Source organism: Bacillus sp. FAU18, from assembly GCF_056033885.1.
Genome location: NZ_JBVYHZ010000003.1, coordinates 1,998,162 through 2,055,832 on the forward strand (window position 1 = coordinate 1,998,162; position 57,671 = coordinate 2,055,832).

General features: G+C 44.2%; 54 protein-coding genes, 1 pseudogene and 2 riboswitches (2 of these 57 cut by a window edge). Of the genes and pseudogenes, 41 read left to right on the forward strand and 14 right to left on the reverse strand.

All coding sequences use genetic code 11. The annotated features are described in order from the left end of the window. Positions 1-724 carry the 3' portion of a twin-arginine translocase subunit TatC gene (gene tatC / locus AC0OMU_RS10710; RefSeq protein ID WP_072174264.1) on the forward strand. Its footprint begins 41 nt before the window's first position, so only the last 724 of its 765 coding nucleotides appear in the window; its start codon lies beyond the left edge, outside the window; the stop codon is at positions 722-724. A gap of 231 nt (positions 725-955) precedes the next feature. On the opposite strand, the gene AC0OMU_RS10715 is transcribed toward tatC, so the two are convergent. Both AC0OMU_RS10715 and AC0OMU_RS10720 read right to left on the reverse strand, forming a co-directional pair. Next, on the reverse strand, positions 956-1,147 hold the full coding sequence (locus AC0OMU_RS10715; protein WP_003225680.1) for a YdiK family protein: 192 nt from the start codon (positions 1,145-1,147) through the stop codon (positions 956-958). Then, the gene (locus AC0OMU_RS10720) at positions 1,144-1,878 is read right to left on the reverse strand and encodes a lysostaphin resistance A-like protein (RefSeq protein ID WP_474241169.1); all 735 of its coding nucleotides are present in this window, start codon (positions 1,876-1,878) and stop codon (positions 1,144-1,146) included. Before AC0OMU_RS10720 ends, AC0OMU_RS10715 begins: the two co-directional genes overlap by 4 nt. Positions 1,879-2,116: 238 nt before the next feature. On the opposite strand from AC0OMU_RS10720, the gene groES reads away from it, so the two are divergent. From groES to AC0OMU_RS10740, 4 genes and pseudogenes are all read left to right on the forward strand, one after another. Further along, a complete protein-coding gene (groES, locus tag AC0OMU_RS10725; RefSeq protein WP_003155970.1) occupies positions 2,117-2,401 on the forward strand; it encodes a co-chaperone GroES in 285 nt (94 codons plus the stop codon). 46 nt (positions 2,402-2,447) lie between these two features. Beyond that, positions 2,448-4,079: a chaperonin GroEL gene (groL, locus tag AC0OMU_RS10730; RefSeq protein WP_015382926.1), complete on the forward strand. Its 1,632-nt coding sequence runs from the start codon at positions 2,448-2,450 to the stop codon at positions 4,077-4,079. A 557-nt stretch (positions 4,080-4,636) separates the two neighbouring features. Beyond that, positions 4,637-4,941 (forward strand): annotated as a pseudogene (locus AC0OMU_RS10735) (abhydrolase domain-containing 18); the annotation flags it as partial. A gap of 210 nt (positions 4,942-5,151) precedes the next feature. After that, complete coding sequence (locus AC0OMU_RS10740) at positions 5,152-5,775, forward strand: alpha/beta hydrolase family protein (protein ID WP_236822451.1); 624 nt, start codon at positions 5,152-5,154, stop codon at positions 5,773-5,775. Between the two features lie 99 nt (positions 5,776-5,874). On the opposite strand, the gene gutR is transcribed toward AC0OMU_RS10740, so the two are convergent. Then, a complete protein-coding gene (gene gutR, locus AC0OMU_RS10745; protein ID WP_474241170.1) occupies positions 5,875-8,364 on the reverse strand; it encodes a glucitol operon transcriptional regulator GutR in 2,490 nt (829 codons plus the stop codon). A gap of 201 nt (positions 8,365-8,565) precedes the next feature. Between gutR and gutB the strand changes: the two genes are divergently transcribed. The 7 genes from gutB (at position 8,566) to AC0OMU_RS10780 (ending at position 15,884) form a co-directional block, all read left to right on the forward strand. Continuing rightward, positions 8,566-9,627, forward strand: a complete 1,062-nt coding sequence (gene gutB / locus AC0OMU_RS10750; protein ID WP_047183537.1) for a sorbitol dehydrogenase — start codon at positions 8,566-8,568, stop codon at positions 9,625-9,627. A 72-nt stretch (positions 9,628-9,699) separates the two neighbouring features. Next, positions 9,700-11,091 carry an MFS transporter gene (locus tag AC0OMU_RS10755; RefSeq protein ID WP_474241171.1) on the forward strand — a complete coding sequence of 464 codons (1,392 nt, stop codon included), beginning with the start codon at positions 9,700-9,702 and terminating at the stop codon, positions 11,089-11,091. A 94-nt stretch (positions 11,092-11,185) separates the two neighbouring features. After that, positions 11,186-12,148, forward strand: a complete 963-nt coding sequence (locus AC0OMU_RS10760; RefSeq protein ID WP_474241172.1) for a carbohydrate kinase family protein — start codon at positions 11,186-11,188, stop codon at positions 12,146-12,148. Between the two features lie 195 nt (positions 12,149-12,343). Continuing rightward, complete coding sequence (locus AC0OMU_RS10765; RefSeq protein ID WP_015382974.1) at positions 12,344-13,027, forward strand: PspA/IM30 family protein; 684 nt, start codon at positions 12,344-12,346, stop codon at positions 13,025-13,027. A gap of 65 nt (positions 13,028-13,092) precedes the next feature. Beyond that, positions 13,093-14,118 (forward strand): TFIIB-type zinc ribbon-containing protein, encoded by a 1,026-nt coding sequence (locus AC0OMU_RS10770; RefSeq protein ID WP_015482888.1) that lies wholly within the window; start codon positions 13,093-13,095, stop codon positions 14,116-14,118. Further along, positions 14,118-14,882 carry a TPM domain-containing protein gene (locus AC0OMU_RS10775; RefSeq protein ID WP_015382976.1) on the forward strand — a complete coding sequence of 255 codons (765 nt, stop codon included), beginning with the start codon at positions 14,118-14,120 and terminating at the stop codon, positions 14,880-14,882. The genes AC0OMU_RS10770 and AC0OMU_RS10775 overlap by 1 nt, the downstream gene beginning before the upstream one ends. Before the next feature lie 30 nt (positions 14,883-14,912). Next, on the forward strand, positions 14,913-15,884 hold the full coding sequence (locus AC0OMU_RS10780; protein ID WP_015382977.1) for an SPFH domain-containing protein: 972 nt from the start codon (positions 14,913-14,915) through the stop codon (positions 15,882-15,884). 47 nt (positions 15,885-15,931) lie between these two features. Here the strand turns inward: AC0OMU_RS10780 and AC0OMU_RS10785 are convergent, their stop codons facing one another. Beyond that, positions 15,932-16,957 carry a potassium channel family protein gene (locus AC0OMU_RS10785; protein WP_003242752.1) on the reverse strand — a complete coding sequence of 342 codons (1,026 nt, stop codon included), beginning with the start codon at positions 16,955-16,957 and terminating at the stop codon, positions 15,932-15,934. Positions 16,958-17,538: 581 nt separating this feature from the next. On the opposite strand from AC0OMU_RS10785, the gene iolT reads away from it, so the two are divergent. After that, a complete protein-coding gene (gene iolT, locus AC0OMU_RS10790) occupies positions 17,539-18,960 on the forward strand; it encodes a myo-inositol transporter IolT (protein WP_474241173.1) in 1,422 nt (473 codons plus the stop codon). Between the two features lie 47 nt (positions 18,961-19,007). Here iolT and bdhA read toward each other — a convergent pair whose 3' ends face one another. Then, on the reverse strand, positions 19,008-20,048 hold the full coding sequence (bdhA, locus tag AC0OMU_RS10795; RefSeq protein WP_029946299.1) for a (R,R)-butanediol dehydrogenase: 1,041 nt from the start codon (positions 20,046-20,048) through the stop codon (positions 19,008-19,010). 436 nt (positions 20,049-20,484) lie between these two features. On the opposite strand from bdhA, the gene walM reads away from it, so the two are divergent. Continuing rightward, the gene (walM, locus tag AC0OMU_RS10800) at positions 20,485-20,856 is read left to right on the forward strand and encodes a cell wall metabolism protein WalM (protein WP_003234013.1); all 372 of its coding nucleotides are present in this window, start codon (positions 20,485-20,487) and stop codon (positions 20,854-20,856) included. A gap of 65 nt (positions 20,857-20,921) precedes the next feature. Continuing rightward, a complete protein-coding gene (locus AC0OMU_RS10805; RefSeq protein ID WP_046340211.1) occupies positions 20,922-21,968 on the forward strand; it encodes a PD40 domain-containing protein in 1,047 nt (348 codons plus the stop codon). Between the two features lie 33 nt (positions 21,969-22,001). Here AC0OMU_RS10805 and AC0OMU_RS10810 read toward each other — a convergent pair whose 3' ends face one another. The 7 genes from AC0OMU_RS10810 to AC0OMU_RS10840 form a co-directional block, all read right to left on the reverse strand. Beyond that, positions 22,002-22,160 (reverse strand): hypothetical protein, encoded by a 159-nt coding sequence (locus AC0OMU_RS10810; protein WP_015382979.1) that lies wholly within the window; start codon positions 22,158-22,160, stop codon positions 22,002-22,004. 189 nt (positions 22,161-22,349) lie between these two features. Then, positions 22,350-22,559, reverse strand: a complete 210-nt coding sequence (locus AC0OMU_RS10815; RefSeq protein ID WP_003234008.1) for a cold-shock protein — start codon at positions 22,557-22,559, stop codon at positions 22,350-22,352. Between the two features lie 82 nt (positions 22,560-22,641). Continuing rightward, the gene (locus AC0OMU_RS10820; protein WP_015382980.1) at positions 22,642-23,460 is read right to left on the reverse strand and encodes an alpha/beta fold hydrolase; all 819 of its coding nucleotides are present in this window, start codon (positions 23,458-23,460) and stop codon (positions 22,642-22,644) included. A 12-nt stretch (positions 23,461-23,472) separates the two neighbouring features. Next, entirely contained in the window at positions 23,473-24,471 is a 999-nt protein-coding gene (locus AC0OMU_RS10825) for a DUF4003 domain-containing protein (RefSeq protein ID WP_474221915.1), read from the reverse strand. A 98-nt stretch (positions 24,472-24,569) separates the two neighbouring features. After that, a complete protein-coding gene (gene cotA, locus AC0OMU_RS10830) occupies positions 24,570-26,111 on the reverse strand; it encodes an outer spore coat copper-dependent laccase CotA (RefSeq protein WP_014479048.1) in 1,542 nt (513 codons plus the stop codon). A 151-nt stretch (positions 26,112-26,262) separates the two neighbouring features. Further along, complete coding sequence (gene gabP, locus AC0OMU_RS10835; protein ID WP_015382983.1) at positions 26,263-27,672, reverse strand: GABA permease; 1,410 nt, start codon at positions 27,670-27,672, stop codon at positions 26,263-26,265. A 37-nt stretch (positions 27,673-27,709) separates the two neighbouring features. Beyond that, positions 27,710-27,997 (reverse strand): hypothetical protein, encoded by a 288-nt coding sequence (locus AC0OMU_RS10840; RefSeq protein ID WP_046340212.1) that lies wholly within the window; start codon positions 27,995-27,997, stop codon positions 27,710-27,712. Positions 27,998-28,070: 73 nt separating this feature from the next. Here AC0OMU_RS10840 and mneS point away from each other — a divergent pair, with 73 nt between their 5' ends. From mneS to purD, 24 genes are all read left to right on the forward strand, one after another. Next, positions 28,071-28,943 carry a manganese transporter MneS gene (gene mneS / locus AC0OMU_RS10845; RefSeq protein ID WP_015382984.1) on the forward strand — a complete coding sequence of 291 codons (873 nt, stop codon included), beginning with the start codon at positions 28,071-28,073 and terminating at the stop codon, positions 28,941-28,943. Between the two features lie 150 nt (positions 28,944-29,093). After that, a complete protein-coding gene (locus AC0OMU_RS10850) occupies positions 29,094-30,056 on the forward strand; it encodes an AAA family ATPase (protein WP_251218264.1) in 963 nt (320 codons plus the stop codon). Then, the gene (locus AC0OMU_RS10855; protein WP_474241174.1) at positions 30,056-31,252 is read left to right on the forward strand and encodes a DUF58 domain-containing protein; all 1,197 of its coding nucleotides are present in this window, start codon (positions 30,056-30,058) and stop codon (positions 31,250-31,252) included. The genes AC0OMU_RS10850 and AC0OMU_RS10855 overlap by 1 nt, the downstream gene beginning before the upstream one ends. Before the next feature lie 21 nt (positions 31,253-31,273). After that, positions 31,274-33,487 (forward strand): DUF4129 domain-containing transglutaminase family protein, encoded by a 2,214-nt coding sequence (locus tag AC0OMU_RS10860; RefSeq protein WP_327844114.1) that lies wholly within the window; start codon positions 31,274-31,276, stop codon positions 33,485-33,487. Positions 33,488-33,649: 162 nt separating this feature from the next. Further along, a complete protein-coding gene (gene guaA, locus AC0OMU_RS10865; protein WP_003233970.1) occupies positions 33,650-35,191 on the forward strand; it encodes a glutamine-hydrolyzing GMP synthase in 1,542 nt (513 codons plus the stop codon). A 110-nt stretch (positions 35,192-35,301) separates the two neighbouring features. After that, positions 35,302-35,835, forward strand: coding sequence for a sigma-70 family RNA polymerase sigma factor (locus tag AC0OMU_RS10870; protein ID WP_327844115.1), 534 nt, complete (start codon positions 35,302-35,304; stop codon positions 35,833-35,835). Beyond that, positions 35,817-37,277: a DUF4179 domain-containing protein gene (locus AC0OMU_RS10875; protein WP_474241175.1), complete on the forward strand. Its 1,461-nt coding sequence runs from the start codon at positions 35,817-35,819 to the stop codon at positions 37,275-37,277. Before AC0OMU_RS10870 ends, AC0OMU_RS10875 begins: the two co-directional genes overlap by 19 nt. 152 nt (positions 37,278-37,429) lie before the next feature. Then, positions 37,430-37,531: riboswitch (purine riboswitch) on the forward strand. A 135-nt stretch (positions 37,532-37,666) separates the two neighbouring features. Further along, positions 37,667-38,989: a hypoxanthine/guanine permease PbuG gene (gene pbuG / locus AC0OMU_RS10880; RefSeq protein WP_063335611.1), complete on the forward strand. Its 1,323-nt coding sequence runs from the start codon at positions 37,667-37,669 to the stop codon at positions 38,987-38,989. Between the two features lie 210 nt (positions 38,990-39,199). Then, a complete protein-coding gene (locus AC0OMU_RS10885) occupies positions 39,200-40,003 on the forward strand; it encodes a hypothetical protein (protein ID WP_047182204.1) in 804 nt (267 codons plus the stop codon). A gap of 158 nt (positions 40,004-40,161) precedes the next feature. Further along, entirely contained in the window at positions 40,162-40,329 is a 168-nt protein-coding gene (locus tag AC0OMU_RS10890) for a Fur-regulated basic protein FbpA (protein WP_474241176.1), read from the forward strand. A gap of 213 nt (positions 40,330-40,542) precedes the next feature. Then, positions 40,543-41,097, forward strand: coding sequence for a DUF2179 domain-containing protein (locus tag AC0OMU_RS10895; RefSeq protein ID WP_015482896.1), 555 nt, complete (start codon positions 40,543-40,545; stop codon positions 41,095-41,097). Next, positions 41,097-41,294: an NETI motif-containing protein gene (locus tag AC0OMU_RS10900; protein WP_003219403.1), complete on the forward strand. Its 198-nt coding sequence runs from the start codon at positions 41,097-41,099 to the stop codon at positions 41,292-41,294. The genes AC0OMU_RS10895 and AC0OMU_RS10900 overlap by 1 nt, the downstream gene beginning before the upstream one ends. A 79-nt stretch (positions 41,295-41,373) precedes the next feature. Beyond that, positions 41,374-41,475, forward strand: a riboswitch (purine riboswitch). Positions 41,476-41,616: 141 nt separating this feature from the next. Beyond that, positions 41,617-42,105 (forward strand): 5-(carboxyamino)imidazole ribonucleotide mutase, encoded by a 489-nt coding sequence (gene purE / locus AC0OMU_RS10905; RefSeq protein WP_003244134.1) that lies wholly within the window; start codon positions 41,617-41,619, stop codon positions 42,103-42,105. Then, positions 42,098-43,240: a 5-(carboxyamino)imidazole ribonucleotide synthase gene (gene purK, locus AC0OMU_RS10910; RefSeq protein ID WP_474241177.1), complete on the forward strand. Its 1,143-nt coding sequence runs from the start codon at positions 42,098-42,100 to the stop codon at positions 43,238-43,240. The genes purE and purK overlap by 8 nt, the downstream gene beginning before the upstream one ends. Then, on the forward strand, positions 43,237-44,532 hold the full coding sequence (purB, locus tag AC0OMU_RS10915; protein WP_029726598.1) for an adenylosuccinate lyase: 1,296 nt from the start codon (positions 43,237-43,239) through the stop codon (positions 44,530-44,532). The genes purK and purB overlap by 4 nt, the downstream gene beginning before the upstream one ends. Positions 44,533-44,605: 73 nt before the next feature. Beyond that, on the forward strand, positions 44,606-45,331 hold the full coding sequence (gene purC / locus AC0OMU_RS10920) for a phosphoribosylaminoimidazolesuccinocarboxamide synthase (protein WP_251218270.1): 726 nt from the start codon (positions 44,606-44,608) through the stop codon (positions 45,329-45,331). Beyond that, complete coding sequence (gene purS, locus AC0OMU_RS10925; RefSeq protein WP_003219409.1) at positions 45,324-45,578, forward strand: phosphoribosylformylglycinamidine synthase subunit PurS; 255 nt, start codon at positions 45,324-45,326, stop codon at positions 45,576-45,578. The genes purC and purS overlap by 8 nt, the downstream gene beginning before the upstream one ends. Next, positions 45,575-46,258 (forward strand): phosphoribosylformylglycinamidine synthase subunit PurQ, encoded by a 684-nt coding sequence (gene purQ, locus AC0OMU_RS10930; protein ID WP_014663062.1) that lies wholly within the window; start codon positions 45,575-45,577, stop codon positions 46,256-46,258. Before purS ends, purQ begins: the two co-directional genes overlap by 4 nt. Next, positions 46,242-48,470 (forward strand): phosphoribosylformylglycinamidine synthase subunit PurL, encoded by a 2,229-nt coding sequence (purL, locus tag AC0OMU_RS10935; protein ID WP_049140793.1) that lies wholly within the window; start codon positions 46,242-46,244, stop codon positions 48,468-48,470. The genes purQ and purL overlap by 17 nt, the downstream gene beginning before the upstream one ends. Further along, positions 48,446-49,876, forward strand: coding sequence for an amidophosphoribosyltransferase (purF, locus tag AC0OMU_RS10940; protein ID WP_003233947.1), 1,431 nt, complete (start codon positions 48,446-48,448; stop codon positions 49,874-49,876). The genes purL and purF overlap by 25 nt, the downstream gene beginning before the upstream one ends. Positions 49,877-49,977: 101 nt before the next feature. After that, entirely contained in the window at positions 49,978-51,018 is a 1,041-nt protein-coding gene (gene purM / locus AC0OMU_RS10945) for a phosphoribosylformylglycinamidine cyclo-ligase (protein WP_014479061.1), read from the forward strand. Then, on the forward strand, positions 51,015-51,602 hold the full coding sequence (gene purN / locus AC0OMU_RS10950; protein ID WP_032722972.1) for a phosphoribosylglycinamide formyltransferase: 588 nt from the start codon (positions 51,015-51,017) through the stop codon (positions 51,600-51,602). Before purM ends, purN begins: the two co-directional genes overlap by 4 nt. Further along, positions 51,599-53,137: a bifunctional phosphoribosylaminoimidazolecarboxamide formyltransferase/IMP cyclohydrolase gene (gene purH, locus AC0OMU_RS10955; RefSeq protein WP_015383000.1), complete on the forward strand. Its 1,539-nt coding sequence runs from the start codon at positions 51,599-51,601 to the stop codon at positions 53,135-53,137. The genes purN and purH overlap by 4 nt, the downstream gene beginning before the upstream one ends. 15 nt (positions 53,138-53,152) lie before the next feature. Beyond that, a complete protein-coding gene (gene purD, locus AC0OMU_RS10960) occupies positions 53,153-54,421 on the forward strand; it encodes a phosphoribosylamine--glycine ligase (RefSeq protein ID WP_474241178.1) in 1,269 nt (422 codons plus the stop codon). Positions 54,422-54,460: 39 nt separating this feature from the next. Here the strand turns inward: purD and AC0OMU_RS10965 are convergent, their stop codons facing one another. Continuing rightward, on the reverse strand, positions 54,461-54,880 hold the full coding sequence (locus AC0OMU_RS10965; protein ID WP_251188019.1) for an Lrp/AsnC family transcriptional regulator: 420 nt from the start codon (positions 54,878-54,880) through the stop codon (positions 54,461-54,463). A gap of 143 nt (positions 54,881-55,023) precedes the next feature. On the opposite strand from AC0OMU_RS10965, the gene AC0OMU_RS10970 reads away from it, so the two are divergent. Continuing rightward, a complete protein-coding gene (locus AC0OMU_RS10970; RefSeq protein WP_327844124.1) occupies positions 55,024-56,298 on the forward strand; it encodes an amino acid permease in 1,275 nt (424 codons plus the stop codon). 14 nt (positions 56,299-56,312) lie between these two features. Here AC0OMU_RS10970 and AC0OMU_RS10975 read toward each other — a convergent pair whose 3' ends face one another. Next, positions 56,313-56,540 carry a YgaP family membrane protein gene (locus AC0OMU_RS10975; RefSeq protein WP_040083954.1) on the reverse strand — a complete coding sequence of 76 codons (228 nt, stop codon included), beginning with the start codon at positions 56,538-56,540 and terminating at the stop codon, positions 56,313-56,315. Positions 56,541-56,668: 128 nt separating this feature from the next. Between AC0OMU_RS10975 and AC0OMU_RS10980 the strand changes: the two genes are divergently transcribed. Then, positions 56,669-57,671: the 5' portion of an adenine deaminase gene (locus AC0OMU_RS10980; RefSeq protein WP_474241179.1), read on the forward strand. The gene runs 740 nt beyond the window's last position; the window shows 1,003 of its 1,743 coding nt (coding positions 1-1,003); it begins with the start codon at positions 56,669-56,671; its stop codon lies beyond the right edge, outside the window.

A 57,671-nucleotide genomic window follows, 5' to 3' on the forward strand; every position in this document is an offset into this window, starting at 1 on the left:
TATTGCTGAGCTTCGAAAACGGTTGCTGATTGTAGCGCTGGCGTTTGTCGTTTTCTTTATTGCTGGATTTTTCTTAGCAAAGCCGATTATTGTGTATCTGCAAGAAACAGATGAAGCGAAGCAGCTTACGCTTAACGCGTTTAACCTGACAGACCCGCTTTATGTGTTTATGCAGTTTGCGTTTATCATCGGCATAGTCCTGACCTCGCCGGTTATTCTTTATCAGCTTTGGGCTTTTGTGAGCCCGGGTCTCTATGAGAAAGAGCGCAAAGTAACGCTCAGCTACATTCCGATCTCTATTTTGCTGTTTTTAGCGGGCTTATCTTTTTCATATTATATTTTATTTCCTTTTGTTGTTGATTTTATGAAGCGGATCTCTCAGGACTTGAATGTCAATCAGGTGATCGGAATTAATGAATATTTTCATTTTCTTCTGCAGCTGACGATTCCGTTTGGACTGCTGTTCCAAATGCCGGTCATCCTCATGTTTTTGACCAGGCTCGGAATTGTGACACCGATGTTCTTGGCGAAAATCAGAAAGTATGCGTATTTTACGCTGCTGGTGATCGCAGCCCTGATTACACCGCCTGAGCTTCTGTCCCATATGATGGTCACAGTCCCGCTTTTGATTTTATATGAAATCAGTATTCTGATATCGAAGGCCGCTTATCGGAAAGCGCAGAAAAGCAGTGCTGCCGATCGGGACGTGTCTTCTGGGCAATAATAAAAAATCCATTTCTCATGCGAGAAATGGATTCAGCGTGTTGACAAACCCCCGCATTCGTTGTCAAGTCTGTGCGTTGGTGCTCACGAATGAAAACATTCGCTCCGCTCCAATGCTCGCCTTTCCTAGACTTCAAGGGTTTTCAATCACGCTGAAAATGACAAAATCCTAAAACGAAAGCCGTTTTAGGATTTAATTTGAATCCATTTCTCATTCAGAAATGGATTTTCTTTATTTTTGGTTCTTTTTGATTTTAAATGAAAAGGCGAACATCTTAAAAGAAATGCTGATGTTGTAAGCGGCGAACACCATCAGCAGGATGGAGTAAAATGACCACATGCTGCCTGGCGAGCTTGCGGCAAGATAAGTAAAGATGCACCCTACGGCAAAGTAGATCATTCCCCAAACTACCGGGTTTCTCATAAAAATAATCCTCCAATAATCAATTGCATTTGTGTGCTCTGCTGTTCAAGGTAATTCCGAACAGGCTCAAGCTGCATGATGACGACGAATGTATTCATCATTAAATGGGCGAAAATCGGCACCCATATCCGTTTTGTTCTCGCATATAAAAATGCAAATGTAAAGCCCATTGCTGTATATAGAAGGAGATGCTTCAAATCAGCGTGAACAATACCGAAGATAACCGAGCTGATCAGTCCTGCAAAAAAGAAATTCGTTTTTTCGTACAGCGCGCCGAAAATGATTTTTCTGAAGATGATTTCTTCTAATATAGGCCCGACGATGGAAGAAACGATAATCATGAGCGGGACTGCCTGAATGACATTCAGAATCGCTTGTGTATTTTCTGATTCTCTTCCGATGCCAAAAACATAATATTCAATAGAGCCTGCTATTCCTTGAGAGAAAAGGGCAATGAAAAAACCGGCTATCGCCCAAAGGATAGAAAGTCCGATTGAGTCCTTCTGTCCGTTTCGCAGCGTTTCTTTCGGAACGGTTCTCAGAATGAGCAGAACAATAAGGAGACAGGCGATAAAGCTGATGACGGACCATAATCCTTGTGCATGCAGCATATTTTCATTTGTAGGCTGTCCTCCGGCATAACCGAATTTAAATAACAAGGGAATCGCGATTAATGCGGAAAACTGCATGATGATATATGTCAAAATAATAAACCAATACTGTTTTCTCAAATGGTATGTACTCCTTTGTTAAGTGGGTTTCGTTCATCTACAGCTATTGTAACATAATCGGTACGGGGGTGAAAAAGCTAACGGAAAAGGGAGCGGAAAAGAATGATGTAAGCGTGAAAAATTTTTTGTCTTATCACTTGAAATTGGAAGGGAGATTCTTTATTATAAGAATTGTGTTAGCACTCTTTAGTGCTGAGTGCTAAAATTACATATTCATACTATTGAGGAGGTTATTACATTGTTAAAGCCATTAGGTGATCGCGTTGTCATTGAACTCGTAGAATCTGAAGAAAAAACTGCCAGCGGAATTGTGTTGCCGGATTCTGCAAAAGAAAAACCGCAAGAAGGCAAAATCGTGGCAGCTGGTTCAGGTCGCGTGTTAGAAAGCGGAGAGCGCGTTGCTTTAGAAGTAAAAGAGGGCGACCGCATTATCTTCTCAAAATACGCAGGTACTGAAGTGAAATATGAAGGTACTGAATACTTAATCTTACGTGAAAGCGACATTTTAGCTGTTATCGGCTAATTCTTAAATAAACAATACTTAAAACATTTGAGGAGGTCTTGTAAACATGGCAAAAGAAATTAAGTTTAGTGAAGAAGCTCGCCGCGCAATGCTTCGCGGTGTCGATGCACTTGCTGATGCTGTTAAAGTAACTTTAGGACCAAAAGGACGCAACGTGGTTCTAGAGAAAAAATTCGGTTCTCCGTTAATCACAAATGACGGTGTAACAATCGCTAAAGAAATCGAGCTAGAAGACGCGTTTGAAAACATGGGTGCGAAGCTTGTTGCTGAAGTAGCCAGCAAAACAAACGACGTTGCCGGTGACGGTACAACAACTGCAACAGTTCTTGCGCAAGCAATGATCCGTGAAGGCCTTAAAAACGTAACAGCAGGCGCTAACCCTGTAGGCGTGCGTAAAGGTATGGAAAAAGCTGTAGCGGTTGCGATCGAAAACTTAAAAGAAATTTCTAAGCCAATCGAAGGCAAAGAGTCTATCGCTCAGGTTGCTGCGATCTCTGCTGCTGATGAGGAAGTCGGAAGCCTTATCGCTGAAGCAATGGAGCGCGTAGGAAACGACGGCGTTATCACAATCGAAGAGTCTAAAGGCTTCACAACTGAGCTTGAAGTTGTTGAAGGTATGCAATTCGACCGCGGATATGCGTCTCCTTACATGGTAACTGACTCTGATAAGATGGAAGCGGTTCTTGACAATCCTTACATCTTAATCACAGACAAAAAAATCACAAACATTCAAGAAATCCTTCCTGTGCTTGAGCAGGTTGTTCAGCAAGGCAAACCATTGCTTCTGATCGCTGAAGACGTTGAAGGCGAAGCACTTGCAACACTTGTTGTGAACAAACTTCGCGGCACATTCAACGCAGTTGCTGTTAAAGCTCCTGGCTTCGGTGACCGCCGTAAAGCAATGCTTGAAGACATCGCTGTCCTTACTGGCGGAGAAGTCATCACAGAAGATCTTGGCCTTGACCTGAAATCTACTCAAATCGCTCAATTGGGACGCGCTTCTAAAGTTGTCGTTACTAAAGAAAACACAACAATCGTTGAAGGCGCTGGCGAAACAGACAAAATTTCTGCCCGCGTGACTCAAATCCGCGCTCAAGTGGAAGAAACAACTTCTGAATTCGACAGAGAAAAATTACAAGAGCGTCTTGCAAAACTTGCTGGCGGCGTAGCTGTCATCAAAGTCGGCGCTGCGACTGAAACTGAGCTGAAAGAGCGTAAACTTCGCATCGAAGACGCCCTGAACTCAACTCGCGCAGCTGTTGAAGAAGGCATCGTATCCGGTGGTGGTACAGCGCTTGTCAACGTATATAACAAAGTCGCTGCAGTTGAAGCTGAAGGCGATGCTCAAACAGGTATCAACATCGTGCTTCGCGCGCTTGAAGAGCCAATCCGTCAAATCGCACACAATGCGGGTCTTGAAGGATCTGTCATCGTTGAACGCCTCAAAAACGAAGAAATCGGCGTAGGCTTCAACGCTGCAACTGGCGAATGGGTAAACATGATCGAAAAAGGTATCGTTGACCCAACAAAAGTTACACGCTCAGCTCTTCAAAACGCTGCGTCTGTAGCTGCAATGTTCTTAACAACTGAAGCCGTTGTCGCTGACAAGCCAGAAGAAAACGCTGGCGGCGGAATGCCTGACATGGGCGGCATGGGCGGTATGGGCGGCATGATGTAAAACCGACAAAAAAACCTTGATTTACAAAGGTTTGTCGGCAATGGACCTCATTTTTGATGCCCTATTGATCCATTTATAAATTTTCGAGGCTTCTCATGAGTTCACCGAGCTTGTGAGAGGCTTCTTTTTTTCTGTCTTTCGTAGTCTGATTTTTTCAGCACTGTTCTATATCGATTTTCAATAGTTTTGATAATCCCGATATGAATTATTCAATTGACCAAAATACAAAATTCTACCGGCTCAGATTCCTGTTTACGTCTTCTTTGACAAACGGCTTACTGTAACTTCAGTAAACTGCATTTCTGTTATGATTATAAAAAGGGTTTAAAAATTATTCGTGCAAATCCTCTGTTACTTCTCTCCCTATTGCAGACAGGAGATGGTATCCTCTCATAAGATAAAAAAGCCCCAGTTATCTAAATAAATAGTGTCACCAACACTCTTAGACGTTTCTAAAAGCAAAACACTGTCAAAGAGAAATCCTTTTAAATTTTCTATTTGTGCTGCTTTTTAGCTACTAAGACGATGTATGTTAAATATATAGAACGGCAGAATAATCTGATTCTCAAAAATTCACTGGCGATGTAGTTAGGTTCTTCCACCAACATCTTGATAATATTCATCCCTACTCTATGGAGACCGACATTCCAATTATTAAATCTAATATTAGTTTTTTATGATTACCAAGGAGGACTTAATAGTGCATTTCTCAAAAATGATAGATCGCTTGGCTTTATATGATTTACACAGAAAAAGAAGCAAAGATAAACATTTTTCTGCTGCTATTGCAGCCGATATCGATGATAGAGAGGAATTTTACAGTGCAAATATAGCTGATGTTTCAATTGACTTGAATGAATCTAAAAAAAATTATAGGGTTGGAACATTTCGTTATGAATCCTTAATTCAAACAGGGAATCCTGTTAATGATACTTTAAAAGGGGAGGTTTTTTTAAATAAAAATGATATAGATCAACCCAATGTCATCTTTGTACACGGCTGGCGCATGGATTCGTTCGATAGAATCAAAAAAATATTTCATAAACGTATAATGAACGATTTAGGCTGGAATATGTATTATTATTCTCTTCCATACCATTTTGAAAGAGAACCAGAAAATTCACTGTATAGTGGCGAGTTGATGATTAGTGCAAATATTGATCGTACAATTGAGTCGACAAGACAGGCCATTGTCGATTTACGGGCATTAATTCACTGGATAAAAGCAAATAAAAAAGGCCCTGTTATCATAGGGGGGGTAAGCTTAGGGGGATGGGTTACTAATCTAATTGCAACCCTAGAATCCCAAATTGATGTAGTGGTATCAATCTTTTATGCCAATCGCCTTTCTTATTCAATATGGAACACGATCCCAGGTAAATTCATAAGAGAAGAATTAGAACAAAATGGTGTGACCTATGAAGATTTAACAAAATATTGGAATATCACAGATCCTAGTCAAGCCTTGCCGAAAGTTAATAAAGATAACATTCTGCTGATTTCTGCTAAACATGATCAGTATATTGACTTAAAAGATGCAGATTATTTATGGGAAAGCTGGGGGAAACCCACAAGATATGTCTACAATTGTGGTCATTCCGGTATTGTTCTTTGTCGCAAAAAGCTGGCAAATGATACGCTTTCCTTTATAAGAGAAAGGATAAATACGAGAAAACCTGGTTCAGTACATTTGTAGACCTTAATAAGAAACGAAAGGCCAACTGCAACTTCAGTTGGCCTTTCCTATTTATAATAAAGAAACTGAGTGAGATTGCTGACAGAACTATTATGCGTACTAGTCGTTTTCTTTAATCACCATTGCCAGTTCTTCCACCTCTCCCCGAATCCCAATCGCAGGCTCCCACGAATCAATCAAACGAATCGCCTTCTGATTAGATTCCATCGCTTTCGTTTTCTCTCCTTTACGGTACAACAGCTGCGCCATCCCGTAAAAATAATAGATCAACTCAACCTGATTGGCGTTATGTTTGTCATAGAGCATTTGCTCAAAGGCTTCTTCCGCTTTCTCAAATTGACCACATTTCACGTAAGCGACACCCAGATTGAAATAGGCTTCTATCGTTTTTTCGCCGCCGTACGTGGAGCTGATTTCATTTGCCGCTTCGTATAATTGAATGGCTTCTTCATGATGACCTCTCGCAAAGCTTAAGTCACCGCGAACCAATAGAACTCTGTGTTGAATGGTAGGGGAAATCGGTTGATTTTCGATTTCGTTTAAAATGGTCTCTGCTTTTTCCTGTTGCCCGTCTTTTAAAAAAAGCCTTGCTTTGAGTGCGTGTCCCCAAACCTTTAGATCATAGGCATCGTGAGCGTCTGATTGTTCCAGAATCCTCAGCCCGGATTCAATTTGCTGTAAGGCCCTGTCTAAATCATTGACTTCCATCAGAGCCCAGCCTGCTGTGTCGATTCGGAAGTACGCTTCTCGTGTGTGTTGGCCTAATTGATGGGCGGCGTCGGCGGCTTTGCGTCCGTATTCGATTCGCAAGGGCAGGTTGATTCTGCTTAGAAAATGGCTAATGCGGGTGATGAGTTCGATTAGGATTTCTTTTTGTTCAGTTTCACTTGCCCATTGGATGACCTTTAAGATGTTTGGCCATTCTTGTTTCATTTGATCTAAGTTCCGTCCCAGCAGGTAGCTCCAATAGATAGAGTTGGGCTGTTCCCGCTTTAAATGGGTTTCGGCATAATCAACATAATAGTGCGCCCAGCGATTGCGGGCTTCTTTTTCATATTCGTGCTGTTCGGACAAGTGCTGTTCTCCGTAAGCGACAACGGTTTGGTGCGCTAAGTATTGTATCCTGCCTTGGCTTCGTTCCGGCTGAATCAGCGCATATGACCGCATTTGTTCCATAGCGTAATGAAAACGGCGGGCGTCTAATCCGGCTGCTGCCGCCAGGCTTTTTTCATCAGGCTGCTTGCTGAAAAAGCAAAGCGTCTGCCATAGCTTTCGCGTATCTTCATTGCATCTATCCCAGGTGCGGCCAAAGAGGAATTCAAACAATTCCAGCAGTGAGTAGCCTGCTTTTCCAAGCTCATGAATCAGCTGCTGAGCGGGGATGTCATCGTCTGACATATAGGCAATGCTGAGTGCCATGGCTTTCGGGTTTCCGGCAGTCGCTGAAATGAATTCGTTTTTCAGGTCAGATGATAGATGTAGCAGCTGCTCCAGCTTTTCCCGTTTATTTTGAATGTTGCATGTTTGTAAGCATCGGTGCACTTCTTGCTGAAAAAAATCCAAGGCATCTGTTTGGTCAAGGCCGCTCAGCTGAATAGCTGTCATTTCTCCGAAGCTTTCCCGATAAGTTTGCTTTACGTTTTCCCGCGCTGTGAGGAGAACTTTCACGCCTTGCGGAAGGCTGGTGATAAATTCATGAATGTCACGTTCTGCAGTATCAATGCTGTCAACGATCAGCAGTATCGGTTTTTCTCTAGTGTAATTAGCTAACGCATTGCGGACGACGAATCGTTTTTCATTGATTGATTTATCGATTTGTTCTGTGCGTCCGAGCTGATAGGCGATCGTATTTAAAAAATCGCTAAAGCTCAATCCTTTCCAATCAGCGCTGACCCAAATGATGCTGTTGAACGCCGGCCAATCTGAAGTATCGTCGACACAGGAATAGGCGGCTTCAAGAGCGATTGTGGTTTTACCCATACCAGCCCAGCCGGTGATTAAACAGACTGGTGACGGAGAAAGCATCCATTGCCGTATCGCTTCCATATCAAAGCTGCGTCCGATAAAGCGTCCGGACCAGCGTGAGGGTAAATTATGAGTGATAGGCTGTTCTGTAAGCGCATTCGTTTCATGGCCGGGTCTGTCATGAAACAGCCGTTTTACTACATTTTCAATTTCGCCTTCACTCGGAGCCCCGAATAATCCGTCTTTTCGCAGTATTTTCGCTTTTTTCAAACAGGATGCTGCCCATACAGGCAATGCGGGTTTGATGACTGGGATAGTGGTGGCTTCCAGCAAGTCGGTCAACCACTCGATATCCAAGTCGGTCTTTTCGAGAATGATCCAGATCATTCCGAACAGTTTTCCGTCGTCGATTCTTCCGGGAATGTAGTTTGCCCCCATCTGTCCGATCCAGCTTTTGATCGTGTTTGGGGAGACTCCCAGCTGGAGTGCGATTTTATCTATGTAAGACTGTCCTGTTTTTTCATTCTTTTTCCTTCTGACTTTATAATCAGGATGAAGTTTTAGCGTTTTGACGCCAGGTGCCAGCAGTTGTGCAAATTGTTTTCGGTTTTCAAGTTCAGCCATAAGTCTGCACCTCCTATTAGTACTATTTTATCAATCCAGCGTTTTTTGTATATGAAAAAATAAAAGTACAGTGTCGCTGTCCTTTTATACAGCAGGAAAGGCTGTTGAACGTCTTGAAAAGCAGATAAAATGGGGGCAGTAACAGAGAAAACAAAAATGTATGCACTTACATTTTATTTTCTAAAGAAAGGAACTTGCCAAATGACTCACACAGTACCTCAGAACATGAAAGCGGCTGTTATGAACAACACAAGAGAGATCAAAATCGAAACAGTGCCTGTGCCTGACATCAATCATGATGAAGTGTTGATTAAGGTGATGGCTGTCGGGATTTGCGGATCGGATCTGCATTACTATACAAATGGCCGAATAGGCAACTATGTAGTGGAAAAACCATTTATCCTTGGGCATGAATGTGCGGGAGAAATTGCCGCTGTCGGATCAGCTGTCGATCAATTTAAAGTGGGAGACCGCGTCGCTGTAGAGCCGGGTGTTACGTGCGGACGCTGTGAAGCGTGCAAAGAAGGGCGCTATAATCTTTGCCCGGATGTACAGTTTTTGGCTACACCGCCGGTAGACGGCGCGTTTGTCCAATATATTAAAATGCGTCAGGACTTTGTTTTTTTAATCCCAGACTCACTTTCTTATGAAGATGCTGCTTTGATCGAGCCGTTTTCTGTCGGCATCCATGCGGCGGCCAGAACGAAGCTTCAGCCCGGATCAACGATTGCGATTATGGGGATGGGCCCTGTTGGGTTAATGGCTGTTGCCGCAGCTAAAGCATTTGGGGCAGGCACAATTATCGCGACCGACTTAGAGCCGCTGCGGTTAGAGGCTGCGAAAAAAATGGGAGCGACTCATATTATTAATATACGTGAACAGGACGCACTTGAAGAGATTAAAACGATCACAAATGATAGAGGCGTTGATGTTGCTTGGGAAACAGCAGGGAATCCAGCGGCATTGCAATCCGCACTGGCTTCTGTGCGCCGGGGCGGAAAATTGGCGATTATCGGTTTGCCTTCACAGAACGAGATTCCGCTCAATGTGCCGTTTATTGCGGATAACGAGATTGATATTTACGGGATCTTCCGTTATGCCAATACGTATCCGAAGGGAATCGAATTTCTCGCTTCCGGCGTTGTGGACACGAAGCATCTAGTAACGGATCAATATTCGCTGGAGCAGACACAAGAGGCGATGGAGCGGGCGCTTCAATTTAAGAATGAATGTTTAAAAGTGATGGTGTATCCAAATCGCTGAGTGAACAGGGAGGATCTTCGTATTCTCCCTCTTGTTTACTGGAAATGAAAACGGATTCTTGGGGTGGGAAATATGATTGAAACAGAAAAAGTAACGGCAATGAAAGTGAAGCGTCAGTCAAAATCCAGCACCGGACTTTCCTGGTTTGAACGAATCGGCTATGGATTCGGCGATATGTCGTATAATATTATCTTTCAGTTTGTAAACGCATACTTATTATTCTATTATACAGACGTCGGCGGCATTCAGCCTGCGGTGATCGCAACTTTGTTTCTTGTTGTGCGTGTGCTGGATGCTATTTTTGACCCGATAATGGGACTGATTTTAGATAAAACAAATACAAGGTGGGGAAAAGCAAGGCCATATTTGCTGTGGGTGGCATTTCCTTTTGCGCTATTCACATTCTTATGTTTCACGACGTCTCATTTCGGTGAGACCGGAAATATGGTATATGCGTATATCACCTATATTCTGCTTGGGATGTCCTTTAGTATGCAAACGATTCCGGTGAACAGCTTAACGGGGCGGATGACGAATTCTGTGGAGGAACGGACGGTTCTGACCACAACCCGGATGATTTTGGTGTATATCGGCATTCTTTTATCCATTTCCTGTGCGACACCGCTTGCAACTGCTATCGGAGGAGAGGATCAGGCGTTTGGATTTCAAATGACGGCGCTCATCTACGCAGCGGTCAGCATTGTTTTGAATCTATTCAGTTTCTTTACTGTCCGGGAGCGGATTCAGCCTAAAAAGAGAAAAAAACAAGGGATCAAAAAGACGTTATCCGTTTTATTCCAAAACAAACCCTTGCTTATGTTAATTTCATCATTTTTGACTTTTGCGATCGGGTTTAATATTAAGCTCAGCACGATGGTGTATTATTTTACGTATAACGTAAACCATAAAGAGTTCGTGTTTATGGGCACCGTTTTATTTTTCGGAGCAGCGCTGATCAGCAATTTGTTTATTCCTTTCTTTTCTGAGAAGTGGGGCAGAAAACAAGTCATGATCATCACGGCAGCTCTATCGCTTATTTCTTATGCCGGCCTGCATTTTACGCCGTATTCTTCAATTCCACTCATTTTCATTTGGCTTTTCGCTTCAGGATTTTTCACAACGCCTTTAAATACGCTTGCTTGGGGAATGGTTGCGGATTGTGTTGATTATGCGGAATGGAAAACCGGAATTCGCGCGGATGGTGTGGTGATTTCGAGCATGAGCTTTATTAATAAGCTGGGTGTTGCATTAGCCGGGTCATTTTCGGCCATTTATTTAGGGTTCGCCGGGTATGTGGCGAATACAGACCAGACAGTTGCGTCATTGAATGCCATTAAAAATATGAATGCTTTGATTCCGGGATTTTTCATTTTGCTTTCTATTATTCTTATCGCCTTCTATCCTTTAACGGAAAAAAGATATAAACACATCATCTCTGAGCTGGAGCAAAGGTCTGCGAGATAAATATATGTAAAATTTTTAATATTCAATGTTGTATTTATGGCAGAAAGTAATATACTGAGACTGTAATCTAGACTTTATAAATGAGTGTGATAATATGCGTAGTCATTCTGTAGTTTGTATTGGGGAATTGTTGATTGATTTCTTTTGTACCGATGTTGACGTTGATTTAATGGAAGGGCGCCATTTCCTGAAAAGTGCCGGCGGGGCACCGGCGAATGTGTCAGCAGCGATTGCCAAGCTGGGAGGAGACGCCGCTTTCAGCGGAAAAGTAGGAAAGGATCCGTTTGGGTATTTTCTGAAGCAAACATTGGACGCTGTACATGTCGATACCTCTATGCTGGTGATGGATAAGAAAGCGCCTACAACGCTTGCTTTTGTTTCATTAAAACAAAATGGAGAGCGTGACTTTGTTTTTAATAGAGGCGCGGACGCTTTGTTTACGCTGGAGGATATTGACCAGGAAAAACTAAACGAAGCGAAAATCCTTCATTTCGGTTCTGCGACGACACTGTTATCGGATCCGTTTTGCTCAGCCTATTTACGGCTGATGTCGATTGCGAAAGACAATGGACAGTTTATTTCGTTTGACCCTAACTACCGTGAAGATTTATGGAGGGGAAGAGTCTCAGAGTTTGTAAGTGTTGCGAAAAAAGCGATCGCTGTAAGTGATTTTGTGAAAGTCAGTGACGAGGAGCTTGAGATTATAAGTGGTGTGAAGGATCATGAAAAGGGTGTTGCGATCCTTCATGAGATCGGAGCCAACATTGTCGCTGTGACACTTGGGAAAAGCGGAACGCTTCTTTCCAATGGAAAAGATCATGAAATCATTCCAAGCATTCCGGTGACATCAATCGACTCAACAGGAGCCGGAGATGCTTTTGTCGGTGCGGCTTTATATCAATTGGCAAACACGGACCATATTCAATCTGTAGAAGCAGATTTTGTGAAACTGCGTGAGATTGTGGCGTTTGCCAATAAGGTCGGAGCTCTTGTGTGCACTAAAATTGGAGCGATTGATGCACTGCCGAGCTTGGATGAGATTGAAGTTTCTTTGTAAATCATTGAAGATGTTCCTTGAAAGTCTTTGGATTTTTGGGGGCATCTTTTTTTATTGCTTACATTTTTGTTCAGGTAAAAAGTTGTATATTTTTTGTTTGAAATGTCATTTTTTATTAAAAAAGTGAAACTTTTAACGATAATAAATAGTATATGTAACAAAGGTTAACGAATTAGCTTTAGGAGGAACGATATAATGAGTATCATTGGAAGATTTAAAGATATTATGTCTGCGAATATCAATGCTTTATTGGACAAGGCTGAAAATCCGGAGAAAATGGTAGATCAATATTTAAGAAATATGAATAGCGATTTGGCTAAGGTTAAGGCAGAAACAGCAGCTGTTATGGCTGAGGAGCAGAGAGCAAAAAGAGAATATCACGAGTGCCAGGCGGATATGGAAAAGATGGAAAGCTATGCAATGAAGGCGCTGCAAGCCGGGAGTGAGAGCGATGCGAGAAAATTTCTTGAAAGAAAAACATCTTTGGAGTCAAAGCTTTCTGAGCTGCAGGCGGCCAATCAAATTGCTGCAACCAATGCCGCACAGATGAGAAAGATGCATGACAAATTGGTATCTGACATTGGAGAGCTGGAAGCACGTAAAAATATGATCAAGGCGAAGTGGGCAGTAGCGAAAACGCAAGAAAGAATGAACAAACTGGGCGCTTCTGTTTCAAGTACAAGCCAATCAATGTCTGCATTCGGCCGAATGGAGGACAAAGTAAATAAGGCAATTGATCAGGCCAATGCAATGGCTGAACTGAACAGCGCTCCGCAGGATGATATGGCTGATCTGACTGCAAAGTATGACACTGGCGGTTCAAGCCAGGTTGATGATGAACTTGCGGCGTTAAAAGCGAAAATGATGCTCGATAAGTAATACATAGGAGGCCGCAGCTTTCGGCTGCGGCGTTATTTTATCATAAGATGTGAGAGGGAACGGTAATGATAATATCTTATAAGTGTCCGAACTGCGGCAGTGATATGGCATTTGACAGTGAAACCGGCTCGTTATCCTGCAGCAGCTGCGGAAGACAGGACAATATTGAAAGCCTTCCGAAAGAAAACATTGCGGCACGGTTTTCTGATGATGAAGCAAAAGAATATCAATGTGAAAACTGCGGCGCCGTTTTGATCACGGAAGCTGAAACGACAGCAACGACGTGCAGCTTCTGCGGAGGTGCTGCAATACTTGCCGATCGTTTATCAGGACATTTGGCGCCGGCGAAGGTCATTCCATTTACAATCAGTAAACAAGAAGCGGAGCAGGCATTTCGAAAGTGGTGCAAAAAAGGCCTTCTGACACCAAGAGGTTTCATGTCTGCCGATCGCATTAAAAGCATCACCGGCATGTATATTCCGTTTTGGATGTTTGATTTAAATAGTGAAGTACAGGTGAGAGCAAACTGTACCAGAGTCCATCAATATGAAGAAGGGGATTATATTTGCACGGAAACAGAGCACTTTGAAGCGTTTCGTGATATCAATCTCGATTATTTGAAAATCCCTGTCGATGCCTCTGAAAAAATGAAAGACGAATTAATGGACAAATTGGAGCCTTATTCATACGAAGAGCTGAAGGAATTTCAAACGGCATATTTGGCCGGTTATATTGCGGAAAAGTACAATTATACCGATGAGGAGCTTTTTCCGAGGGCAAAAGAGAAAATCAGCAGTTATATAGATTCATACATCCATTCTACTTTTTCCGGATATACGTCAGTCAATGTGAGGGACAAACAGATTCACACGAAAAACGTGAACAGCTTTTACGTTTTGCTTCCTGTTTGGATGGTCAGTTACGATTATGAAAGAGCGGAGCATATCTTTGCGATGAACGGGCAAACAGGTAAGGTCGTCGGAAAGCCGCCGATCAGTCGAGGAAAAGTGGCGGCATGGTTTAGCGGAATAGCAGGCGGGACATTTCTTGCGTTGAAGCTCGTCTCATTGATGATGGGAGGCGGATTTTGATGCGGGGATTTTTAGGGAAAGCGATCTTTGTTGTGCTGGCTGTTTTCATCATGATGCCTTTACTGGGTATCGAAGCGGCAAGAGCCTCTGAATCGCAGCAGCATGTGTACGATCGCGCTCATCTATTGTCAAAAGCGGAGATCGGAAAACTTGAATCTCTCTCGGCAGAGCTGGGTGCAAAGAGAGACACTGATTTCATCATTATTACGACCAAAAGCACAAACGGTGAAGATATTGCAGACTATACCGGCAATTTTTATGATCGTTACGGAAAAGGCAGTACAGCTATTCTGACGATTGATATGACAAACAGAGAAGTGTTTATCGCAGGCTTCAAAAAAGCCGAACAGTATTTGGACAACAGCAGGCTCAATAGCATCAGAAATACGATTTCATCTGATTTATCCAATGAAAATTATTTTGAAGCTTTTGAGACATATATTCAGCTTTCCTATAAAGATATGGGCATAAAACCGGGAGTAAACCCCGACAACATATTCTTTACATGGTGGTTTCAGCTGATTGCTGCCATCGCAGTCGGGGGAATTGCGGTTTCAATCATGCTTTATCATGCAGGCGGCAAAGTAACGGTTAATGGAAATACATATATGGATCAGCGTACGTCTGATGTGATTGATCAATACGACACTTATATTAGAACGACTGTAACAAGAGAAAGAAAACCATCAGATAAAGACAGCGGCAGCGATGGCGGTGTTACGAAAGGCGGCACGTCATACAGTGGGAGCCGGGGCAGTTTCTAAATGTAAGAAATAGAGAAAGGGAGAGGCGTAATGTCGTTTTTCAGAAATCAATTAGCGAATGTAGTAGAGTGGGAAGAATTTAGAGATGATATGATTTTTTATAAATGGAACAATCGTGAAATCAAAAAAGGGAGCCGTTTAATCATTCGTCCCGGACAGGATGCTGTCTTTTTGAACAATGGGCGGGTTGAAGGAGTCTTTCAAGATGATGGCGATTATGATATTGAATCAGAAATTATTCCATTCCTTTCAACGTTAAAGGGCTTTAAGTTTGGCTTTAACAGCGGCATGCGAGCTGAGGTGCTGTTTGTCAATACGAAGGAATTTACCGTAAGATGGGGAACAAAACAGGCGATAAATATTCCGGCAGCGGGAATGCCAGGCGGGATGCCCATTCGCGCAAACGGCACATTTAATTTCAAGGTGCAGGACTATATCAGCCTGATTGATAAAATCGCTGGCGTGAAAGATCAATATTTTGTAGAGGATATTAAAACCCGTATCATTTCTATTCTGGATCAGCTTCTCATGAAGTGGATCACAAGAGAAGGGAAAAATATGTTTAATCTTCAAGCAAACGCTTTTGATATTGCCAAGGGAATTCAAGAGGACTTAGATATGCAATTAATAAGCGACGGGATGACGGTCACTGGTTTTCAAATCATGAGCTTTAATTATCCTCAAGAGGTTCAAGATATGATTACAAAGAACGCTTCCTACGGTATGGTTGGGGATGTGAACAGATACCAGCAACTATCAATGACGGATGGAATGGCATCCGGAAAGATGAGCGGAGGCGGAGCGGCTTCGGATATGGCTGGAATGATGATGGGAATGAATATGGCCAATCAGATGATGAACCAAATGAATCAGAATCATCAGGCACAGTCATCAGGCCCACAGTCAACTGGCAGCGGAAGCAAACCAAATTTCTGTCCAAACTGCGGAACAAAAACCAGTGAAGCTAATTTTTGCCCGAATTGCGGCCAGAAGCTTGTGTAAGACTCATACAGTGAAAAGTCCGGAGTGATCAGACACTCCGGACTTTTTTATTTAGGAGAATAAGCGTTACCTATTGCTTGCTCCTGAACAGGCCATTTTCGAGCACCCGCTTGGATAATTCCCAGCAGCAATTGACGACGTTCCTTTATTGAATTGACGGCAATTTGAAATGTTTGCTTTGATAAAGCCGGTATGCCTGATTGTTGAAGCTTTGAGATGTCTGGTTCCGGCGGCGCTTGTTCTGCAGGGTGGATATAGGCAGTATGAACGGTATCCAGGTAGTTTTTGATACTTGAGCGCGCTTCTTTAATATGAAGCTGATTCGGCTGATATTGTTCAGGAATTCCGTATTTGAAAATGGTTAGAGCCTCATCCAATACAGCAACAGCTATAATGGATGATTCCTGATGCTGCGTGCTGTGGTAAAAATGAAGGATGGGGAAGGCGTTATGCTGAGCGGTCAGCTTTCCCAGTTCTGATGAGGCAGCGACAAGAAGAAAATCAATGTCGTGAAAATCTTTGCCATTCCATGCATTATGGACGATTTCTGTTCCGTCATGCCCTAGACTTAATACACTTTGGGCAAAGGAGCGTTTTTGATTAACCGCACTCAAGACGGAAATCAAATACGTGACAGAAAACGTGATGGTAAGTAGTCCTTGAGCTGTTTCAATAATCGTGACAAGCTTCCATAGGCCTCCGTTCGGAGCGAGGTCGCCATTTCCTAATGTAAACATGACATAGCCGGAAAAATAAATTCGGTCTGACCAGGAAGCCGGTTCTTTTGATTGAGTTTCCATAAGTGAGTGAGGGTCACTCGAGTAAATCAAAACCCACCCGCTCCAAAATAGACTGATCCATATCACTAACGTCAGGCATAACAGCAGAGGACCAGCCATACTTAGAACCTTTGCGTGGTCACCGCTGATTTTGCGGCAGCCCTTCCACAGCCAGGCAGACAGGCATCTTGTGATCGGACCTGCACCGCTCTCTAACCATAACGTGGTCCATAAAAAATCAATCATCCCCGCTGTCAATAATAAAAGGCCTGCAATGATATAACCCTCATTCATTTTGGTTGCCTCCCTTAAGTCAGCCTTCTTTTATTTTCTTCTCTATTTCCTTTTATCCTGAGTCTGAAACAATTGAACGAATGTTTGATTTTACAGAGAAAAACAGGAGAAGTTACCCAACACTTACTCATTTATCGATACGAACAGAAAATCACAGGATTTTTGACTTGATTCACACATTTTCATGAAGAAAAACGTTCATTTTCCCCTTGAATTGGTGATTTTCCTTTTATAGAGTAAAAATTTTCAGAAATTTATATTGACTGAAAGCGTTTTTATAATTATGATAATATCAGATATAACAAAAATGTCACTATAACATTACTACAATTGAACTATCAAGTGACTAATAAATACCAAATAAACAAGGCTATGCACAAAGAAATGACCATTGTTCTTTTAGTGAGAAATGAAATCGCTTCCATTGGGACTGACATGCTAAGAAGAAGGGAAGGTTATGAGGTTATTGGATAAAAACATGAACAACTATTTCTGAAGCCTGCTTACGAAATGTGGGGAAGGCAGCAGCCCTGGAATAAGTTTTTGACATACGCATTTTGAAAAAGACTGGGGGAAACAGTATGAATAAACAAGGCAATCAAATGTCATTTTTACGTACAATTATTTTAGTCTCCACTTTTGGCGGGCTTCTTTTTGGCTATGATACCGGTGTGCTCAATGGAGCTTTGCCGTATATGGGAGAGCCGGATCAGCTTAATCTCAATGCCTTCACAGAGGGCCTTGTCACCAGTTCACTTCTTTTTGGAGCCGCGCTAGGTGCTGTGTTTGGCGGCAGGATGTCTGATTTTAACGGCCGCCGCAAAAATATTTTGTTCCTCGCTGTTATATTTTTTATTTCAACGATCGGGTGTACGTTTGCACCAAATGTTACGGTCATGATTATTTCCCGTTTTGTGCTCGGTATTGCGGTTGGGGGTGCATCCGTAACGGTGCCTGCCTATTTAGCAGAGATGTCTCCTATGGAAAGCAGGGGACGGATGGTGACGCAGAACGAATTGATGATTGTATCAGGACAGCTTTTGGCCTTTGTTTTTAATGCGATCCTTGGCACAACAATGGGAGACAACTCCCATGTGTGGAGGTTTATGCTGGTCATTGCGTCACTTCCAGCCGTGTTCCTGTTTTTCGGCATGATCAGAATGCCCGAGAGTCCCCGCTGGCTTGTTTCTAAAGGAAGAAAAGAAGATGCTTTGCGTGTATTGAAAAAAATCAGGGATGAAAAGCGGGCAGCAGCTGAGCTGCAAGAAATTGAATTCGCTTTCAAAAAAGAAGATCAGCTTGAAAAAGCGACGTTTAAAGATCTTTCAGTCCCATGGGTGCGCCGTATTGTATTTATTGGATTAGGGATTGCGATTGTACAGCAAATTACAGGTGTGAATTCGATTATGTATTATGGGACTGAAATTCTAAGAAATTCCGGTTTCCAAACGGAAGCCGCTTTAATCGGAAATATTGCGAATGGCGTGATTTCGGTATTGGCAACATTCGTCGGAATCTGGCTGCTGGGAAGAGTGGGGCGCCGGCCGATGCTGATGACAGGCTTGATCGGTACGACAACAGCATTATTGCTAATCGGGATATTCTCACTTGTACTTGAAGGATCACCGGCACTTCCATATGTAGTCCTTTCATTAACGGTCACATTTCTTGCTTTTCAGCAGGGCGCCATTTCACCAGTGACTTGGCTGATGCTATCTGAAATTTTCCCGCTTCGCCTTCGCGGACTGGGAATGGGTGTTACGGTATTCTGTCTGTGGATGGTGAATTTTGCAGTCAGTTTCACGTTTCCAATATTGCTGGCAGCCATCGGGCTGTCCACAACGTTCTTTATCTTCGTTGGATTAGGAATTTGCTCTGTCCTGTTTGTGAAGAAGTTTTTACCAGAAACGAAAGGACTTTCACTTGAGCAGCTGGAGGAAAACTTCCGAGCTTATGATCACGGCGGGGCGAAGAAGGATTCTGCGGCTGAAGTGATTGGATAATTAAAAAAAGAATCCGCACCCGAGTGCGGATTCTTTTTGGTTTCAAATTAGTTAGGTCTGACAAGGATTTTGACTTGGTTTTTCTCTTTAATAAGAGCCCCGAAGCCTTCCTCGATCAAATCATCTAGCACGATTTTTTTCGTTACGAGTTTGTCGGCTGAGAAATAGCCTTCTTTCATTAATGACAGTACAGCCGGGAAGATGTCGCGGTATCCGATAATCCCTTTTACTGAACGTTCTTTGATCACGATATCGTTCGGATGGATTTCAGCACCTTTTTCCCAAATGCTGACGATGACGGTTTCACCGGCAATAGTAGTGGACTGGATGGCTTGTCGTAACACCACTGGGACACCAGTGACTTCGAATGCTACGTCAACACCGCCTCCTGTACGTTCTGCAATCTCAGCGACTACATCGTCTGTTTTAGACGGATCAACGATGATCGCGCCAAGCTCCTCAGCTTTTTGCTGGCGTTCAGGAGAAAGCTCAACAGCGTAAATATCAGTTGCACCGGCAGCCTTCAGCGCTTCAATGACAAGAAGTCCGATCGGGCCGCAGCCGAATACAGCCGCTTTGTCGCCAGCTTTGAGTTTGCTTGAGCGGACAGCGTATAGAGCAACTGCAGAAGGTTCAACGAGCGCGCCTTGTTCATATGATAATTCATCAGGAAGTTTGAACAAAAGCTCTTCATCTACAGAGACGTATTCAGAGAAACCGCCTCCTCCGCCGGCTAAGCCGAGGAATCCCATTTGTTCATCAAGGTTGTAGGCGCCTTGGTGGCCGTGTGTAGCAAAAATCGGCTCGACTACGACGCGGTCTCCAACTTTATAATTTTCAACGCCTTCTCCGACTTCGACAACTTCACCGGAGAATTCATGCCCCATTGTGACAGGTGCCGTTTCATTTGTTAATGGGTGCGGTTTGTCAACCGGAATAAAGATCGGGCCGCCCAGATATTCGTGTAAATCACTTCCGCAGATGCCGCACCATTTGACTTTGATCTTTACTTTTCCCGGCTCCGTTTTTGGCTCTTCGATATGTTCAATACGGATATCCTTTTGGTTATGCCATCTTGCTGCCTTCATGGATTACCACTCCTATAACTTTTGATGTGAGTAATTCCGCACCGGTCAATATGAACTGTTCACAAAATCGCCATTTTTAAAACCAAAAAAGAAATGAAATTTTTATATAATATAATCTACGTTTTTTTGAAAAAAGAAACTTTGAAGAAAAAAGGGTCTCGCACACTCTTTTTTCTTTATATGAGAGTATCAATCGTTTACATAGCTATGAATTTGGTTTGAACAATACGGTAATGGTTCGTTCATATTGAATGCGACAACTACTCTATCAATAATTATAACGCTAATACCGCTATTATAATAGGATAATCTTCCATGGTTTAATTTAGCAGGGGTAACTTTTTGACTTTGTAACATTACTGTAAGGATACTGAAATAAAAAATAGCTGGTTGATCGTGTATAATCTTCCTAGATGTTAACAAACAGGGGGACGAAATGTTGAAGAAAGTCATTTTAGCCGCTTTTATCTTAGTAGGAAGTACTTTGGGAGCTTTTAGTTTTTCATCAGATGCCAGTGCGAAACATGTGAACGGAAATATTACTTGGTATAATGGAGTCGGGAAAAAAGGCTCTTCAGGTAAGAAACTTGGACATTGGGATTGTGCGACCAAAATCGGATTTGATGTTCCTAGAAACGGGACAAAAATCAGAGCTTATGCAAAAGCGAAGCCTAAAAAGGTGATTACGGTTTATAAAAATGATGTTGGCAGAATGCCTAATGCAGTGCTGGATGTTAGCCCTAAAGCGTTTAAAGCGCTTGGATATCCATTAAGCAAAGGTAAAGTAGCGGGGCATTACAGCTATTAATGTACATATATAATCTGGAAAGCAAGAAGTCACATTCTTGCTTTTTCTATTGGTGGAGATAAAAGATGAAAAAAAGAATCATATTATTGTTAGCAGTGATAATAGCGGCAGCTGCCGCGGGGGTTGCGTTTTATGTTACAAAGGATAAAGGCCATGAAAAGGCTGCTGATGTTTCAGTCAATACCGAAAGCGGTGATGAGCTGCTGGTTTCAATTACAGATACGAATCTGATGACAAAGTATTATGAAAATGACAAGGTGATCCATGAGGAGAAGCTGACCAGCTATCCGGCATTTGCCTTGGATCAAAAACAGCAGGTGCTCTATTATACGGGCAATAATGAACAGAATGAAATGAGGCTTTTTAAACTGGATCTAAAGTCTAATAAAAAGACGATGCTTTATAAAGGCGCGGAGAGTGCGGACAGTTTGTTTTTATCAAAGGACCGTTCAACCATCTATTTCCGCTTAGGAAAAGCGGACGAAAGCAATTTTCGGATCGCCGCTTTTGATCTAAAAACGAAAAAGTACAAAAATCTTTATCCTGCCGCTAATGATCAAGATGACACCGTCAGCAGCTTCTTTTATAACCAAAAAAACGATTCATTTGCATTGCTTCATTATTCTGTAGAAGAAGACTACAAGAAAACAGATGAAGCAAACGAAAAGGGCATCGACCCTGAACCGACAACGATTCATTTTGCGGAAGGCCGTCAACATAAATTTAATGAGCTGAAAAGCCTGAACCAATTTATCAGCGATATTGCTGTTTCTGATGATGATAAACGTATTTTATTCACATCATATACGCAAAAAGGAACGGAGCAAACCGCTTCTATTCAAATGCTCAATGCGAATACGAAAAAATATGAAAGCATCATCTCAAATCAGAAATCATTTAAGCTGTTAATTGACGCACAGCCTCAGTTTTCTAAGGATGGGAAGAACATTTATTTTCTTGCCGAAGCCAAGGGGGCTAAAAAGCTGAAGGACGAAACAGGGCGTGAAGCTAAGGTGCGGACGATTTATTCCTATAGCCTTGAAAATAAGACCTTCAAAAAAGTATGGGAAAATCCGAACGGCATCATCAACAGCTTTTCTGTGATTAACTAATAAAGACCACTCGGCATGAGCTGAGTGGCTTTTTTAATGGATGAGGTGCAGGGCTAATGATCCGAGCCATTTAAAGATATGAATCAGAGGGACCGACAAAAACAGAAGTTCAACATAGAAGTTCATTGCAACATTCAGCTTTTTGAACGCAGCTCTTTTTTTCAAGTCTTTTTGCTGCTGGTTTGAGATCACGTTATCCCTCCTCTTATATCCATATTATACCATTAAAACAGACAAAAAAGCCCTAAACGTTTACAGTTTTGGGCTTCTTTCTTCGTATTTGGCCTCTTGCAATAAGAGGCTTTTATTCTGAAATATAGAATTTTGTCTCCGTTCGGGGTTTGTTTGCTTGAAGGAGACTGCATTTGTTATAGGGAAGAACTAGCTTGTTTTCGTTTGGCTGTTGTTTTGGAGATTCACTAATGAACGGATGCCGTCGACCATTTTACTTCCGCACAAAGGGCACAATGGCGTATCACTGCTGGCGAAGTTTTTTCGGGTCCAGCCATTACAGTCTTCTTTTGTGCATTCCCAAGTACTCACATCTTCTTTTGGCAGCGGTTCTTGATTTCGTTTGTTATAGTAAGACATAAAGTCACTTCTTCCCTCATGTATTTTACTGCACATTTCTTATTGTCTCATACTTTTCCCTAATCTCCTAATTCCTTTTTCTTTATGACTTTCCAATAACCCCATCTAAAAAGGAGAGGACTGTGCTGTTAAAAGCATCTGGCTCTTCTAAAAACGGGCAATGGCTGCTTTTAGAAAAGGTAACGAGTGTCGCGTTTGGAATATTGCTGCGCAAGTGTTCTCCAGCTGCTGTAGAGAAAAATTTCTTGTCTTCCCCGAAGCACAACAATGTCGGCACATTGATGTTTTGGAGGGTGCCCCGGTAATCAGCGGCCGTTTGGTTAAATAAAATCGTGCTAGAAATGGCAGCCGGCTGTTTGAGGATTTCTGCCAGCATCCATTCTGTTTCGGTCTCGGCAGGCGGTTCTGCGAACATATTCTGGATGAAGCTTCCGTAGAAAGGCAGCGGGTCAGTTTGAATGGCGTGCATCGCTGTTTTTAAGCCGTCAAAATCAAATGGACCGTGTTCCCAGCCCTCCCATTGATAGTCGGAAGCGGATTGATCGATGATCACAGCGGCTTGAATGTTATTATCATTCCCAAACTGATTGAGATAATCCCATACGACAAAAGCGCCCATTGACCAGCCGGCAAGAACGACATGGTCAAGCTCCATTGCATTTAGAAATTCCCTTATGTCACGGGCATATTGGGAAATGGTGTGCCCATGAAGCACTTTGTCAGATTCGCCGTGTCCTCTAAGATCAAGACGAATACATTGATAATTGGCAGAAAGCGCCGAAAATTGTTTGTGGAAAAATTGTCCGCTCATCAGCACCCCATGTATAAACAGGATCGGCGTCCCGTTCCCGTGTGTTTCATAGTAAAGGCGTGTCTGATCTTCTAATGTGATGTATGGCATGTTTCTCCTCCTTTAGTTTCCATCATGAGTATGGCTGGCTGCTGTTGAGCTGATGATGGCAGCTGTCGCGGCTGCCTGCTGCGCTTGAATGGCTGTTTCGATAGCGGTGTATAGTCCTGATTCCATCAGCAGATTTTTCTCCATATGCTCACTGAGATAGAGGCTGACAGCAATTTTAAAATTCATTTCCTTTTGCCATTTAAAAGCTTTTTCCTGGTTTAATTCGTCAGTGATGCACAAAACGGTTTTGATATCTGGCTCCTCCAGAAAGGTGAGGAGAGCAAGGTCTGGATAATGATAATCCTTTGGTTTTTTGACAGATTCAGTGATCGATTGATATATCTGTTTGCAAGCGGAAACAAGCATTTCGGGCTCTTTTTCACTTTGCAAGGCCAGAATATGACTGACCTGATGTAAGTACTGTCCTTTTTTAAAGCCGTTGGCTGCCAGCAGCTGATAGCATGTTTCCGCCTTCTGTAGCGCCTGCAAACCTTCTCCGTTTTCTCCAAGCAGTACGGCAAGCGGAACATTCTGAGTTGAAGTGAGGAAATAATGATTTTTTTTCATCTGCTGATAAACAGCTAGCCCCATGTTCATCTGTTCTTTTTGGTTTGTCGTTTCAGATTTTCCAGTGAGCAAGATCAGAGCGGAAAGGTATGTGAACATATCCCGCTTATATCCTAGCTTCACCATTTCATTGTATACATCGATAAAAGTATGAAATGTATGAAATGTTTGTTTTGCCTCATGCTGAAAATGAATGTCCAGAATAGATGCAACAGTAAAGCGGTGGTGTGAATTGAGTGTTGAGAAGCTGCCGATGTTTGATTTGATATAGCTGCTCAAATCATAAAAGCGCTGAAAATCAAACTCTCTTTTATTCACAATATATGCAGAAGAAATGAGCATTAATATCTGGTCTTGTGAAACTTTCCATTTTAATTTTGATTTTAATTCAGCATAAATGGAAATGTATTGCTTTATTTTTTCATGTAGGTCGTGTGTCAGCATAAAAAGCAGCTCCTTTTTGCTGTTTTTACGTAATACGATAAATAGGGCCGAAGGTTTCATAAAGAAAAAACTTGCCTGCTAGAGGCAAGTTTGTCGGATTATTTATGGGGATCTGTTATATCCATCGGTCTCATCATGTCATAGTCTTCATGCTCTAGAATATGGCAATGCCATACGTATCGTCCGCTGTACGGACCGAATGTCGCCGCGATTCTTAGGACTTCACCTGCATGCGCTTGAATGGTGTCTTTCCAGCCCTTTTCACTTGGCGGCGGCGGGACAGCCGGACCGGTATAGGACAATTCCCCGCTTTCTTGATAACGGGCGATATCAAACGGCCGCCGGTCTAATACACGGAAGGAGACGAGATGCAGGTGAATCGGATGTGTTCCGCGTGTCGGGTTGATAATCGACCATATTTCAGTTGTGCCGACTTTTGGTGCTTCTGTGACGGGATCGTGCCAGCGTTTGTTATTAAGCAGAAGGACGGGTCTGCCATATTCGTCCTGGGTGCCTGCCAGTTTTAACGTTCTGATGTTTTGTATTCTTTCATGCTGTACCGAAGGGTATGAGGCGAGGTACTTCGGCTTTCTGCTTTCGTCTTTTTGTGCCAATGGTTTTGTGACTCTGAATTGCATGATATTCGCATCTGTTTCAGGATTGACGTCACCGCCGCAGCCCGCGCTGTTTGCCAAAATGATCGATTCTCCTTCATATGCTGTGAAGTCAATGATGATATCATAACGTTCAGCAGGCGCAAGGCTGAAAGAATTCAGTTTAACAGATCGCGGCAGGAGCCCTCCATCTGAACCAATCTGAATAAACTCTCCGCCATTATCGAGTGACAGGTTATAGGTTCTTGTATTGGAGGCGTTGATGACACGGAATCGGTATTTCCTTGGCTCGACTTCCAAGTATGGCCATACCTTCCCGTTGACGAGTATGGTTTCTCCGCAAAAAGCCGGAACGATTGAAGGATTAGGCAGTGACGGAGAAGGGTTTTCCGGTGCGCTCGGATAAAACAAAGAACCATCCTCATTGATCGTGCGGTCTGTGATAAGAAGCGGCACATCGTATTCGTCTGAAGGCAGTTTTAAGCGTTTTTCCTTTGGATCATGAATGATATAAGCACCGACAAGTCCGGCATAGACATTTAGCCTGGTGAGCGCCATGGCGTGATCGTGATACCACAATATAGCCCCGCGCTGCTGGTTTGGATAATGATAAACCTCTCTTTTGAAATAAGGTCCTGTTTGTTCAAAGTCTTTGGAAAACCAAGCCTCCGGATACCCGTCACTATCATCTGGCGTGACGCCGCCGTGTAAATGAACAACAGTCTTTACCTCGGGCTCTTCATGCTGGCTGTCACTGTGATGAATGGTGTGATCAATCGGAAGGAAATGCGTGGAAGGAAGATTGTTCATCCATTTTACATATACGTTTTCATTTCTTTTAACCTCAATGGTCGGCCCCGGAAATAAGCCGTTGTAGCCCCACAGGCGGGTTGGAGGGAGATCGCGATGGAGCTGATGAGTGCATTCCTCCATGGTGACTTCGTAGTATGTTTTTTCTTTTGATTGCTGTACTGGCTTTAGTGTATCTGGGATTGGGAGAGCATCCACAAATTTTTCAAGTGTCATTTTCATCTGTCCTTATCTAAATTTTCCAAATTGGTACTATAGTTAATGACAATAAGGACGTGATGGTTACAAAAAATCTTCGTGCTGCAGCCCGCCCGAAGAAGAAAATAACAAAATCCTAAACGGCAGGCCGTTTAGGATTTGATCAGCATTAAGGCAGGATATCGGGCTGCTGCTGTGTAACTGGGTTGGCAGCCGCTTTCTCGCTCACCTTGCGTTTTCTGAACACAAGGTAAGAAATCAGAACGATTCCCGTGATGACGCCTGTCAGCAGCAGCTCGTCTCTCATGGAATCAATAAACGCCATGGATACTAAAATTCCGCAAATGGCGATGATGGTCAAGTAGGTTAGGAAAGGGAAGAGCCACATTTTGATCTTCAATGCTTCTGGGTTTGTTTTTTCGAGTTTTTTCCGCATTTTCAGCTGGGAAACAGCGATGACAAGATAGACGAGTAAAGCGATTGCGCCTGATGAGTTGACTAAGAATAAAAAGACGGTATCCGGTGAAAAATAGTTCATTACGACCGCGATATAAGAGAAAAATGTCCCGGCCACAATGGCTTGTACGGGAACGCCTTTTTTGCTCAATTTCATAAAACGGCGCGGCGCTTCGTTTCTTTCTGCAAGAGAATACAGCATTCTGGATGTGGTATACAAACCTGAATTCAGGCAAGAGAGTACGGCTGTGAGGACGATAAAGTTCATAATCTGTGCGGCTGCGGGCACTCCTATATGCTCAAGTACAGCGACGAAAGGGCTTTCTAAAATATTTGCTGAATTCCATGGCAACAGCGCCACGACAATGGCGATTGAGCCCACGTAAAAGACGATGATGCGCCATACAACGGATCTGGTGGCTTTTGTCACAGATTCGATCGGGTTGGATGTTTCCCCTGCTGCAATGGCAACGATTTCAGTTCCCATAAAAGAGAAGATGACAACGACAATGCCGAGCAATACGGAGCTGATGCCTTCCGGGAAAAATCCGCCTTTGCCTGTAAGATTCGATAAACCGACTGGCTCACTGCCCGGTGCAAAGCCAAAAATAAAGGCAAAACCAATGATTAGAAAAGCAATGATAGTCACAACTTTAATGAGGGAGAACCAATATTCAAACTCACCGAAAGACTTAACGGAGTAGACGTTTGTCAGGGTGAGCACAATGGTCAAGATCAAACTTGTCAGCCACAGCGGAATATCATGGAACCAGTATTGAATAATGCCAGCACCGGCAATGGCTTCGATCGCGATGACGATCACCCAGAAAAACCAGTACAGCCAGCCGATTGTAAATCCTGCCCACGGTCCGATGGCGTCGTGAGCGTATTGAGAAAACGATCCGCTCGTCGGGTTTACGGCAGACATCTCACCGAGCATTCTCATAATAAAAATCACCAATAATCCGGCTAACGCGTAAGAAACAACGGCACCCGGACCGGTCGAGTGAATCACTGAACCGCTGCCTACAAATAGGCCGGCTCCGATTACACCGGCAATCGAAATCATTGTCATATGGCGGGTCTTTAATTCCTTTTTTAATCCTGATTGAGACTGGTTCATAAGTTACCTCCTTTTAAAATGCAATCATTACTGAATATTATGATAATTGAAACTCTATCATAAATATACAGTTTGTCGAAAATTCGTGTAAGAAAATATACCAGCTTATTTCAAATTTGTAGTGTTTTGTTTGCGCTTTCAGCGAATGTGTGGAAAAAATGTTTCGTTTTTTATTCGCTGTGTGATTTTGTGTACTATTTACAATTCGATAGAATGCGAGAAGCGCTGGTGTCATTGGATCTGATGGGCTTTTTGGCGGAGCAAATAAATTGGATGAGTGAAAAAGAGTTCCATCGTCACTATTTTTCTGTGGCGGGTGAATCATGTTTCTGTAGACCCACTGCGGTTCAGCTTTGTAAGATAATAATAGCCAAATGTGAGCGGGGAGGAGGTTTTGTATGGAGAGATATGATGAACTGAAAAAGGGAGAATCCGGAGCGCTGGTCAGCATTGCCGCGTATCTTGTTCTTTCCGCAATTAAACTGATCATCGGTTATCTTTTTCACTCGGAAGCACTTACGGCAGACGGGTTAAATAACACAACTGACATTATTGCTTCTGTTGCTGTGCTGATTGGCCTGCGCATCTCTCAAAAGCCTCCTGACGAAGATCATCCATACGGCCACTTTCGAGCGGAAACGATTGCATCGCTTATCGCATCGTTTATTATGATGGTTGTCGGACTGCAAGTGCTGTTCAGCGCCGGAGAATCTATTTTTTCTGCTAAACAAGAGACGCCGGATATGATTGCGGCTTGGACGGCAGCGGGCGGGGCAGTCCTGATGCTGATCGTTTACCGGTACAATAAAAGGCTGGCCAAAAAGGTGAAGAGCCAGGCGCTCCTTGCTGCGGCTGCTGATAATAAATCAGACGCATTCGTCAGTATCGGCACATTTATCGGCATTGTGGCTGCTCAATTCCATCTTGCTTGGATTGATACGGTCACTGCGTTTGTGATCGGTCTGCTTATTTGCAAGACCGCATGGGATATTTTTAAAGAGTCATCTCACTCTTTGACAGATGGATTCGACATAAAGGACATTTCTGCTTATAAACAGACAATCGAAAAAATCTCCGGTGTGAGCCGTTTAAAAGACATAAAAGCAAGATACTTGGGCAGTACGGTTCATGTTGATGTGGTGGTTGAGGTATCGGCAGATTTAAATATTACGGAAAGCCACGATATAGCCAATGAAATTGAGCGGAGAATGAAGGAGGAGCATGCGATTGATTATTCGCATGTTCATATGGAGCCTTTAGAACACAAATAATTGAGCTTCCTGCCACAGGAAGCTTTTTTGTGTGTTTTGGCCAGCTTTATTGGAAACAATTTGCTAGAATCGTTTTTTTATACAGATTGCTTTTTGTGGTAAAGTTAGGTTACATTATGATGAATTTTGTAGATGACTAGGAGGAAAAGAATGGCATATCAAGAAGACCTGCATCCTTTGCTGGGGAAAGCAGTTGAACATATTAATAGAGTAATGGTTGGAAAACGAGACATCGCCATACTCAGCTTAGCAGCCCTTCTTGCCAAAGGGCATGTGCTGCTTGAGGATGTACCCGGAGTCGGAAAAACGATGATGGTCCGCGCGCTGGCAAAGTCAATCGGCGCTGATTTCAAAAGAATCCAATTCACTCCGGATTTGCTGCCATCTGATGTAACAGGGGTATCTATCTATAATGCGAAAACGATGGAATTTGAATATCGTCCCGGCCCGATTATGGGAAATATCGTGCTGGCTGATGAAATCAACCGTACCTCTCCGAAGACACAGTCGGCTTTGCTCGAAGCGATGGAAGAGGGAAGCGTCACGGTAGATGGCCATACGATGCAGCTTGCCGCTCCGTTTTTTGTGATGGCAACGCAAAACCCGGTCGAATATGAAGGAACCTATCCTTTGCCTGAAGCTCAGCTTGACCGTTTTTTATTCAAACTTCGGATGGGTTATCCGTCCTTTAATGAAGAGCTTGACGTCTTATCTCTTCAGGAAAAAAGCCATCCGATTGAGACGCTTGAGCCGGTCATTGCAAAAGAAGACTTCATCCGTTTACAGAGGGAAGTGCAAAATGTCCGTGCTGATGACAGCATTAAGGAATATATCGTTGAAATCGTGCAGAAAACGAGACAGCATCCTTCTGTTCAATTAGGCGTCAGTCCGCGCGGCTCAATCGCCCTCATGAAAGCGGCACAGGCATACGCGCTGCTGCATCATCGCGACTATGTCATCCCGGATGATATTCAATATTTAGCTCCTTTCACGCTGCCGCACCGGATGATGCTTCATCCTGAGGCAAAATTTGAAGGGATTCAGGCAGAAGCGATCGTAAGGGAGATCATGTCAGCTGTGAAGGTGCCGATTCAAAGGTCGTCGGTCCGCTGATGAATAAGAAATGGCAATGGCTCGTTTATGGTTGGAAGCTGATTATATTAACTTTATTGACGGCTGCTGTTTTTTCTTATGCGATGTTTCAGGGCGGCTTTGTCAGCTGGTTTTTGTTTTACGCGTTTCTCCCTTTTGTCTTGTATGCCGGGCTGCTGGCCTTGTATCCGCTCCGTTCTTTTCAGGTTTCAAGGCAAATGGATAAAACACAATTGCATGCGGGGGACAGGCTGGGCGTAACGGTTACGCTGAGAAGAAAGCTGCCGTTTCCGCTGATGTATATGGTAATTGAAGATTGCCTGCCAGAAGGAATTGAGTCCTTCAACCGAGACGGAGCCGCGGCCAAACGGCTCGTTTTTCCTTGGTTTAAACGGAGCATGACGATGTCGTATGAATTAGCTCGGGTACCGCGCGGAGAGCATCACTTTCATTCTGTCAGGGTGCGAACCGGGGATGTTCTTGGCTTGATTGAAAAAACAGCATTTTTTGAGCTGGATGATACCCTGTTTGTTTATCCATTCTTTCAGCGTTTTTCCTATCAGGTGAATGAGAGGCATCAGGAAGAGGGTGTAAGCGGTTCTTCTCCTATTCATCAGCACCATTCCTCAGTCGCAGCAAGTGTGCGGAATTATCAGCCGGGAGACCGGTTTGCTGCGTTAGATTGGAAGACTTCTGCACGGCGGAGCCAGCTGATGACGAAGGAATTTGAGCCTTCTCGCAGCAAAAATCTATTTCTGCTGATGGACCGTTTTTCCTCAGAAGCATTCGAAGAGGTCGTTTCAGTGACAGCTTCGATTCTTCATTCTGTTTTAAAAAACGGCGCGGGCGCTGGCTTGGCTTCCATCGGGAAGGAAAAAAACATTTTCCCTATTCAGGAAGGGGATCAGCATTTTAAGTATATGCTTCGGCATTTAGCCATCGCTCATTGTGATGCGGCAGACCCGATAAGCCGACATGCACGGGAAGAGCTGGGAAAGCCATCTGTTCGCCAAGCTGATCAAGTTGTTGTCACGGGACAGTTAACGGAAGATATGCTGCACCTCGCAGAAATAGGAGGCGGCCGGGTTACGGTGATACTGGCAAAAGAGAAAGATGCTGAGCTCTCTCAAGCTGAAAATGTCATGATTGAACGCATGATGAAACGCCAAATCAGAGTTCGGGTCATGAGGGGCGGGCGAGTTTCGCGTGTTGTTTAGAAAGAGAGGTGACTGGTTCACATGCCGCACGATGATCAGAAGGGAAGCCGTTTGAGCTTGCTGTTATTTTATTTTCTGGCTTTTTTATTGCTGTGGGAGTGGCTCAGGCCGCTTGACAGTTTTACTGAAACGAAACATACAGGCTTTTTTAGTGTCTTTATCGGCTTGACGTTTCTGCTGACTTTTTTCAGGATGAGGTGGTTTGTCACCGTTCCTTTTTGTGTCATATTTACATTGATCTCGATACACCTCCTGTTTTATCAAGGATCTATATTCGACTTGAGCTGGGTCAGCTCTTTTTTGCAGGATGTCTATCTGAATATCACGCTGATTCAATCTGGGCAATGGAATGACATGATTCCTTCATTTCGGACCCTGCTGTTTTTTGTGCTGCTGTGGCTGCTGGTCTATCTCCTGCATTATTGGGTGATTTACCAGAGAAGAATTTTGTTTTTCTTTTTGATGACAGTAGCGTATATTACGATTCTTGATACCTTTACGCCATATGATGCCACTTTTGCCGTCATCCGTATCGTGCTGATCGGCTTCTTTATGCTGGGCCTTTTATACTTGGAACGCATTAAGCTGATGGAAAGAATCACACTGCCAAAAACATCTGTCCTGAAATGGTTTCTTCCTTTATCTGTATTGGTTTTGGCTGCAACGGGATTCGGACTCGCCGCTCCAAAATCAGAGCCGGCCTGGCCTGATCCGGTGCCTTTTCTTAAAAAAATCACTCATCAAGACCGCGTGTCTGCAGGGGAAAGCAAAATCGGATACGGGAATCATGATGAATCACTCGGCGGCCCGTTCCAGCAGGATGCTACACCTGTTTTTACATGGCAGGGAAAAGAGCGTACGTATTTCCGTGTGGAAACGAAGGACACGTATACCGGAAAAGGCTGGATTGAAACAGACACAGGCATGTCGTATCAGCTTAGCAATGGAAAAGTTGAAAATCTGTGGTTTGACCATAAGGTTGCGACAGAGCGCCGCACCGTCCGTGTAAAAATCGATAAGCACTACGGGTATAACCATCTGATGTATCCGATTGGTGCGGAAACCATTCAGCCAAAGCAGGCTGTCTCACTTGAAATGAACGGCAACACGGAGCAAATTTCTCCGATCAGTGAACAAGCCGGTGAAATCAGAAATATGGGGAATTATACTGTAGCGTACAATTCCCCGGTCTATAAGCTGGATGAACTGAGAAAGGTAAAAGTGAGAAAAAACAGTGAGGAGTACACATTCAGCGATCGCTACATGCAGCTTCCAGATTCACTGCCAGAGCGGGTGAGAACCCTTGCGGTCAAACTGACTCAGGATCACGACAATATGTTTGATAAGGTGAAAGCGGTTGAGGACTATTTAGGGTCAAATGCGTTCACATATGAAACAGAAAACGTGACCATTCCGAAGAATGATGAAGATTATGTCGATCAATTTCTCTTTGAAACGAAAATGGGTTATTGTGATAACTTTTCTTCCGCCATGGTGGTGCTCTTGCGCTCGGCCGGGATTCCGGCCCGCTGGGTAAAGGGTTATACGTCCGGCGAATACAAAGAAGCAGGAAACAAAAATGGCAGCATCTACGAAGTGACAAATAACAATGCCCATTCCTGGGTAGAGGTGTATTTCCCGGAACAGGGCTGGGTTACATTTGAGCCGACTAAAGGGTTTACAAATCCGGCTGAATTTACTTCTTCTGACACAAAGGACTCCGGCAGCGATAACAGCAGCTCGCCGAAGAAAGCAAAAGAGAAACAGAAAGAAGAGAAAAAACAGCCGCAAAAAGAGGAAAAACAAAAGGAAAAGCGGGAGCCAGCTGTTTCTAAAAAGCCGTCCGCTTCGCATACCAATGCCGGTGCGGGCTTGTATGCAGCGCTTGCGGTTCTTGCAGTCCTCCTGGTGGCAGCTGTATTGCTGTATGTTTTCCGCTCATTATGGATTCCTGTTTTCGCCGTGAGGAAATTGAAGCGGCGCAGCGATCAGCACGCGTTTTTTGAGGCATATGACGCGCTGCTGAAACAACTGAAGAGAAAAGGGCTGCCGAAACGAGGCAGTGAAACGCTGCGTGATTATGCAAAACGAATCGATGAAAAATACGACATAGAAGACATGTCAAAGCTGACATTAAGCTATGAAAGGGCGCTTTACAGAAATGAAGATTCTTCAGCGCTTTGGAATGATTCCAGAGAGTTATGGGAAAATTTAATTAAAAGAAGATGGTCTTGACCGCTTATCAACGTGTTGTTAGAATTAGTGAATATTATCGGAGTCTGGGAGCGAGTTGGCCTGACTCCGGCAAACGGCCTTGCCAAAGAGGGCGGAGCGAGCTTCATATCTGTCCTCGTTTTTTTCTGTGTCAAAAAACTTAGAGGAGATTAGGTGACAACCATGACAAAGTTAGTGAATGAAATGATTCTTGTCCTTGATTTCGGCAGTCAGTATAACCAGCTGATTACACGCCGTATCCGTGAATTCGGTGTATACAGCGAGCTGCATCCACATACATTGACGGCTGAAGAAATTAAAAAAATGAATCCAAAAGGAATTATTTTATCCGGCGGTCCAAACAGTGTGTATGATGAAAACTCTTTCCGCTGTGACGAGAAAATCTTCGAGCTTGATATTCCTGTTTTGGGAATTTGCTACGGCATGCAGCTGATGACTCATTACCTTGGCGGTAAAGTTGAAGCGGCAAGCCAGCGTGAATACGGAAAAGCAAACATCCGCATCGAAGGCACACCTGATTTGTTCAAAGATCTTCCAAACGAACAAGTGGTTTGGATGAGCCACGGCGATTTGGTTGTAGAAGTTCCTGAAGGCTTCACTGTTGACGCGACAAGCCATCACTGCCCGAACTCAGCAATGAGCAAAGCGGACAAAAAATGGTATGGCGTTCAGTTCCACCCGGAAGTGCGCCACTCTGAATACGGCAATGATCTTCTGAAAAACTTTGTATTCGGTGTTTGCGAATGCGAAGGCGAATGGTCAATGGAGAACTTTATCGAAATCGAAATGCAAAAAATCCGTGAAACGGTCGGAGACAAACAGGTTCTTTGCGCGCTAAGCGGCGGCGTTGATTCCTCTGTTGTTGCTGTTTTGATTCATAAAGCGATCGGCGACCAGCTGACTTGTATCTTTGTAGACCATGGTCTTCTCCGTAAAGGCGAAGCTGAGGGTGTTATGAAAACATTCAGCGAAGGCTTTAACATGAATGTGATTAAAGTAGACGCAAAAGATCGATTCTTAAACAAACTAAAAGGCGTTTCTGATCCTGAACAAAAACGCAAAATCATCGGTAATGAATTCATTTACGTGTTTGATGATGAAGCGGACAAGCTCAAAGGCATCGACTACCTTGCACAAGGTACGCTTTACACAGATATCATCGAGAGCGGTACAGCAACGGCGCAAACGATCAAATCTCACCACAATGTCGGCGGACTTCCTGAAGACATGCAGTTTGAGCTGATCGAGCCGTTAAATACGCTCTTCAAAGACGAAGTGCGCGCGCTTGGCACAGAGCTCGGCATTCCGGATGAAATCGTATGGCGTCAGCCGTTCCCAGGACCGGGCCTCGGAATCCGTGTTCTTGGCGAAGTAACAGAAGAAAAACTTGAAATCGTTCGTGAATCAGATGCAATCTTGCGTGAAGAAATTGCAAATCACGGCTTAGAGCGTGATATCTGGCAATACTTCACTGTTCTTCCTGACATCCGCAGCGTTGGTGTTATGGGTGACGCAAGAACATATGATTACACAATCGGAATCCGTGCCGTTACATCAATCGACGGCATGACATCTGACTGGGCGCGTATCCCGTGGGATGTGCTTGAAGTCATTTCGACACGTATCGTAAACGAAGTGAAGCACATTAACCGCGTGGTGTACGATATTACAAGTAAGCCGCCTGCGACGATTGAGTGGGAATAAGTAAATAACAATGAGAAAAACGTCCCTTTTTCAAAAGGGGCGTTTTTTTTGTTAACTTTTTGAAACCGTTTCGACAGTTTTCGTATCTAACAACATAGGAGGTGGATAAGGTGAAGGAAGACAGATTGATTACAAAGGCGAGAAAAGGAAATGCACGGGCCTTTGAAAAACTTATGCTGGCACATCAGGAGACTTTATATAAAACAGCTTATCTCTATTTAAGAAATAAAGAAGATGCACTTGATGCTGTACAGGAAACAGCTTATAAAGCTTTTATCAGTATAGAAAAACTAAAAGAGCCAAAGTATTTTTTAACGTGGCTCACCCGAATTCTTATTAATTCAATTTTTGCAATGAAGAAAAAGAAGGGGGAATTAGTTCCGTTTGAAAGCCATCATGACACTGGCACGGACCAAAGGAATATTGAAGAATATATAGACTTGCGCAATGCGCTGGATACACTTGATGAACATGTTCAGTTAACAATTCAGCTCTATTATTTTCAAGATTATTCGATTTCAATGATAGCTGAACAAACAGGAATGGCAGAAGGCACAATTAAAACCCATTTACATAGAGCGAGAAAAGCATTGAAACAGGAGCTGGAAAAGGAGGATCAAAACAAATGGACAAACACCAAATGAAGCAGATATTTGATGACATTGAAGTGCCAAAGAAAGCACTCAAAAAGGCAATACATCAAGCTGTCGTTCGTGCTGAAAATGAAAGTAACACAAGGCGCCGTTTTAAATGGGCACGAACTATTACAAATGGAATGGCTATTGCTGCTGTGGTATGTATATTGTATTTATCATCTGGTCTTTTTCTGCCTTCTGTAAACAAAGCGATGGGAAGCATACCCGTTGTCGGACAAATTTATAAGGATTTTCAAGATAAAGTTGGTCTATCATTGTTTAAAAGCAATTTGGTCACAGCTTTAAATGAAAAAGCAGAGTCCAGGGGAATCACTGTTTCTGTAAACAGCTCCTATTACGATGCCGGACAGCTTGTTTATAACTTCACTGTTGATAACTTCCAGTCAGATGAAAAAGAGATCATGTATGATGTCGACGAAACGAGTTATAACGACAACTTTTCAATCAACTACGATTCCTTAATGCTTAAAAAATTAAATAACAAGCAATACGCAGGACAATTAAGGATTTATACAAATGGTACTGAAATAAAAAATGGGGAAACCGTGCCCTTTGTAATTACTCATATCAATGAAATACAGGGAAATTGGAGATTCAAACTGCCTATTACCAAAAAGAATGCGGGTTATTTAGAAAGCTCAAAAGTTATATCGGCTTATCATAATCGTTATCAATTTTCCAATATTCAAGTGGAAAACGGGAAACTTGGATCTGTCCTTCAATTTACAATCGATTATCAAGGCATAGCAAAGCATGATACGGTTGAAATTAACGAAGTTAAAGATGATTTAGGAAACACATATGAGATGTCAGAGTCAAACATCGAACTTGGAGATCGCATAAAGGTAAACGAGAGAACGGTAAGAGCAAAAGGACAAACACAGTTAGAATCACCAATTAATCCAAAGGCGAAAAAGCTAACATTAATTGCAGATATTAGATCTGAGGCTGAGGGTAGTGAAATAGTCCCGCTAAATGCAGGGATGCCGTATCGTCTTTCTGAAACAAAACATCAAAACATAGGGGTTGAAATCGAGAACATTAAACAAGAAGGGAGGAAAGTATTGGTTCATTACCGCTTCACAGGAGTTAATACTTCAAGTATGTCAAAAGATGACTTAGTAAATATAGGTGAAATGATTGGCCTTGGTGATATGAAAAAAATGCAATCATGGTCTGATCCAATGGCCTATTATGAAGAAGGTTATTATTTGAAATGGAATAAAGCTGAAGTGCAAAATATGGACACAGCAGAAATGCTATCTACTTTTGAACTGGATGATGCCTATCTTGATAAGTTGTCTTTAAAGCATTTTGAGTTTAATGAATACGGTCTGTATATTGATAAAGGCGTTTTAAATGACCTGATTCAACTAGAGCCGTTCTCGTTTACTGTACCAGTGCATCAAGTGAGTCAGCCTTCAAAATAAAATCATCATAAGATGAAAAGCCGTATGAAATCATACATACGGTTTTTATCATTGTTACCAATTTAGTCAATAGACGAATAAACCAATTTTTTTAATAAGTAATGTTCGTTGTTTATATTGTCAATTCAAAATGAAGTTGGTACAATAGACACAGAAATCAAATAAGATGAATTCGTATAATCGCGGGAATATGGCTCGCAAGTCTCTACCAAGCTACCGTAAATGGCTTGACTACGTAAACATTTCTTTCGTTTGATATAAATAAAACACGTTTATTTATTCGAACTGAAATCCGACTGTAGTCAAGCGTCCCAAAATGTATTGGGGCGCTTTTTATTTGGCGTTTTCAGGACAGAATAAATAGCAAAGAGTGAAGGGAGTCAAATAGCTTGAAAACGTTTTTTCAGTTTGATGAGCTGGGCACCAGCTATCGCAATGAAATCATTGGCGGATTAACGACTTTTTTATCTATGGCATATATTCTGTTCGTCAATCCGATTACGCTTGCTTTGGAGAGCGTGAAAGATTTTCCGGAGGCGCTGAGAATTGACCAGGGTGCGGTCTTTACGGCGACAGCGCTGGCGTCTGCAGCAGGCTGTATCTTAATGGGAGTAATAGCGAGATATCCGATTGCCATCGCGCCGGGTATGGGGCTGAACGCGTTTTTTGCGTTTTCTGTTGTCCTTGGTATGGGCATTTCATGGCAGGCAGCTTTGTCTGGTGTTTTTATTTCAGGTCTTATTTTCGTTGCTCTTTCTTTAACAGGTTTTCGTGAAAAAATCATTAACGCCATTCCGCCTGAGCTGAAATTGGCAGTCGGTGCGGGGATCGGCCTGTTTATTACATTCGTTGGTTTGCAAGGCTCAGGAATCATTACTGCAAATCCTTCTACGCTCGTCACGATCGGAAATATTCACAGCGGTCCTGTGCTGTTAACGATTTTCGGTGTGATTGTCACGGTTATTTTAATGGTGCTTCGCGTGAACGCAGGCGTGTTTATCGGGATGCTGTTAACAGCGGTTGCCGGCATGATTTTCGGTTTGGTTCCGGTTCCGACTCAAATTGTCGGCAGTGTGCCGAGCCTTGCGCCGACTTTCGGACAAGCGTGGATTCACCTCCCGGATATTTTCTCCGTACAAATGCTGATCGTTATTTTAACATTCTTGTTTGTCGGATTTTTTGATACAGCTGGTACACTTGTTGCTGTGGCGACACAAGCTGGTTTAATGAAGGAAAATAAATTGCCGCGTGCGGGCCGTGCGCTTTTAGCTGATTCATCTTCTATTGTGATCGGTGCCGTGCTTGGTACGTCTACAACAACTTCTTATGTGGAATCAAGCTCAGGTGTCGCTGCTGGTGCCCGTTCAGGGTTTGCCGCAATTGTAACAGGGATTCTCTTTTTACTGGCTACGTTTTTCTCGCCGCTCCTATCAGTCGTTACATCAAATGTAACAGCTCCGGCGCTTATTATTGTTGGTGCATTGATGGTGGCGCCGCTTGGCAAAATCGCTTGGGATAAGTTCGAAGTGGCCGTTCCTGCTTTCCTTACCATGATCATGATGCCGTTAACGTACAGCATCGCGACTGGTATTGCCATCGGATTTATTTTCTATCCGATTACAATGGTGTGCAAAGGAAAAGCAAAAGAGGTTCATCCAATCATGTACGGGCTGTTTGTCGTATTTATCCTGTACTTTATCTTCTTAAAATAAGAATTGAAAAACCAGCTGCACCGGCAGCTGGTTTTTTTGTTGCAAAAGATAAAACCATTTCATACGATATACCGTCATGTAGATGTGCCGCCATGCTTTACTTAAATGGAAATGACTTGACTGTTCAGGAAGGCTTCGGTACCTTATATAAGTGTTTTATTTTCTTGCTGAATGGTATTCCGCCGTATTTTTTTGATAGGAGTTGCTGACATGACGGAAGAAAGAAAAGAAACGTTTGAAGAAGAAATTAACCAGAGTGAAAGAATAGATGCAGATGAAGAACCGCTATCGAGAATGTCCAGAAAGGCGAGCCGGCAAAGCAAGCAGAAGCAAAAACAAAAGCAGAAACCGCGCCAGGAACGCGGTGAATCAACTGTTAAAGACAAGCTTGCGTCTGTTTGGGCGGCCATCAACAGATATTGCGGTTTTGCGTTCTCGATTTTAAAATCACCGGCGAAAACTGTCGTAACGGATGGTTTTTCTCATTATAAGTACGGTCTGATTTCAATGCTTATATTCAGTATCATTTTTTCAATTGGGAATTGGTTTCAGTTAAAGGCAAGCTGGAATCGGCCGCTCGGTTTCGGAGAACGCCATCATGCTTTCTATGACGGGTTTTTAGTTGTTCTTGTGTATCTGCTGATCTTTTTCGCGGTAATGGTCTTTGCTATATGGGCTGTCTCCCGCTATATGATGAAGCAGAAGGTGACGTTCAGAGAAGCGGCTGCCGTATTGGGTTCATTGCTTGTACCGATAATTGCTGTTTCAATCCTTTGGCTGATCTTTGCGATCGTGAATGTCCCAATGCTGACAGTACTGTTTACGGTGCTGATCTTGTTTTCCATCTTTTTTATCATCGCGCTGTATGTACAGCGTGTGTACCAGGCGGCACAAGATGCACCAATTGATTATATCTATTGTGTATTTGCAGTGGTTGCGATAGCGCTGCTGTTTACGGCAGTGACTTGGCCGTTTATTTCTGAATATTTTACGGCATCGCTGATTCCGCTTTAATGAAAAAACCGGCTAATCCTAGCCGGTTTTTTTATGTCACACTTTTTACAAATATATCTAAAAAACATAGTTGATTTGTAGGAATAACCCGTGTATGATGGGGAAAATGCTGAAAACGTCCAGCGCAAAAACCTTTATGTTTAAGGAGGATGATGGACATGGCTGATGTGCTTCGCCGAGCAATTAAACAAAAGAAGCAATTTTTAAAAACCAAATTACTGCTCTCGGAATTTTATCAAGGAAGAGGGGAACAGCTTTCTGACTACACGCTGAGTGAGCTTGAGAAAGAATACAAGTCCCTTCAGAAAATGAAAAAAGAGATCTGACAATAGATATAGAGAGGTGAGTCTGCTGAAAAGCGGGCTTTTTTGTTTTGATTTTGAAAAGGCGAGAAAGAGGGTAAACTACTACTGTTCAACGCATAAAAGCATGTCGAAATATTTTGCTTAAGCTTACGGGCGAAGCTGATTGTAAACGGCTCATTTCTCTAGTAGAATATGAATGCTTTGTGCAAGCTGAAGAGTAGGGGGATGAATAAAATGATGCAAACCATCTTATCAAATGGGATAGCCATGGTTCTCATAATTCTCATTATTAATATTGTCTATGTGTCATTTTTTACGATAAGAATGATTTTAACGCTGAAAGGACAGCGTTATTTAGCGGCCGGCATCAGTACGATTGAAATACTGGTTTATGTGACAGGGCTGAGTCTGGTGCTCGATAACTTAGACCAGATTCAAAATGTGATCGCGTACGCGCTCGGTTACGGTCTTGGCGTAATTGTCGGCATGAAAATAGAAGAAAAATTAGCGCTTGGCTATATTATGGTCAATGTGATTACGAAGGAGCTCGATCTTGATCTTCCGAAGCAGCTCCGTGAAAAAGGCTACGGCGTGACAAATTGGGTGGCAGGCGGGCTTGAAGGCGACCGCACAGCCCTTCAGATCCTGACGCCGAGAAAATATGAACTCCAGCTATATGATACGATTAAAACACTTGATTCAAAAGCCTTTATTATTGCGTACGAACCAAAAACAATCCACGGCGGCTTCTGGGTCAAAGCGGTGAAGAAGAGGAGAATTAAAGAATAATGGCAAAGCCGAAGAAGAAAAAGTTTGAAGTGACAGAGCAGCAAACGATTGATGCGGTGCTTCAGCAAATGAAAGAAGAAGGATATCTGCCTGTAAGGCGAATGGAAGAGCCTATTTTTATGGAAAAAAAGGAAAATGGGTCAATTCAGATCGTTCCGTGCGGGAAAAAAATCGTATTTGAAGGGAAATTGATCTAAAACACGAACATTAGTAGAATGAATTTTTGTATCGTTCGATAATATCGTTGACATTATCCATGTCCGTTGTTAAGATAAACATGAAATCAAAACACGACCTCATATAATCTTGGGAATATGGCCCATAAGTTTCTACCCGGCAACCGTAAATTGCCGGACTATGCAGGAAAGTGATCGATAAAACTGACATGGATATATCGCAGAAGCGAACGACTGACGATACATGTACCATGCCCGGTTTGTATTGCTTCCTCATAAGTGCAATGCAGAGCGGGTATTTTTTATTTTCTGAAAACTAAAGCATTAGAAGGTGGGGAACAGAATGCAGCCGCTAGTAGGAATCATCATGGGAAGCACTTCCGATTGGGAGACAATGAAACACGCATGCGACATACTTGACGAACTCAATGTTCCGTACGAAAAAAAGGTCGTTTCCGCTCACCGGACGCCTGATTTCATGTTTGAATATGCTGAAACTGCTAGAGAAAGAGGCATCAAGGTGATCATTGCCGGTGCCGGAGGAGCGGCGCATCTGCCAGGGATGACGGCTGCGAAAACAACACTGCCAGTCATTGGAGTTCCGGTTCAGTCCAAGGCGCTGAACGGAATGGATTCACTTCTTTCCATCGTCCAAATGCCTGGAGGCGTGCCTGTTGCGACAACATCCATCGGCAAAGCGGGTGCTGTGAACGCAGGCCTGTTAGCGGCGCAAATTTTGTCAGCTTTTGACGAAGACCTTGCCCGTAAGCTGGATGAGAGAAGAGAAAATACAAAACAGACAGTGTTAGAAAGCAGTGATCAGCTTGTCTAAACAAATCATCTATCCGGGAGCTGTAATCGGCATTATCGGCGGCGGCCAGCTTGGGAAAATGATGGCTGTGTCCGCCAAACAAATGGGGTATAAAGTCGCGGTCGTTGATCCGGTGAAAGATTCGCCGTGCGGGCAGGTTGCGGATGTCGAAATTACCGCTCATTATAATGACCGTGAAGCGATTCGAAAATTGGCTGAAATCAGCGATATCATCACATATGAGTTTGAAAACATCGACTATGATGCGCTGCATTGGCTAAAAGATCATGCGTATCTCCCTCAAGGAAGTGAGCTGCTGCTCATTACCCAAAACCGTGAAACAGAGAAAAAAGCAATTCAAGCCGCGGGCTGTGAAGTCGCACCGTACAGCATCGTCAAAACAAAGGATGAACTGAAACAGGCGGTACAGGAGCTTGGGCTTCCGGCAGTGCTGAAAACATGCCGCGGCGGGTACGACGGCAAAGGCCAATTTGTGATAAAAGAAGCGGCGCAAATGGAGCAGGCAGCCGCTCTGTTAGAACACGGAACTTGCATTCTTGAAAGCTGGGTTTCTTTTAAAATGGAACTGTCGGTGATCGTTGTCAGATCGGTAAACGGTGAAATTTCAACATTTCCGACAGCTGAAAACATTCACCACAACAATATTCTTTTCCAAAGCATCGTGCCCGCACGGGTAGAGAAAGGGATTCAGCAGAAGGCTGCTGATCTCGCAGTTAAGCTTGCAGATGAGCTTAACCTTGTCGGACCGCTTGCTGTTGAGATGTTCCTGACAGAGGACGGAGAGCTTTTGGTCAATGAACTGGCGCCAAGACCGCACAATTCTGGGCATTATACGCTGGACCTTTGCGAGACGAGCCAGTTTGAGCAGCATATCAGAGCGGTATGCGGGCTTCCGCTTGGGAAGACAGATTTGCTGAAGCCGGGCATGATGGTGAATCTTCTCGGCGATGAAGTGAAGCTTGTTGAGGAAGACCCGGAGCTTTTAAAAGAGGCAAAGCTATATATATACGGAAAACATGAAATCAAAAAAGGCCGCAAAATGGGGCATATTACATTTATGAAGCAGCCTGAAGACGAATGGATTCAGGAGATCACAAATAAATGGATGAATAGAGACGGAGGACAAGCAGAATGATCGAACGTTATTCAAGACCTGAAATGTCCGCGATTTGGACGGATGAAAACAGATTTCAAGCATGGCTGGAGGTAGAGATTCTTGCCTGTGAAGCGTGGGCGGAGCTTGGCGTCATTCCAAAAGAAGACGTAAAGCTGATGCGCGAGAACGCGTCATTTGACATCAACCGCATTTTAGAAATCGAACAGGACACGCGCCATGACGTTGTCGCTTTTACACGCGCCGTTTCCGAATCACTGGGCGAAGAAAGAAAATGGGTGCACTACGGATTAACGTCAACTGACGTTGTTGATACGGCCCTTTCCTACTTATTAAAACAGGCAAACGATATTCTGCTCAAGGATCTTGAGAGATTTGTTGACATTATAAAAGAAAAAGCGAAAGAACATAAATACACAGTCATGATGGGGCGCACGCACGGCGTACACGCTGAGCCTACAACTTTCGGCTTAAAACTTGCGCTTTGGCATGAAGAAATGAAACGTAATCTTGAGCGCTTTAAACAAGCGAAAGCAGGCATTGAGGTTGGAAAGATTTCCGGCGCTGTCGGCACATATGCGAACATTGATCCATTTGTTGAACAATATGTCTGTGAGAAGCTCGGATTGAAAGCAGCACCGATTTCAACTCAAACCCTTCAGCGTGACCGCCATGCTGACTATATGGCAACACTCGCTTTGATCGCGACAAGCATTGAGAAATTCGCCGTGGAAATCCGCGGACTGCAAAAGAGTGAAACACGTGAAGTTGAGGAATTTTTCGCGAAAGGGCAAAAGGGTTCATCTGCAATGCCGCATAAACGAAATCCGATTGGCTCTGAAAACATGACAGGCATGGCGCGCGTGATCCGCGGCTACATGATGACAGCTTACGAAAATGTTCCATTATGGCATGAGCGCGATATTTCTCATTCTTCAGCAGAACGGATTATTCTTCCGGATGCGACAATTGCGCTGAACTACATGCTGAACCGCTTCTCCAACATCGTGAAGAACTTAACGGTCTTCCCGGAAAACATGAAGCGCAACATGGACCGCACTCTCGGCCTTATCTATTCTCAGCGTGTGCTGCTTGCTTTGATTGACACAGGCCTTACACGTGAAGAAGCCTATGATACAGTTCAGCCGAAAGCAATGGAAGCGTGGGAAAAACAAGTGCCGTTCCGCGAACTTGTGGAAGCGGAAGAGAAAATCACGTCACGTCTTTCTCCGGAAAAAATTGCTGACTGCTTTGATTACAATTACCATCTGAAAAATGTTGATCTGATCTTTGAACGTTTAGGTTTAGCATAGAAGAAGCTTTTAGCGGCTTCTTCTAAGCCGCCGCAGTTTGAAAATTCCCAACATTCGGGTTAGGAGGCCTTCCGTGAATATTGTGAAGAATGAACTTTTATACGAAGGAAAAGCAAAAAAGATCTACAAAACCGATGACGATAACACGCTATATGTCGTGTATAAAGACTCCGCCACTGCCTTTAACGGCGAGAAAAAAGCAGAAATCAGCGGAAAAGGGCGCTTAAATAACGAGATTTCAAGCTTGATTTTCAAACATCTTCATACAAAGGGCATTAACAATCATTTTATCGAGCGCATTTCTGAAACAGAACAGCTCATTAAAAAGGTAACGATCGTGCCGCTTGAAGTCGTCGTCAGAAATGTTGTGGCAGGAAGCATGTCCAAACGTCTCGGCATTCCAGAAGGCACGGAACTTGAACAGCCGATTATCGAGTTTTACTACAAGGATGACGCGCTGGGTGATCCGCTCATCACAGAAGATCATATTTGGCTTTTGAAGGCGGCGACTCCTGAGCAGGTAGAAACCATTAAGTCCATTACAAAAACAGTAAATGAAGAGCTTCAAAGCATCTTCGACGATTGTCATGTCAGATTAATAGATTTCAAGCTTGAATTCGGTTTAGATGCAGAAGGGCAAGTGCTTTTGGCGGATGAAATTTCTCCTGACACATGCCGCTTGTGGGATAAAGATACGAACGAAAAGCTGGATAAAGATTTATTCAGACGCAATCTGGGAAGCTTAACCGACGCATACGAAGAGATTTTCAAAAGACTGGGAGGCATTCATCATGTATAAAGTAAAAGTTTATGTCAGCTTAAAAGAAAGTGTACTAGATCCACAAGGGAGCGCTGTCCAGCATGCCTTGCACAGTATGACTTATAACGAAGTTCAAGATGTGCGCATCGGGAAATACATGGAGCTTACCATTGAAAAATCTGACCGTGATCTTGACGTGCTAGTGAAAGAAATGTGCGAAAAACTTCTTGCGAACACAGTGATTGAAGATTACAGATACGAGGTTGAGGAGGTAGTCGCACAGTGAAATTTGCGGTGATTGTGTTACCCGGCTCCAACTGTGATATCGATATGTATCATGCTGTAAAGGATGAGCTCGGCCATGAAGTGGAATACGTCTGGCATGAGGAAACAAGCCTTGACGGCTTCGACGGCGTGTTAATTCCGGGAGGATTTTCTTACGGCGACTACTTAAGATGCGGCGCTATCGCCCGATTTGCGAATATTATGCCAGCTGTCAAACAAGCAGCGGCTGAAGGAAAACCTGTTCTTGGCGTCTGCAACGGATTCCAGATTTTACAGGAGCTTGGCCTTTTGCCAGGCGCAATGAGACGCAACAAAGATTTGAAGTTCATTTGCCGTCCGGTTGAATTAATTGTTCAGAACGACGAAACCTTATTCACAGCTTCCTACGAAAAGGGACAATCGATTACAATCCCGGTTGCCCACGGTGAAGGGAATTTCTACTGTGATGACGAGACGCTTGCTTCATTAAAGGAAAACAATCAAATTGCTTTCACATACGGCTCTAATATTAATGGAAGTGTCAGCGACATTGCCGGTGTCGTGAATGAAAAAGGCAATGTATTAGGCATGATGCCTCACCCTGAGCGCGCGGTCGATGAACTGCTTGGAAGCGCCGACGGTCTTAAATTGTTCCAGTCTATCGTGAAAAATTGGAGGGAAACTCATGTCACTACTGCTTGAACCAAGTAAAGAACAAATAAAAGAAGAGAAACTGTATCAGCAAATGGGTGTCAGTGATGATGAGTTTGCATTGATAGAATCCATTCTTGGAAGATTGCCGAACTACACAGAAATCGGAATTTTTTCTGTCATGTGGTCTGAGCATTGCAGCTACAAAAACTCAAAGCCGATTCTGCGTAAATTCCCGACAAGCGGCGAGCGTGTGCTGCAGGGGCCTGGGGAAGGCGCCGGAATCGTTGATATCGGTGATAACCAAGCGGTTGTGTTCAAAATTGAATCACATAACCACCCATCAGCTCTCGAGCCTTACCAAGGCGCTGCGACTGGCGTAGGCGGAATTATCCGTGATGTATTCTCAATGGGTGCCCGTCCAATCGCTGTATTGAACTCTCTTCGATTTGGTGAACTGACTTCACCCCGCGTGAAGTACTTGTTTGAAGAAGTAGTAGCGGGTATTGCCGGATACGGCAACTGTATCGGCATCCCGACAGTCGGCGGAGAAGTGCAGTTTGACAGCAGCTATGAAGGAAATCCGCTCGTCAACGCCATGTGCGTCGGTTTAATCAATCATGAAGACATCAAAAAAGGCCAGGCAAAGGGTGTCGGCAACACAGTAATGTACGTAGGAGCGAAAACAGGGCGTGACGGCATCCACGGCGCTACGTTTGCTTCTGAAGAAATGTCAGACTCGTCTGAAGAAAAGCGTTCTGCTGTCCAAGTCGGCGATCCGTTTATGGAGAAGCTTTTGCTTGAAGCATGTCTGGAAGTCATCCAATGCGACGCCTTAGTCGGCATTCAGGATATGGGAGCTGCCGGTTTAACAAGCTCAAGTGCAGAAATGGCAAGTAAAGCCGGTTCTGGCATTGAAATGAACCTTGACCTGATTCCTCAGCGAGAAACAGGCATGACCGCGTATGAAATGATGCTTTCTGAATCACAAGAACGGATGCTTTTGGTTATTGAGCGCGGACGTGAGCAGGAAATCATCGATATTTTTGACAAGTATGATCTTGAAGCGGTTTCTGTCGGACATGTGACAGATGATAAAATGCTTCGCCTGACACACAAAGGAGAGGTTGTGTGCGAGCTGCCTGTTGATGCCTTGGCAGAAGAAGCACCGGTTTACCATAAGCCTTCTCAAGAGCCTGCTTATTATCGCGAGTTTTTGGAAACGGACGTTCCGGCTCCGCAAATTGAAGATGCGAATGAAACGCTGAAGGCCCTTCTTCAGCAGCCGACGATTGCGAGTAAAGAGTGGGTTTACGATCAGTATGACTACATGGTGCGCACGAATACAGTTGTCGCTCCTGGGTCTGATGCTGGTGTTCTCAGAATCCGCGGAACGAAAAAGGCGCTGGCGATGACGACAGACTGTAACGCGCGTTATCTCTATCTTGATCCTGAAGTCGGCGGGAAAATTGCTGTCGCTGAAGCAGCGCGCAACATCATTTGCTCAGGCGCAGAACCGCTTGCGGTCACAGATAACCTTAACTTCGGAAACCCGGAGAAGCCGGAAATCTTCTGGCAGATCGAAAAAGCGGCAGACGGCATAAGCGAAGCGTGCAATGTTCTCAGCACACCGGTTATCGGCGGTAACGTATCGCTTTATAACGAATCAAACGGCACGGCGATCTATCCGACACCAGTTATCGGCATGGTTGGCTTAATTGAAGATACAGCACACATTACAACACAGCATTTCAAACAAGCGGGAGATCTCGTATATGTGATCGGTGAAACAAAACCAGAGTTTGCCGGAAGCGAGCTGCAAAAAATGACAGAAGGCCGTATTTACGGCAAAGCGCCGCAAATCGATCTTGATGTAGAGCTGTCTCGTCAAAAAGCACTGCTTGACGCGATTAAAAAAGGCTTCGTTCAATCTGCGCATGATGTGTCTGAAGGCGGCTTAGGCGTAGCGATTGCGGAAAGTGTCATGACGACGGAAAACCTTGGCGCTAATGTGACTGTAGAAGGGGAAGCGGCATTATTATTCTCTGAATCTCAATCCCGCTTCGTTGTTTCAGTGAAAAAAGAACATCAAGAAGCGTTTGAAGCAACTGTCAAAGATGCGGTTCATATTGGTGAGGTAACGGCTGACGGAATTCTGGCGATTCAAAACCAAGATGGACAACAAATGATTCATGCGCAAACGAAAGAGCTTGAACGCGTATGGAAAGGAGCTATCCCATGCTTGCTGAAATCAAAGGCTTAAATGAAGAATGCGGCGTTTTTGGGATTTGGGGACATGAAGAAGCCCCGCAGATCACGTATTACGGTCTCCACAGCCTTCAGCACAGAGGACAGGAGGGTGCGGGCATCGTAGCGACTGATGGTGAAAAGCTGACGGCTCACAAAGGCCAAGGGCTGATCACTGAAGTATTTCAAAATGGCGAACTCAGCAAAGTAAAGGGAAAAGGCGCTATCGGGCACGTTCGGTACGCAACGGCTGGAGGCGGCGGATACGAAAATGTTCAGCCGCTCCTCTTCCGTTCCCAAAACAACGGCAGCCTGGCGCTTGCTCATAACGGAAACCTTGTCAACGCCACTCAGCTGAAGCAGCAGCTCGAAAATCAAGGGAGCATTTTTCAAACCTCTTCGGATACAGAGGTTTTGGCTCACCTGATCAAAAGAAGCGGACATTTCACGCTGAAGGACCAAATTAAAAACTCGCTTTCTATGCTGAAAGGCGCCTACGCGTTCCTGATCATGACCGAAACAGAAATGATTGTCGCGCTTGATCCAAACGGGCTGAGACCGCTATCCATCGGCATGATGGGCGACGCTTATGTGGTCGCATCAGAAACATGCGCATTTGACGTCGTCGGCGCAACATACCTTCGCGAGGTAGAGCCGGGGGAAATGCTGATCATTAATGATGAAGGCATGAAATCAGAGCGTTTTTCCATGAATATCAACCGTTCCATTTGCAGCATGGAGTACATTTATTTCTCCAGACCAGACAGCAATATTGACGGTATTAATGTGCACAGTGCCCGTAAAAACCTTGGAAAAATGCTGGCTCAGGAATCCGCAGTTGAAGCTGACGTCGTAACCGGGGTTCCGGATTCCAGTATTTCTGCGGCGATCGGCTATGCAGAGGCAACAGGCATTCCGTATGAGCTGGGCTTAATCAAAAACCGCTATGTCGGCAGAACATTTATTCAGCCGTCCCAGGCTCTGCGTGAGCAAGGCGTCAGAATGAAGCTGTCTGCAGTGCGCGGGGTTGTAGAAGGCAAACGCGTCGTGATGGTGGATGACTCTATCGTACGCGGAACAACTAGCCGCCGGATTGTGACGATGCTTAGAGAAGCGGGTGCGACAGAGGTGCATGTGAAAATCAGTTCACCGCCGATCGCTCATCCGTGCTTTTACGGCATTGATACTTCCACACATGAAGAACTGATCGCGTCTTCGCATTCTGTTGAAGAAATCCGTCAGGAAATCGGAGCCGATACCCTCTCATTTTTGAGTGTGGAAGGGCTGCTGAAAGGCATCGGCAGAAAATACGATGACTCGAATTGCGGACAGTGTCTCGCTTGCTTTACAGGAAAATATCCGACTGAAATTTACCAGGATACAGTGCTTCCTCACGTAAAAGAAGCAGTATTAACCAAATAAAACTTGAAAAATGACATAAAGGCAGCGCAGTTCGGCTGCCTTTCTCTTTCTGCCCTCATTCGGGGAGATATTTTGAAAAGCGCCTTAAAGGAGTGAATAGGATGTCTGAAGCATATAAAAACGCAGGAGTTGACATCGAAGCCGGATATGAAGCTGTAAAACGAATGAAAAAACACGTGGAGCGCACGAAACGGCTTGGCGTTATGGGCAGCCTTGGCGGTTTTGGCGGCATGTTTGACCTGTCTGAGCTTTCTTATCAAAAACCAGTTCTCATTTCGGGGACGGACGGTGTCGGCACAAAATTAAAGCTCGCTTTTTCCATGGATAAGCATGACACGATTGGCGTGGACGCTGTTGCAATGTGTGTCAATGACGTGCTGGCACAAGGTGCAGAGCCGCTGTTTTTCCTCGATTATTTAGCGGTCGGCAAAGCGGACCCAGTGAAAATTGAACAGATTGTACAAGGTGTTGCGGAAGGCTGTGAGCAGTCAGGTTCAGCCTTAGTCGGCGGTGAAACGGCTGAAATGCCGGGGCTCTATACAGCTGATGAATACGATATAGCCGGTTTCTCAGTCGGAGTGGCAGAAAAGGATGAAATCGTGACTGGAGAAAACATCAAAGAGGGTCATCTTTTGATCGGCCTCAGCTCCAGCGGTCTTCACAGCAACGGCTTTTCTCTTGTCAGAAAAGTGCTTCTGGATGATGCGGAGCTTGACCTTGATACAACATATGAGCCATTTGAACGCCCGCTTGGCGAGGAGTTGCTTGAACCGACAAGGATTTACGTGAAGCCTGTGCTTGCCGCGGTCAAAAGCGGAAAAATCGACGGCATGGCGCACGTGACAGGCGGAGGATTTATTGAAAATATTCCGCGTATGCTTCCGGAAGGCTTAAGTGCGGAAATTGATCATGGTTCATGGCCGATCCCGCCAATTTTTTCTTTCTTGCAAGAGTACGGCAAGCTAAAGGAAGAAGACATGTTCAACGTCTTTAATATGGGTATCGGTTTTGTTTTGGCTGTCAAAGAAGAGCATTTGACAGATGTGATCGGAACGCTTGAAAGCCATGGAGAAAAAGCCTATTTAATCGGGCGTGTGAAAAAAGGTGAAGGCGTCACATTCGGCGGTGCGGCACTTTCATGAAAAAGTTTGCGGTATTTGCATCAGGAAACGGTTCAAACTTCGAAGCCATCGTTACGCGTTTAAAGGAGGAGAACTGGGATGCGTCAGCAGCGCTACTCGTTTGCGACAAACCGCAGGCGAAAGTCATCGAACGGGCGGAAGCATTCCATATTCCTTCCTTTGCATTTGAGCCCAAGTCTTATGAAAACAAGGCTGCATTTGAACAAGCCATCATTGAACAGCTTCGTCTTCACGAGGTTGAATTGATTGTTCTTGCCGGCTATATGAGGCTGATCGGTGATACGCTCCTTCAAGCATATGGAGGAAAAATCATTAACATTCACCCTTCGCTTCTTCCGGCGTTTCCTGGAATCGACGCAGTCGGACAGGCATACCGGGCGGGTGTGAAGGTGGCCGGAATCACCGTGCATTATGTCGATGAAGGAATGGATACAGGTCCGATCATCGCTCAAAAGGCAATCGAAATTGATGAACATGATACATTGGAAACAATCGAACAGCGGATTCACAAGCTTGAGCATAAATGGTATCCGAGTGTGATTAAACAGCTATTAGGATTAAATAACAGAGGTGAAAAGGCATGACCATTAAACGTGCGTTAATCAGTGTTTCAGATAAAACAAATCTCGTTCCTTTCGTAAAAGAACTGACAGAGCTTGGCGTTGAAGTCATCTCCACAGGCGGAACGAAAAAGCTTCTTCAAGAAAACGGTGTGGATGTGATCGGAATTTCGGAAGTGACAGGCTTCCCTGAAATTATGGACGGCCGGTTAAAAACCCTTCACCCGAATATTCACGGCGGCCTTCTGGCGGTTCGCGGCAATGAAGAGCATATGGCGCAGATCAATGAACACGGGATTCAGCCGATTGACCTCGTTGTCGTCAACCTCTATCCATTTAAAGAAACGATTTCTAAGGAAGACGTCACATATGAAGAAGCGATCGAAAATATCGACATCGGCGGACCGGGCATGCTGCGTGCGGCATCAAAGAACCATCAGGATGTCACGGTTATCGTCGATCCGGCCGATTACAGCCCAGTGCTAAATCAAATCAAAGAAGAAGGCAGCGTATCTCTTCAGAAAAAACGCGAGCTCGCGGCAAAAGTATTCCGTCATACTGCGGCATATGATGCACTGATCGCTGACTATCTGACAAATGTTGTCGGTGAAAAAGAACCAGAGCAATTCACTGTGACATTTGAGAAAAAACAATCGCTTCGCTATGGAGAAAACCCGCATCAGGAAGCAACTTTCTATCAAACAGCTCTTCCTGTCAAAGGCTCCATTGCGCAAGCAGAACAGCTTCACGGAAAAGAGCTTTCTTACAACAACATTAAAGACGCGGATGCGGCAGTTCAAATCGTTCGTGAATTCACTGAGCCGGCTGCGGTTGCTGTGAAACATATGAATCCGTGCGGCGTAGGAACAGGAAAAACGATCGCAGAAGCGTTTGACAGAGCGTTTGAAGCGGATAAAACATCTATCTTCGGCGGCATTATCGCGCTGAACCGTGAAGTGGACAAGGCAACTGCCGAAGCGCTTCATAACATTTTCTTAGAAATCATCATTGCGCCTTCATTCAGCCAAGAAGCGCTCGACGTCCTGACTGCGAAGAAAAATCTCCGTCTGCTGACGCTTGACGTATCCGTCGCTGTTCAAAAGGAAAAACAGCTGACATCTGTTCAAGGCGGGCTGCTGATTCAAGATTTAGATATGCACGGCTTCGATGAAGCTGAGATTAGCATTCCGACAAAAAGAGAGCCGAACGAGCAAGAGTGGGAAGACTTGAAGCTTGCTTGGAAAGTCGTGAAGCATGTGAAATCAAATGCGATTGTTCTCGCGAAGGACAACATGACAGTCGGCGTGGGAGCAGGCCAAATGAACCGCGTCGGATCGGCAAAAATCGCCATCGAGCAAGCAGGGGAAAAAGCGAAGGGCAGCGCGCTCGGTTCGGATGCATATTTCCCAATGCCAGATACTGTCGAAGAAGCGGCAAAAGCGGGCGTTACAGCCATCATTCAGCCAGGCGGATCGATCCGTGATGAGGATTCCATCAAAAAAGCGGATGAATACGGCATTGCCATGGTATTCACCGGCATCAGACACTTCAAACATTAAGGGGATGAAAACGACGTGAATGTATTAATTATCGGTAAAGGCGGAAGAGAACATACGCTGGCGTGGAAGGCAGCGCAAAGCAGCCTCGTCGAGAATGTATTTGCCGCTCCCGGAAATGACGGCATGGCAGCTTCCGCACAGCTTGTAAACATTGAGGAAAGCGACCACGCAGGGCTTGTCTCGTTTGCAAAAGAAAACCAGGTCGGCCTGACCATTGTCGGCCCTGAGGTTCCTTTAATTGAAGGTCTGGTGGATCAATTTGAAAAAGCGGGTCTGCGCGTGTTCGGCCCGTCAAAAGCCGCGGCGATCATCGAAGGAAGCAAACAGTTCGCTAAGGATTTAATGAAGAAATACGACATTCCGACCGCAGAATACGACACGTTTACATCCTTTGAAGAGGCGAAGGCATATGTGCAGGAAAAAGGTGCTCCGATTGTGATAAAAGCAGATGGACTTGCAGCTGGAAAAGGCGTTACTGTGGCTATGACAGAGGAAGAAGCAATTGCATGTCTGCATGACTTTCTTGAAGATGAAAAGTTCGGTGATGCGAGCGCGTCCGTTGTCATTGAAGAATATCTTTCTGGTGAAGAATTTTCTCTGATGGCCTTTGTCAAAGGGGAAAAGGTGTATCCGATGGTGATTGCCCAGGATCACAAGCGTGCGTTTGACGGAGACAAAGGCCCGAATACGGGCGGAATGGGCGCTTACTCTCCAGTTCCGCAAATTTCGGAAGAAACGGTCCGCCATGCTGTAGAAACCATCGTTAAGCCGGCCGCAAAAGCAATGGTACAAGAAGGCCGTTCCTTCATTGGCGTTTTGTACGCTGGATTGATGCTTACTGAAAATGGCTCGAAGGTCATCGAATTTAATGCCCGTTTCGGCGATCCGGAAACACAGGTCGTGCTTCCGCGCATGGAATCTGATCTGGTACAGGTGCTTCTTGATCTTTTAGATGATAAGGAAGTTGACTTAAGATGGAAGGATACCGCGGCAGTGAGTGTTGTGCTTGCATCAGAAGGGTATCCGGAAAGCTACGCAAAAGGCACGCCGATCGGCAGCCTTGCAGCAGAAACAGAGCAGGTCGTGGTTTTCCATGCCGGAACGAAAGCTGAAGGCGGAGAGTTCGTTACAAACGGGGGCCGCGTTGCCAATGTAACGGCTTTTGATGAAACGTTTGAAGCGGCTAGAGACCGAGTGTACAAAGCGGTTGATGAAATTTTCAAACCGGGACTCTTTTTCAGAAAAGACATTGGGGCACGCGCTTTAAAGGCTGCCCAAAAATAAGTGAGGAAAACCCGCAGAATAGCTGCGGGTTTTTTGTTATCAAAAAGCGGGATGGCAGCTGGAAGAAGAAAGGACAACGAGCGTGGTTGGTTTTCCATGGGCCATCGAGGCGTCTATAAAATCTTCAAGCGTATGTACCGATTCTGTCACGACCTTTGTCACATAGCTGTACATACCCGTGATGCGGTGGTTTTCTGCTACATCAGGGTGCGCTTTTGCAAAGGCGGCGTAGTGCTTGCAGCTTTTCGGCTCCATGAGAATAAAAGCGGTGACATGCTTGTTTAGTTTTTCGTAACAGATATTCGCGCTGTAGCCGGTAATCACTCCTTTGTCTTCAAGCTTCCTGACACGCTCCGCCGCGCTTGGCGAACTGAGTCCGACAAGCTTTCCCAGCTCAACCATCGTTAATCTGCCGTTTCGCTGCAAATGCGAGAGAATTTGAAGGTCTGTACCGTCCATTTGTCTGACTCCTTTACATATTTAGGCGAATGAATGAAAATTCCTTTGATCGTAAGGTAATGCTGTTGATTTACCTTCATTGTAGCATATGGATGCCGTCTTATTTTTTCTATAATAAAGCCATCAACGGGAGAGGAGGCATCATGTTGCCAGAATTGCAGCGTTCGATCACTTGGATACAAGGAACGGCCTTAACGATTGGGGCGGTTTTAGGCTGCGGGATATTAATCCTGCCGTCTGTCACCGCGGACACGGCCGGTCCGGCTTCTTTATTCGTCTGGGTATTCATGTCTTTTTTATCTTTTCTTCTTGTCGGCACGCTGGCCCGGCTTGTGAAAATCGCGCCCAGCGCGGGAGGAATCACGGCTTATGTGCAGCTGGCCTTTCAGAAAAAAGCCGGGGCTATTTTGGGCTGGATCATGTTAGGGTCCGTTCCGATCGGCGTTCCCATCATCGCTTTGACTGGCGCGCATTACGTCAGTTACGTCACAGAGGCGGCGGATTGGCAGATTACATTGATTGCTGGTTGTATGCTGGCTATATCTATTTTGCTTCATATGAGAGGAATTCAACTATCTGCAAACATCAGTACACTCGTTATTTGTGTCATCGTATTTCTGCTTGTCACTTCTATTGCTGTGTCATTGCCACACGTCACGATAGCAGAATTCAAGCCGTTTCTTACGCATGGCTGGTCTGCCGCGGGATCTGTTTCAGTTATGATTTTTTTCTCTTTTGTAGGCTGGGAAATGATTACCCCGTTGGCTGAGGAATTTCATCGCCCTGAAAAAGATGTCCCGCTCAGCTTGTTTTTGGCAGCGTCTTGTGTGGCAGGGCTGTATATCATGCTGTCATTTGTGACGGTGGGAACTCATTCATACGGTGAGAATGGAGAAATTGCATCGCTTGCCATGCTCATCTCAAAAGGAGCAGGGGAAAGCGGTGTATATGTCACGGTATGTTTAGCGCTGTTTATTACATTCGCCACCATTCATGCCAATATTGCTGGTTTTTCCAGAATGGTGTACGCATTGGCGAGGGAGGGGCACATTCCCGTATATTTTGGAAAACTGAATGCGACAAAACGTACGCCTATTCGCGTTTTGACAGCGATGACTGCAGTGTTTGGTTTAGTGCTTGCAGCGCATGGCGTGTTTCAAATCGATTTGACAACTCTGTTGAAAGGGCCGAGCGCAGCTTTCATCGCATCTTACATATGTACAATGGCGGCAGCACTGAAACTCCTGAGCTGGAGAGATTTAGGCTGGTGGATGGCGCTCGGAGCGTTTGTGGCGTGCACAGTGATTTACTCATTCAGCGGCTGGGCACTTCTTTATCCGGCAGTGCTGGCAGCTGCAGGATATTTCTATATGAAAACAAAGAGTGGGCATAAAAAAAAGCTCGATCACGTTTCGTGATCAAGCTTTTTCGTTTATCCGTTTTGCTGGCCGTTATTTCCAGAATCGCTATTTTGAAACATGTAGGTCACAGGGCAGAATCGAAGGATTCCCGAACCAGCTTTCATGGCCCCCATAAAGATGTAAAAGAGATGCATTCTGCACCAAGGTTTTTTCGTAAACTTTGCGCTGGCGGCTGACATAATCGTCAATCCGCAGGCGATTCTGAACACGGCATTGATGAGACTGATGTTTGGCTTCAAGGAAATCCGCTCCTTTTACTTAAAAAAGTTTTTTAATCGAACCTTCAAAAATTTGTAACGTTTTTATCGTGCGTGATGAGGAAGGATGTGATACCATGAGTCTAATACATGTAAAGGAGAGTATGTGAATGTCCGAACGCACCTTTAACTGGAAAAACAAAGACATCAGGGCACAGGTTGATGTTGTAGACTCAAAGCTGCTTCCAACGCTCCTTTTACGGAATGCTCTCGTCTTAAATCCATATGTAAAACAATGGCTGAAAAAAAACATTTGGATTTATCAGGACCGCATTGTTTATGTGGGTCATGAACTTCCGAATAGAGCCGAAGAAATTCATACAATTGATTGTGAAGGAAAATACATTGTGCCAGGTTATATTGAACCGCACGCACATCCTTTTCAAATATATAATCCCCAAACACTGGCGGAATATGTGTCTCAATACGGAACAACGACATTCGTGAATGATAACTTATTTTTGCTTTTGCAAAGCGGAAAAAAGAAAGCGCTTACGATTTTGAATGAACTCAAAAAGCAGCCTGTTCAGTATTTTTGGTGGTCACGCTATGACCTCCAGACCGAGGTTTTGAACGAGGACCACGTCCTTCCGTTTGACGTCAGAAAACAGTGGATTGAACATCCGGATGTGATTCAAGGCGGAGAAATGACCGGATGGCCTCGCTTGGTAGATGGTGATGATTTAATGCTCCACTGCATGCAAGCTACAAAGAAACAGCGAAAACGCATTGAAGGGCATTTTCCCGGCGCTTCTGATAAAACGCTTACAAAAATGAAGCTGTTCGGTGCGGATTGTGATCATGAAGCGATGACAGGTGATGAAGTGATGAGAAGGCTGGAACTGGGCTATTATGTTTCCCTTCGGAACTCTTCCATTCGCCCCGATGTAAGAAAAATCTTGCAAGAACTGCATGAGAAGGGCTTCCGCTATTATGACCACTTCTTTTACACGACAGATGGCGCAACCCCGAATTTCTATAAAGGCGGCATGACAAACGAGCTGATTCGCATCGCTTTAGAAGAAGGTGTACCTGCAATCGATGCCTACAATATGGCATCATTTAATATCGCAAAGTATTACCAAATGGATGATTATTTAGGAGTTATCGGAC

Coding starts and splice junctions, on each gene's coding strand:
- AC0OMU_RS10715 (WP_003225680.1), bottom strand. CDS start 1,147: ATGAGAAACCCGGTAGTTTGGGGAATGATCTACTTTGCCGTAGGGTGC.
- groL (WP_015382926.1), top strand. CDS start 2,448: ATGGCAAAAGAAATTAAGTTTAGTGAAGAAGCTCGCCGCGCAATGCTT.
- AC0OMU_RS10740 (WP_236822451.1), top strand. CDS start 5,152: ATGTATTATTATTCTCTTCCATACCATTTTGAAAGAGAACCAGAAAAT.
- gutR (WP_474241170.1), bottom strand. CDS start 8,364: ATGGCTGAACTTGAAAACCGAAAACAATTTGCACAACTGCTGGCACCT.
- gutB (WP_047183537.1), top strand. CDS start 8,566: ATGACTCACACAGTACCTCAGAACATGAAAGCGGCTGTTATGAACAAC.
- AC0OMU_RS10755 (WP_474241171.1), top strand. CDS start 9,700: ATGATTGAAACAGAAAAAGTAACGGCAATGAAAGTGAAGCGTCAGTCA.
- AC0OMU_RS10760 (WP_474241172.1), top strand. CDS start 11,186: ATGCGTAGTCATTCTGTAGTTTGTATTGGGGAATTGTTGATTGATTTC.
- AC0OMU_RS10765 (WP_015382974.1), top strand. CDS start 12,344: ATGAGTATCATTGGAAGATTTAAAGATATTATGTCTGCGAATATCAAT.
- AC0OMU_RS10770 (WP_015482888.1), top strand. CDS start 13,093: ATGATAATATCTTATAAGTGTCCGAACTGCGGCAGTGATATGGCATTT.
- AC0OMU_RS10775 (WP_015382976.1), top strand. CDS start 14,118: ATGCGGGGATTTTTAGGGAAAGCGATCTTTGTTGTGCTGGCTGTTTTC.
- AC0OMU_RS10780 (WP_015382977.1), top strand. CDS start 14,913: ATGTCGTTTTTCAGAAATCAATTAGCGAATGTAGTAGAGTGGGAAGAA.
- AC0OMU_RS10785 (WP_003242752.1), bottom strand. CDS start 16,957: ATGAATGAGGGTTATATCATTGCAGGCCTTTTATTATTGACAGCGGGG.
- iolT (WP_474241173.1), top strand. CDS start 17,539: ATGAATAAACAAGGCAATCAAATGTCATTTTTACGTACAATTATTTTA.
- bdhA (WP_029946299.1), bottom strand. CDS start 20,048: ATGAAGGCAGCAAGATGGCATAACCAAAAGGATATCCGTATTGAACAT.
- walM (WP_003234013.1), top strand. CDS start 20,485: ATGTTGAAGAAAGTCATTTTAGCCGCTTTTATCTTAGTAGGAAGTACT.
- AC0OMU_RS10805 (WP_046340211.1), top strand. CDS start 20,922: ATGAAAAAAAGAATCATATTATTGTTAGCAGTGATAATAGCGGCAGCT.
- AC0OMU_RS10815 (WP_003234008.1), bottom strand. CDS start 22,559: ATGTCTTACTATAACAAACGAAATCAAGAACCGCTGCCAAAAGAAGAT.
- AC0OMU_RS10820 (WP_015382980.1), bottom strand. CDS start 23,460: ATGCCATACATCACATTAGAAGATCAGACACGCCTTTACTATGAAACA.
- AC0OMU_RS10825 (WP_474221915.1), bottom strand. CDS start 24,471: ATGCTGACACACGACCTACATGAAAAAATAAAGCAATACATTTCCATT.
- cotA (WP_014479048.1), bottom strand. CDS start 26,111: ATGACACTTGAAAAATTTGTGGATGCTCTCCCAATCCCAGATACACTA.
- gabP (WP_015382983.1), bottom strand. CDS start 27,672: ATGAACCAGTCTCAATCAGGATTAAAAAAGGAATTAAAGACCCGCCAT.
- AC0OMU_RS10840 (WP_046340212.1), bottom strand. CDS start 27,997: ATGATTCACCCGCCACAGAAAAATAGTGACGATGGAACTCTTTTTCAC.
- mneS (WP_015382984.1), top strand. CDS start 28,071: ATGGAGAGATATGATGAACTGAAAAAGGGAGAATCCGGAGCGCTGGTC.
- AC0OMU_RS10850 (WP_251218264.1), top strand. CDS start 29,094: ATGGCATATCAAGAAGACCTGCATCCTTTGCTGGGGAAAGCAGTTGAA.
- AC0OMU_RS10855 (WP_474241174.1), top strand. CDS start 30,056: ATGAATAAGAAATGGCAATGGCTCGTTTATGGTTGGAAGCTGATTATA.
- AC0OMU_RS10860 (WP_327844114.1), top strand. CDS start 31,274: ATGCCGCACGATGATCAGAAGGGAAGCCGTTTGAGCTTGCTGTTATTT.
- guaA (WP_003233970.1), top strand. CDS start 33,650: ATGACAAAGTTAGTGAATGAAATGATTCTTGTCCTTGATTTCGGCAGT.
- AC0OMU_RS10875 (WP_474241175.1), top strand. CDS start 35,817: ATGGACAAACACCAAATGAAGCAGATATTTGATGACATTGAAGTGCCA.
- AC0OMU_RS10885 (WP_047182204.1), top strand. CDS start 39,200: ATGACGGAAGAAAGAAAAGAAACGTTTGAAGAAGAAATTAACCAGAGT.
- AC0OMU_RS10890 (WP_474241176.1), top strand. CDS start 40,162: ATGGCTGATGTGCTTCGCCGAGCAATTAAACAAAAGAAGCAATTTTTA.
- AC0OMU_RS10895 (WP_015482896.1), top strand. CDS start 40,543: ATGATGCAAACCATCTTATCAAATGGGATAGCCATGGTTCTCATAATT.
- AC0OMU_RS10900 (WP_003219403.1), top strand. CDS start 41,097: ATGGCAAAGCCGAAGAAGAAAAAGTTTGAAGTGACAGAGCAGCAAACG.
- purE (WP_003244134.1), top strand. CDS start 41,617: ATGCAGCCGCTAGTAGGAATCATCATGGGAAGCACTTCCGATTGGGAG.
- purB (WP_029726598.1), top strand. CDS start 43,237: ATGATCGAACGTTATTCAAGACCTGAAATGTCCGCGATTTGGACGGAT.
- purS (WP_003219409.1), top strand. CDS start 45,324: ATGTATAAAGTAAAAGTTTATGTCAGCTTAAAAGAAAGTGTACTAGAT.
- purL (WP_049140793.1), top strand. CDS start 46,242: ATGTCACTACTGCTTGAACCAAGTAAAGAACAAATAAAAGAAGAGAAA.
- purF (WP_003233947.1), top strand. CDS start 48,446: ATGCTTGCTGAAATCAAAGGCTTAAATGAAGAATGCGGCGTTTTTGGG.
- purM (WP_014479061.1), top strand. CDS start 49,978: ATGTCTGAAGCATATAAAAACGCAGGAGTTGACATCGAAGCCGGATAT.
- purN (WP_032722972.1), top strand. CDS start 51,015: ATGAAAAAGTTTGCGGTATTTGCATCAGGAAACGGTTCAAACTTCGAA.
- purH (WP_015383000.1), top strand. CDS start 51,599: ATGACCATTAAACGTGCGTTAATCAGTGTTTCAGATAAAACAAATCTC.
- AC0OMU_RS10965 (WP_251188019.1), bottom strand. CDS start 54,880: ATGGACGGTACAGACCTTCAAATTCTCTCGCATTTGCAGCGAAACGGC.
- AC0OMU_RS10970 (WP_327844124.1), top strand. CDS start 55,024: ATGTTGCCAGAATTGCAGCGTTCGATCACTTGGATACAAGGAACGGCC.